The sequence below is a fragment of the Alteromonas lipotrueae genome (assembly GCF_019249255.1).
GTDB classification, from domain to species: Bacteria; Pseudomonadota; Gammaproteobacteria; order Enterobacterales; family Alteromonadaceae; genus Alteromonas; species Alteromonas lipotrueae.
In genome coordinates, this window is sequence record NZ_JAESDJ010000003.1 from 230,686 (window position 1) to 288,356 (window position 57,671).

The 57,671-nt window shown below is 43.0% G+C and carries 50 protein-coding genes and 1 tRNA gene (2 of these 51 only partly in view); 25 read left to right on the top strand and 26 right to left on the bottom strand.

The genetic code is table 11. The features are described from left to right. From KYS23_RS06320 to KYS23_RS06340, 5 genes are all read left to right on the top strand, one after another. Positions 1 to 750, top strand: the 3' portion of a protein-coding gene (locus tag KYS23_RS06320; protein WP_218398267.1) for an AMP-binding protein. Its footprint begins 558 nt before the window's first position; 750 of the gene's 1,308 nt are visible here — the last part of the coding sequence; its start codon lies off the left edge, out of view; its stop codon occupies positions 748 to 750. Between the two features lie 4 nt (positions 751 to 754). After that, the gene (locus tag KYS23_RS06325; protein WP_218418227.1) at positions 755 to 2,086 is read left to right on the top strand and encodes a DUF6005 family protein; all 1,332 of its coding nucleotides are present in this window, start codon (positions 755 to 757) and stop codon (positions 2,084 to 2,086) included. Beyond that, on the top strand, positions 2,083 to 2,925 hold the full coding sequence (locus KYS23_RS06330; RefSeq protein WP_218398271.1) for a sugar phosphate isomerase/epimerase family protein: 843 nt from the start codon (positions 2,083 to 2,085) through the stop codon (positions 2,923 to 2,925). Before KYS23_RS06325 ends, KYS23_RS06330 begins: the two co-directional genes overlap by 4 nt. Before the next feature lie 29 nt (positions 2,926 to 2,954). After that, a complete protein-coding gene (locus tag KYS23_RS06335) occupies positions 2,955 to 4,049 on the top strand; it encodes a heparan-alpha-glucosaminide N-acetyltransferase domain-containing protein (protein WP_218398272.1) in 1,095 nt (364 codons plus the stop codon). A gap of 333 nt (positions 4,050 to 4,382) precedes the next feature. Then, positions 4,383 to 4,469, top strand: a tRNA-Leu gene (locus KYS23_RS06340). Between the two features lie 334 nt (positions 4,470 to 4,803). On the opposite strand, the gene KYS23_RS06345 is transcribed toward KYS23_RS06340, so the two are convergent. After that, the gene (locus KYS23_RS06345) at positions 4,804 to 5,829 is read right to left on the bottom strand and encodes an AraC family transcriptional regulator (RefSeq protein WP_218418228.1); all 1,026 of its coding nucleotides are present in this window, start codon (positions 5,827 to 5,829) and stop codon (positions 4,804 to 4,806) included. Positions 5,830 to 6,640: 811 nt separating this feature from the next. Between KYS23_RS06345 and KYS23_RS06350 the strand changes: the two genes are divergently transcribed. The 4 genes from KYS23_RS06350 to KYS23_RS06365 are packed head-to-tail and all read left to right on the top strand — an operon-like array spanning position 6,641 to position 10,326. After that, positions 6,641 to 7,756 (top strand): pentapeptide repeat-containing protein, encoded by a 1,116-nt coding sequence (locus KYS23_RS06350; RefSeq protein ID WP_218418229.1) that lies wholly within the window; start codon positions 6,641 to 6,643, stop codon positions 7,754 to 7,756. A 25-nt stretch (positions 7,757 to 7,781) separates the two neighbouring features. Further along, positions 7,782 to 8,813: an ABC transporter substrate-binding protein gene (locus KYS23_RS06355; RefSeq protein ID WP_218418230.1), complete on the top strand. Its 1,032-nt coding sequence runs from the start codon at positions 7,782 to 7,784 to the stop codon at positions 8,811 to 8,813. Next, positions 8,806 to 9,546 (top strand): ATP-binding cassette domain-containing protein, encoded by a 741-nt coding sequence (locus KYS23_RS06360; RefSeq protein WP_218418231.1) that lies wholly within the window; start codon positions 8,806 to 8,808, stop codon positions 9,544 to 9,546. Before KYS23_RS06355 ends, KYS23_RS06360 begins: the two co-directional genes overlap by 8 nt. 36 nt (positions 9,547 to 9,582) lie before the next feature. Then, a complete protein-coding gene (locus tag KYS23_RS06365) occupies positions 9,583 to 10,326 on the top strand; it encodes an ABC transporter permease (protein WP_218418232.1) in 744 nt (247 codons plus the stop codon). A 329-nt stretch (positions 10,327 to 10,655) separates the two neighbouring features. Here KYS23_RS06365 and KYS23_RS06370 read toward each other — a convergent pair whose 3' ends face one another. Next, positions 10,656 to 10,895, bottom strand: coding sequence for a hypothetical protein (locus KYS23_RS06370; protein ID WP_218418233.1), 240 nt, complete (start codon positions 10,893 to 10,895; stop codon positions 10,656 to 10,658). A 130-nt stretch (positions 10,896 to 11,025) separates the two neighbouring features. Then, positions 11,026 to 11,475, bottom strand: coding sequence for a MarR family winged helix-turn-helix transcriptional regulator (locus tag KYS23_RS06375; RefSeq protein WP_159533032.1), 450 nt, complete (start codon positions 11,473 to 11,475; stop codon positions 11,026 to 11,028). A gap of 140 nt (positions 11,476 to 11,615) precedes the next feature. On the opposite strand from KYS23_RS06375, the gene KYS23_RS06380 reads away from it, so the two are divergent. The 4 genes from KYS23_RS06380 to KYS23_RS06395 all read left to right on the top strand — a co-directional run bounded on the left by KYS23_RS06380 (position 11,616) and on the right by KYS23_RS06395 (position 14,439). Continuing rightward, positions 11,616 to 12,083 (top strand): DUF2798 domain-containing protein, encoded by a 468-nt coding sequence (locus tag KYS23_RS06380; protein WP_218418234.1) that lies wholly within the window; start codon positions 11,616 to 11,618, stop codon positions 12,081 to 12,083. A 22-nt stretch (positions 12,084 to 12,105) separates the two neighbouring features. After that, entirely contained in the window at positions 12,106 to 12,894 is a 789-nt protein-coding gene (locus tag KYS23_RS06385) for an SDR family NAD(P)-dependent oxidoreductase (protein ID WP_218418235.1), read from the top strand. Between the two features lie 147 nt (positions 12,895 to 13,041). Next, on the top strand, positions 13,042 to 13,404 hold the full coding sequence (locus KYS23_RS06390; protein WP_159533038.1) for a DoxX family protein: 363 nt from the start codon (positions 13,042 to 13,044) through the stop codon (positions 13,402 to 13,404). A gap of 246 nt (positions 13,405 to 13,650) precedes the next feature. After that, complete coding sequence (locus KYS23_RS06395) at positions 13,651 to 14,439, top strand: lipase family protein (protein WP_159533040.1); 789 nt, start codon at positions 13,651 to 13,653, stop codon at positions 14,437 to 14,439. A gap of 151 nt (positions 14,440 to 14,590) precedes the next feature. Here KYS23_RS06395 and KYS23_RS06400 read toward each other — a convergent pair whose 3' ends face one another. The 4 genes from KYS23_RS06400 to KYS23_RS06415 all read right to left on the bottom strand — a co-directional run bounded on the left by KYS23_RS06400 (position 14,591) and on the right by KYS23_RS06415 (position 21,790). Beyond that, on the bottom strand, positions 14,591 to 17,731 hold the full coding sequence (locus KYS23_RS06400) for a WD40/YVTN/BNR-like repeat-containing protein (protein ID WP_159533042.1): 3,141 nt from the start codon (positions 17,729 to 17,731) through the stop codon (positions 14,591 to 14,593). A gap of 161 nt (positions 17,732 to 17,892) precedes the next feature. Further along, entirely contained in the window at positions 17,893 to 19,158 is a 1,266-nt protein-coding gene (locus KYS23_RS06405; RefSeq protein ID WP_218397720.1) for a GGDEF domain-containing protein, read from the bottom strand. A 273-nt stretch (positions 19,159 to 19,431) separates the two neighbouring features. Next, positions 19,432 to 20,550, bottom strand: coding sequence for an adenosylhomocysteinase (locus KYS23_RS06410; RefSeq protein ID WP_159533046.1), 1,119 nt, complete (start codon positions 20,548 to 20,550; stop codon positions 19,432 to 19,434). A gap of 196 nt (positions 20,551 to 20,746) precedes the next feature. Then, positions 20,747 to 21,790, bottom strand: a complete 1,044-nt coding sequence (locus KYS23_RS06415; protein WP_159533048.1) for a UDP-N-acetylglucosamine 2-epimerase — start codon at positions 21,788 to 21,790, stop codon at positions 20,747 to 20,749. Between the two features lie 211 nt (positions 21,791 to 22,001). Between KYS23_RS06415 and KYS23_RS06420 the strand changes: the two genes are divergently transcribed. Next, positions 22,002 to 23,090: an ADP-ribosylglycohydrolase family protein gene (locus KYS23_RS06420; protein ID WP_218418236.1), complete on the top strand. Its 1,089-nt coding sequence runs from the start codon at positions 22,002 to 22,004 to the stop codon at positions 23,088 to 23,090. A gap of 66 nt (positions 23,091 to 23,156) precedes the next feature. Further along, on the top strand, positions 23,157 to 23,513 hold the full coding sequence (locus KYS23_RS06425; protein ID WP_218418237.1) for a RidA family protein: 357 nt from the start codon (positions 23,157 to 23,159) through the stop codon (positions 23,511 to 23,513). 76 nt (positions 23,514 to 23,589) lie between these two features. Here KYS23_RS06425 and KYS23_RS06430 read toward each other — a convergent pair whose 3' ends face one another. From KYS23_RS06430 to KYS23_RS06470, 9 genes are all read right to left on the bottom strand, one after another. After that, the gene (locus KYS23_RS06430; RefSeq protein ID WP_218418238.1) at positions 23,590 to 24,702 is read right to left on the bottom strand and encodes a hypothetical protein; all 1,113 of its coding nucleotides are present in this window, start codon (positions 24,700 to 24,702) and stop codon (positions 23,590 to 23,592) included. Positions 24,703 to 24,710: 8 nt separating this feature from the next. Continuing rightward, positions 24,711 to 25,427: a hypothetical protein gene (locus tag KYS23_RS06435; RefSeq protein ID WP_159533055.1), complete on the bottom strand. Its 717-nt coding sequence runs from the start codon at positions 25,425 to 25,427 to the stop codon at positions 24,711 to 24,713. Next, positions 25,424 to 27,616: a hypothetical protein gene (locus KYS23_RS06440; protein ID WP_218418239.1), complete on the bottom strand. Its 2,193-nt coding sequence runs from the start codon at positions 27,614 to 27,616 to the stop codon at positions 25,424 to 25,426. The genes KYS23_RS06435 and KYS23_RS06440 overlap by 4 nt, the downstream gene beginning before the upstream one ends. A gap of 209 nt (positions 27,617 to 27,825) precedes the next feature. Then, complete coding sequence (locus tag KYS23_RS06445) at positions 27,826 to 28,500, bottom strand: hypothetical protein (RefSeq protein ID WP_218418240.1); 675 nt, start codon at positions 28,498 to 28,500, stop codon at positions 27,826 to 27,828. A gap of 23 nt (positions 28,501 to 28,523) precedes the next feature. Beyond that, on the bottom strand, positions 28,524 to 29,150 hold the full coding sequence (locus tag KYS23_RS06450) for a hypothetical protein (RefSeq protein ID WP_218397731.1): 627 nt from the start codon (positions 29,148 to 29,150) through the stop codon (positions 28,524 to 28,526). Between the two features lie 113 nt (positions 29,151 to 29,263). After that, a complete protein-coding gene (locus KYS23_RS06455; protein WP_159533061.1) occupies positions 29,264 to 29,848 on the bottom strand; it encodes an RNA polymerase sigma factor in 585 nt (194 codons plus the stop codon). Beyond that, positions 29,845 to 33,105, bottom strand: a complete 3,261-nt coding sequence (locus KYS23_RS06460) for a CHAT domain-containing protein (protein WP_218418241.1) — start codon at positions 33,103 to 33,105, stop codon at positions 29,845 to 29,847. The genes KYS23_RS06455 and KYS23_RS06460 overlap by 4 nt, the downstream gene beginning before the upstream one ends. 239 nt (positions 33,106 to 33,344) lie before the next feature. Further along, a complete protein-coding gene (locus tag KYS23_RS06465) occupies positions 33,345 to 34,553 on the bottom strand; it encodes a M24 family metallopeptidase (protein WP_159533065.1) in 1,209 nt (402 codons plus the stop codon). A gap of 134 nt (positions 34,554 to 34,687) precedes the next feature. Further along, positions 34,688 to 36,487 carry a sensor histidine kinase gene (locus tag KYS23_RS06470; protein WP_218418242.1) on the bottom strand — a complete coding sequence of 600 codons (1,800 nt, stop codon included), beginning with the start codon at positions 36,485 to 36,487 and terminating at the stop codon, positions 34,688 to 34,690. An 84-nt stretch (positions 36,488 to 36,571) separates the two neighbouring features. Between KYS23_RS06470 and KYS23_RS06475 the strand changes: the two genes are divergently transcribed. Continuing rightward, positions 36,572 to 36,991, top strand: coding sequence for a BLUF domain-containing protein (locus tag KYS23_RS06475; protein ID WP_159533069.1), 420 nt, complete (start codon positions 36,572 to 36,574; stop codon positions 36,989 to 36,991). 104 nt (positions 36,992 to 37,095) lie between these two features. Here KYS23_RS06475 and KYS23_RS06480 read toward each other — a convergent pair whose 3' ends face one another. The 7 genes from KYS23_RS06480 to KYS23_RS06510 all read right to left on the bottom strand — a co-directional run bounded on the left by KYS23_RS06480 (position 37,096) and on the right by KYS23_RS06510 (position 45,919). Next, a complete protein-coding gene (locus KYS23_RS06480) occupies positions 37,096 to 37,803 on the bottom strand; it encodes an HAD family hydrolase (protein WP_218418243.1) in 708 nt (235 codons plus the stop codon). Positions 37,804 to 37,885: 82 nt separating this feature from the next. Continuing rightward, positions 37,886 to 38,917 (bottom strand): ABC transporter ATP-binding protein, encoded by a 1,032-nt coding sequence (locus KYS23_RS06485; RefSeq protein WP_159533073.1) that lies wholly within the window; start codon positions 38,915 to 38,917, stop codon positions 37,886 to 37,888. A gap of 10 nt (positions 38,918 to 38,927) precedes the next feature. Beyond that, the gene (locus KYS23_RS06490; protein ID WP_129740032.1) at positions 38,928 to 39,752 is read right to left on the bottom strand and encodes a carbohydrate ABC transporter permease; all 825 of its coding nucleotides are present in this window, start codon (positions 39,750 to 39,752) and stop codon (positions 38,928 to 38,930) included. A 3-nt stretch (positions 39,753 to 39,755) separates the two neighbouring features. Beyond that, positions 39,756 to 40,628, bottom strand: a complete 873-nt coding sequence (locus KYS23_RS06495; protein WP_218397738.1) for a carbohydrate ABC transporter permease — start codon at positions 40,626 to 40,628, stop codon at positions 39,756 to 39,758. Positions 40,629 to 40,697: 69 nt separating this feature from the next. Then, positions 40,698 to 42,005 (bottom strand): ABC transporter substrate-binding protein, encoded by a 1,308-nt coding sequence (locus KYS23_RS06500; protein WP_218418244.1) that lies wholly within the window; start codon positions 42,003 to 42,005, stop codon positions 40,698 to 40,700. Positions 42,006 to 42,165: 160 nt separating this feature from the next. Next, the gene (locus tag KYS23_RS06505) at positions 42,166 to 43,497 is read right to left on the bottom strand and encodes a hypothetical protein (protein WP_218397804.1); all 1,332 of its coding nucleotides are present in this window, start codon (positions 43,495 to 43,497) and stop codon (positions 42,166 to 42,168) included. A gap of 676 nt (positions 43,498 to 44,173) precedes the next feature. Continuing rightward, entirely contained in the window at positions 44,174 to 45,919 is a 1,746-nt protein-coding gene (locus KYS23_RS06510) for a diguanylate cyclase (protein ID WP_218418245.1), read from the bottom strand. 518 nt (positions 45,920 to 46,437) lie between these two features. Between KYS23_RS06510 and KYS23_RS06515 the strand changes: the two genes are divergently transcribed. After that, positions 46,438 to 46,662, top strand: a complete 225-nt coding sequence (locus KYS23_RS06515; RefSeq protein WP_218418246.1) for a type 1 periplasmic-binding domain-containing protein — start codon at positions 46,438 to 46,440, stop codon at positions 46,660 to 46,662. A 168-nt stretch (positions 46,663 to 46,830) separates the two neighbouring features. Here KYS23_RS06515 and pedF read toward each other — a convergent pair whose 3' ends face one another. The 3 genes from pedF to KYS23_RS06530 form a co-directional block, all read right to left on the bottom strand. Continuing rightward, entirely contained in the window at positions 46,831 to 47,331 is a 501-nt protein-coding gene (gene pedF / locus KYS23_RS06520; RefSeq protein WP_232370683.1) for a cytochrome c-550 PedF, read from the bottom strand. Between the two features lie 164 nt (positions 47,332 to 47,495). Beyond that, a complete protein-coding gene (locus KYS23_RS06525) occupies positions 47,496 to 49,283 on the bottom strand; it encodes a PQQ-dependent methanol/ethanol family dehydrogenase (protein WP_159533085.1) in 1,788 nt (595 codons plus the stop codon). A 175-nt stretch (positions 49,284 to 49,458) separates the two neighbouring features. Continuing rightward, complete coding sequence (locus KYS23_RS06530; protein ID WP_218418247.1) at positions 49,459 to 50,352, bottom strand: substrate-binding periplasmic protein; 894 nt, start codon at positions 50,350 to 50,352, stop codon at positions 49,459 to 49,461. A gap of 173 nt (positions 50,353 to 50,525) precedes the next feature. Here KYS23_RS06530 and KYS23_RS06535 point away from each other — a divergent pair, with 173 nt between their 5' ends. From KYS23_RS06535 to pqqC, 8 genes are all read left to right on the top strand, one after another. Next, entirely contained in the window at positions 50,526 to 51,803 is a 1,278-nt protein-coding gene (locus KYS23_RS06535; RefSeq protein WP_338081860.1) for a type 1 periplasmic-binding domain-containing protein, read from the top strand. After that, a complete protein-coding gene (locus tag KYS23_RS06540) occupies positions 51,800 to 52,780 on the top strand; it encodes a PQQ-dependent catabolism-associated beta-propeller protein (protein WP_218418248.1) in 981 nt (326 codons plus the stop codon). Before KYS23_RS06535 ends, KYS23_RS06540 begins: the two co-directional genes overlap by 4 nt. Then, on the top strand, positions 52,771 to 53,490 hold the full coding sequence (locus KYS23_RS06545; RefSeq protein WP_218418249.1) for an ATP-binding cassette domain-containing protein: 720 nt from the start codon (positions 52,771 to 52,773) through the stop codon (positions 53,488 to 53,490). The genes KYS23_RS06540 and KYS23_RS06545 overlap by 10 nt, the downstream gene beginning before the upstream one ends. A 54-nt stretch (positions 53,491 to 53,544) precedes the next feature. Continuing rightward, the gene (locus tag KYS23_RS06550; protein WP_218397807.1) at positions 53,545 to 54,438 is read left to right on the top strand and encodes an ABC transporter permease; all 894 of its coding nucleotides are present in this window, start codon (positions 53,545 to 53,547) and stop codon (positions 54,436 to 54,438) included. Next, positions 54,435 to 56,123: a leucyl aminopeptidase gene (locus tag KYS23_RS06555; RefSeq protein WP_159533093.1), complete on the top strand. Its 1,689-nt coding sequence runs from the start codon at positions 54,435 to 54,437 to the stop codon at positions 56,121 to 56,123. Before KYS23_RS06550 ends, KYS23_RS06555 begins: the two co-directional genes overlap by 4 nt. Before the next feature lie 95 nt (positions 56,124 to 56,218). Continuing rightward, positions 56,219 to 56,290 carry a pyrroloquinoline quinone precursor peptide PqqA gene (gene pqqA, locus KYS23_RS06560; RefSeq protein WP_073324441.1) on the top strand — a complete coding sequence of 24 codons (72 nt, stop codon included), beginning with the start codon at positions 56,219 to 56,221 and terminating at the stop codon, positions 56,288 to 56,290. Between the two features lie 70 nt (positions 56,291 to 56,360). Further along, positions 56,361 to 57,281, top strand: a complete 921-nt coding sequence (pqqB, locus tag KYS23_RS06565; protein WP_159533095.1) for a pyrroloquinoline quinone biosynthesis protein PqqB — start codon at positions 56,361 to 56,363, stop codon at positions 57,279 to 57,281. 1 nt (position 57,282) lies between these two features. Next, a protein-coding gene (pqqC, locus tag KYS23_RS06570) for a pyrroloquinoline-quinone synthase PqqC (protein WP_159533097.1) crosses the window boundary here: on the top strand, positions 57,283 to 57,671 show its 5' portion. It continues 367 nt past the right edge of the window; only the first 389 of its 756 coding nucleotides appear in the window; the start codon lies at positions 57,283 to 57,285; its stop codon lies off the right edge, out of view.

The window sequence follows — 57,671 nt, forward strand, 5'->3', positions numbered from 1 at the left end:
CTGGCAGCAAAAAAACCGCTGCTTTACTCGTCACCTGCGATGTTAAGTATGCTTAGCATGTTGTGGCCGAAAAGCAGCACGCTTTATGCCGCCATGACTTCTGGTACCTTAATGTCGAAACCAACACTCGATAAGGTAAGTGAACGAGTAACGCATTTATACCAACAATACGGTTGCTCTGAATCTGGATGTGTCAGTTTGGGCCCTATCACTTCCTCCAACACCAGCATTGGTCATGTTCTGCCTCATATTCAAATATCGTCTGGGCATGACGTCAATTACCCTGAAGAAATAGTGATAACCGTACCTGCAATAAATGCCAGCCATCAGGCACACGTTATCCATACCCAAGATTTGGGCTATTTTGAGCATGCAGAAAATGTGTCACCGACGCTGCATTTCATCGCGCGCCAAGACGACACCATTATTGTCTCGGGTTTAAATGTATACCCACAAGAGATAGAAGATATTGTTCTTGAACACCCAAGCGTGACCGATGCCGTACTGTTTAAAGTAAACGACACCACGGCGGGTCAGCGAGCCTGTTTATATTTCACCACCGACAAACTCGATGCCGATACGCTTCGGGCTTGGTGTGGCGACAAACTTGCCGCGTACCAAATTCCGCAATTTTTACATGCAGTGGAGCACATTGAACGCTTAGCAAACGGCAAAGTGAATCGGAAAAAACTGGCAGAAGCATACTGTGCCCAAAAGCTCCAAAACGAACTAGCACAGATGGCAGAGTAACCCCATGGATAAACAAAACATTATTGATGCCATTAAGTTGGTACTTGAAAAAGAGCTCAACAATCAAAAGCTGCGCGACTTTAGACCAGCAGCTCGGCTAAATGAAGACTTGTATTTAGATTCAGTACAGATAATGCAGCTACTGGTTCATATAGAATTGACGCTTGGTATTGATATACCCGATGCTGCGCTGAGTAATGAAGATGTTGCTACCGTATCTTCGCTAGCAGACTTTCTGTTAAGCCAGTCAAACGGCCGAACTAACGAAACTAGCAATGCGACAAATGAGGTAACTGAGGTCCAAGAAGAGTTTGAAGATATCAAAGTGCACTGCTTTGTGAGCTGCTTGTGCGAAAGCATTAAAGCTGATCCGCGCGTAGATCACAGACCATTCTATTTTGGCGTGTGGGACGCTGAAGTACTCATTAGCAATGACCACCATTTAGCCTACCACTCAGATGACATCAACCACGATGAGTTTAGAGCCTGGTATAAAAAAATATATGGCGTATCGGTTACGCCATGGTACTGCGAGACGCTCAGTAAACAAGAGAACCTTCATACCTTACAAACGTTATTGGCACAGAAATCTGAGAGCGAAAATGTCATGGTAATGCTTGATATGTATTTGCTGCCAGAACGTGAGAACAAATTTAATCAAAACCCCTTCCCTCACTATGTGATGTTAGAAGAGACACGCGAGCCAGAAATATGGTTCATGCACGACCCTGACTTTCGTTGGGAAGGCACACAAAATAAATCACAAGTCATCGCCGCTATTGAATCAAAAGCTGTTGCAGGCGGCTATATTTTTGATAGCAGCAAAATAACGCCGAGTAAAAATTCCGTTATCGCCGATTACTTCCTCACCTGCTTCAACGCTAACCACAACCCAATGACGGACAAAGTACGAGACGTTGTTCACGCACACATTGATACAAAAAATAGTGCAACCGATATTACTCAGCTTGGCGAGGCGCTTAAGCAGCTTCCCGTATTAGCAATTCGTAAGTATGCCTATGAACATGGGTTTGCGTTTTTCTGGCGAGACATCGGCTTTCCAGAAGAAGAATTTGAGTATTGGTGCGATGTGATTGAAGCCCTTGTAAGCAATTACAAAAACATCCATTTTCGTGCCATGAAATTGGCCTCTGAGCAACCAAGTCAGGCTCATAAAAAAGCTTTGATAGAAGAAATACTCTTACTATTAGATCAGCAAGATGAGCGCGAATTTAGCATTAAAAAACATCTCTTTGAGGTATTTTCGCAGTGGTCTAGCTTGCACCAGATAAATTTACACGGCACACAAAAACGTGTTGAGGAAGTGGCATTATGAACCTATCAATTTGTACGATATCTTTTCGTCATCAACTCATTTCAATAGAAGAAATAGCCCAATGGGCACAGGCCAACCATTTCCAAGGCATCGAGCTGTGGGGTGCACATGCAAATAACCTCACCGACCAACCCCGTTACGATAAACAGTGGTTAGCGTCTTACGGCTTGAGAGCCACCATGCTGAGTGATTACCTGCCGTTACTGGTTTCTGAAAACGTGCTTTATCACAAAGTACAACATCTTTGCAGACTAGCCAAACATTGGGGCGCCAGTAAAATTCGAACATTTGCAGGGGGAGAAGGAAGTCTTGAATATACTGAGGCTCAAAGAGACGCTTTGTTTAAAAGGCTTCAGCAAGTATGTGACTGGTTAGCTCCTCATGATTTAAATTTAGTCATAGAAACTCACCCAAAAACCTACGCCGACTCCGTAGCCTCTACGCAAGCCATGTTCGCACATGTTAATAGAGATAATCTTCAGTTAAATTTTGACGTACTTCATGTGTGGGAATCGGGTGCCGAAATTACCCGCGCGCTTGAAGCGCTATTACCCCATATCAATCACTTTCATTTTAAAAATATTAGCGATGCACGCCATCTATCAGTCTTTGCGCCTGAAAATGTATATGCCGCCGCAGGGACAAGAGAGGGCATGGTGCCTATTTTTGAAGGAGCGGTAGAGTATCAAAATTTTATTGAGTTTCTCCACCAGCATCATAGCGCTGGTATAGCGAATGCTGATACGTCACTAGAATGGTTTGGTAATCACGCTAAGCAAGTTCTCAGTCGCGACAGGTATTTGATTCAACAGTTACAACAAACATGCTTGCGCGCTTAAAAACGACGTGTAAAACGAGGAGCTTATAAATGACTATGTCGGCCACTTCGCCAATGCAGGATACTCAGCCTGTTAATGAACGCCTACTCACGTTCGATTTTGCCAGAGGTATACTCATTATTTTGATGGTACTGGTTCACGTTCTAGACTTCTATGGCGATACAAGTACGCATGAAAGTTTAGTGGGCTCTACTATTAGGCTTCTGGCCAGCTGGCAAGTGGCCGCGTGGTTCGTATTTATTATGGGGATGTTTATTACCTACAGCGGCCAACAATCGTTATTAACGGGTTTAAAACGCGCGTTGGGGCTATTCGCACTAGGCTATGCACTAAATATTGCCCGGGGCTCTATTCCAATGTGGCTTTCGCTAAAAATGGGGTTAGTCACTCAAGAGCAATTGGGAAGTTATACACCTACTACCGAACTTTTCGTTGTAGATATTTTGCAATTTGCTGGCTTAGCGTTAGCGTGCTGCTTACTTATAAAGCATTTATTCCCCGCCCCAAAATACTGGATTGGCTGCGCCCTTTTAGTAACTTTTCTTTCGCCCTATTTTTGGGACATCACAACAGGCTGGAGTTACCCCGATGAAGCATTAAAACTCTTTTTTGGGAATAAACATCAAGGAGCAATGTTCCCCTTACTTCCCTGGCTAGCCTACCCACTTGCAGGCATGGTATTCGGCTGTTGGTTAAAATATTCAAACAACATTCAACAGTTTTTTAAAACATCACTTTGGATAGGTGCAGCACTAACCGCCACTGGCACGTTACTAACAATGACCAATACCGATTATCATATGGCCAGTAACATGCGAGCTGGCCCAGGAATGATAATTAGCCTAACAGGTGGTGCGCTTGTTTTTTTATGGCTTTGCCAACGTGTAACACAAGGTCAGAGTGCTAATCGCTTTGTTTCACTTTTGTGCTTTTGGGGCAGAAACGTTACAACCTACTACGTTATTCAATGGTTGTTGATTGGCTGGGGGTTGATGCTAGTAGGCTCCCAACAATTGCCGCAAATAGCAGCGGTTTCGGCAATGCTAGTGGTAATGGTACTGTCTCACTTTGGCGTATTGTTGTGGTTAAAGGTACGTACTGTTCGCTCAATGAGAGTGGCGTAACCAGCATCAACATTTTTGTCTGCAACTGGTATTCAACGCCTATCGGAGCCAAGAATGTTTAACTTTTATTCAGTCAGACACATAACGGTAATAAAACCCTAAAAAAAACTTGTACACCTGAGCTACATCGCTATAATGCAGCCTCATTGATAGCAAGCCTATCTAAGCCAGTGTGATGGAATTGGTAGACATGACGGATTCAAAACTAATCGCGTCTAACAATTACGACGTGGCAAGTCATTGAAAGGTATAGCACCTTTTGACTTTAACAAGCTAAAAATTGCTTGCAAAGATTTGCAAAGTTTTTACACTTCGCAAATAGTAAAATTTGATGCCAGAGTGATGAAATTGGTAGACATGACGGATTCAAAATCCGTTGCTAGAAATAGCGTGCCGGTTCAAGTCCGGCCTCTGGTACCATCTCTAAACCAACTATTTAGTTGGTTTTTTTGTGCCTGCGATTTGAATAAACGGCACGCTGGCGTACCGTCCGAGTGTCGGCCCAGTCGAAGCCCGGCCTCTGGTACCATTCTCTTTAAATAGAGAGCAAACCGACTTTAAGTCGGTTTTTTTGTATCTGCGGTTTGGTTAATCGGCACGCTGGCGTACCGTCCGAGTGTCGGCCCAGTCGAAGCCCGACCTCTGGTACCAATCTCTTTAAATAGAGAGCAAACCGACCTTGAGTCGGTTTTTTTGTATCTGCGGTTTGATTAATCGGCACGCTGGCGTACCGTCCGAGTGTCGTTCCATCGTCTTATTTACGAAACTGCCCTGGGCTAACGCCGGTCCATTTTTTGAAAGCGCGGTTAAAATTAGACGTATCCTTAAACCCAAGTTCATAGCCTATTTCAGATGTGGTTTTAGTGGTATTCAAAAGCAATTCTTTAGCAATAGTTGAGCGAGTATTATCGAGCATTTGCTGATAGGTTGTATTTGACTTCTGAAGCTCTCGGCGCAGTGTTCTTGGCGATATACACAGATAATTTGCCGCGTCTGTTAAAGAGGGATAGTTCCCAGAGCAGCTAAGAATAAGCTCATTTATTTCCCTTATTATCCCGTTTTGATCCTCTACCCTACTCAGCATTTTTTGGCATATTTGCGTTGTTGTTTTTTCAGTATCAGGATCTGCGGTTGCAAGCGGCCTGGTCAGAAAGCTAACGTCTAAAAACAACTTGGTTGTTTGCCCACCGAAAACAACGGGGTATTTCACAGTAGCCGACTCTTGATACCATTCGATGGGCTCTTCACAACCAAATTCAACTCTCTCAATAACGCTAGCTCCTTGATTGAAAGACATGAAAACATGGTCAAATGCACTCACAATGCATGACAGCATAAAGTAACGCACCTCACCAAAATCGAAGGTTTCAGCAATTTGCAATACGGCCGATTCAGCGTCTTGCGCCACGTTCAACAACCTCAAATCGTAAGATGGCGCCCGTAGTTTGAAAAAGCGGGTAAGCGTTTTTACCGCCGCGGCGCCATTTTCAGAGGCCATAATGGCATACCCAAGTAAGCCCAGAGCGGTAATATTGATGTGCTGACCGAATCGCCATCCTAAATGGGGATCGCCGGTAACATTCAGTGCATTTTTAATGAATTGACGGTGCTGGTCGAAGGTGAGTCTAAACTCATCGTCTAGAAAATGATCTTCTTGAAGCGCCAAACCTTCTAGCAACAAAGCTGGGCTAATACCTTTATTTACGAGTTCACGAAAAAGTACCCTTTGAAAATGCGTGGGGATCACCGAATCTTTAGCGTTAAGATATGTTTTGCCCATTAAAGTCTCCCAAAAGCGGCGCTAAGTGCGGTGCTTAGTGACTGTCTCTTTTGTTTGAGGACACACAACGCAGATTTGCGAAGCGTGCAGCCGAGTGGAAGGTAAACTTTAATAAGCGTGGTTGTATTTGATCCTGTGTACATATTTCCCAAGCTCGGCTTGCTCATCCGTATTTAAACTGGCACCTGACTGCTCAGATTCAAACTAGGCTTTAGAGTCGCTGTAACCTTGCTCGGTTAATAGCGATACGGCTCCTTGTTTAAATTCAGTTGTGTAACTTCTGTTTGTTCGTTTTGTCATTTACACCTCAATAATTGGACTATATTTCTTTATTGAAGTGTCCTGTTTGATTAGAGCAGATCACCTTGGTGAGCCTGTTTAAAGTAGACCAGATGTTATGACGACAGGCAAGATCTGTCTGAGTTCCGGGTTATTCCTGGATTTGGGTCGAAATCAGGCATAAAACGGCAGTATATCGGCCAAAATTGAAAACTTAGCGTCCAAAAATCAGGTGGTCAGTTCAAAACCTCGCTCAATACCTAAATTGCAGGACTTGCTCGCAGTTTCCCATAAGATAAAGCAGATCTAATTAGAGTTTTCTGCGATGATTAATGTAGGAGACGACAATGAATAAACGTAACCTTGACTTTTTATCCATTGCGACGTACGTTTCTTGTTCTAATTGCATATGGAGTTAAAGGAATATGGGTGCAATACAAACTTTCCAGTTAGTGGTTTTTTCGTCGATATCTTTTGAGCAAAGATCGCACCATACGTTTTTTATGCATAGTTCCCAATAAGACCACTTTATATGTCAATGGATGATACTCAAAAGCAAAGAATTGTTGATGGTGTCAAAGACATCGCTGGCAAAGTTGCTAGTTTAAACAATACACTTGTTGGATTTGGCATTTTCAGTATATTTGCTCTTACCAGTCCTGATGACGGATTGTTGGGGACAAATGCTAAACTGACGATTCCATTTGCTGGAGTAGTGTCACTTAAGACGTTTGTTTTTGTTGGGCCAGTAGTTCTAATTGCACTGCGTGTAGCAATATACGTAAACTTTTCTCATCTAAGGGCTCTAACACACACACTCATTGAAAACAGTATTGAGCTTCCACACAGCATAGAAATACAAAGACAACTAATACTTCGCTTTTATAACTATTTCGTTTTGTATTTTTTTACCCCTTTAGTTTTAGGCTTCTTTGCTTGGAAAGCGGCTGCGATAGATGGTTGGAATTTAGTTGCAATGGCATTTATCTTCGCTACTGCGCTGCACGTTTTTCTGGTTTATATAAGAATTCACGATAAGTACTTTGGAAAAAGACAAAAAAAAACTGATATTCAAGTGTTAATTGTAACTAGTGCAATAGCTTGTATCGTTTGTTTTTTAACAATTAATAATTGGTCAGAGTATCGGCGTCCTTTCAATCTACCTAGAAGTGATTTATCGAATTTATTTTTAATTCAACAAAACTTTTCAAAAGCGGATCTAACATACGCAAAACTTGACGATTCAAACCTTGGTGGAGCGAGTTTTGATGGGGCGAGTATTTCATATGCAAGCTTCAAAAATTCACACTTAAATTCCTCTTCATTTAAACAGCTTAATGCTTTTCTAGCAAACTTTTCAGACAGCCGGCTAATTGGAGCTGATTTATCTTCATCCTACTTTTCGCAAGTCAATTTTAGTGGCACTGATTTAAGTCGCGTAAAATTTGTTGGATCTGACCTTTCTGGTTCCTCTTTTGTTAACTCAAATTTGCAGCGGGCTGACTTTAAAGGGGCGAGCTTATTTTTAGCTAACCTGAGAGGTGCTGATTTGCGATACGCACTAAATTTAACTTGTGGAATATTAGTTCAAGCACAGGATACAACTGATATAAAAATTGACGAAAGTCTCAATTGTAATCTTAATTGATAAAAATTTGTGAAAGGAAGATGGTATGAAAAAAATAAAGTATGTCCTTATAACGTTAATAGCAATTGTGGCTTCTTTATTGCTATTTTTAGGTCAAGATCCCAAATCTAATATATCAAAAGAAGTTGATACCGCACCCACGCTCATTCCCTTGACTGTGGGCTATAGTCGCTTACGAATTAGCTTGCCAGTGTTCGTTGCCAAAGAACTCGGTATTTTTGAAAGAAACGGATTAGACGTGTCAATGGTCATGTACGATACAGCGCAACCTTTGATGCAAGCATTAGTGGAAAGACAAGTTGACGTAGCAGGATACACTGCACTCCCAATAACTTACAATGCAATTCTTCGAAGTGGTACTTCACTGATTTTCATCACCACAATGATCGAAGATAAAGACCACCGTATTAGTTATCTTCTAAAGCCTGTATCTAGCGACAAAGATAATGAAATATCCTCAATCCAAGACTTAAAAGGTAAGACTATTGGTATATTGCCAACTGTTGCTTATAAAGCTTGGATAGAAGAGATAGTTAGAAAAAATGGACTTGATCCAGACAAAGATCTTCAACTAAGGCCATTGGCACCCGCCCAACAAGCATTTAATCTGCAAAACGGAACAGTCGACGCCTTATTTACTAACGACCCTGCCGCAACTTCTGCGATTAAGGCTGGAATTGCTGAGCTAGTGAATGAGGAAATAGTTGAGGTTCCTTACTATATCGAAGACCCGTTTCCTTTTGGTAGTTTCAATGTTACGAAAATATGGGCTGATGAGAATCCTGAGATATATAAAAAACTGGTAGCTTCGCTCAACGAAGCAGTTGATTACGTAAATGACTATCCGTCTGAAGCTAAAGAGACCATGAAGAAATATTTACCACCAGTTTTCGCTGATGATGTACTTTCATATCCAAATGCCAGATATCTAAAAACTTCGGATTCCACTGAAGAAGTATTTCAAAATATTGCCAATAAATATTTCGAAATGAAGATTATTCCATCAACAATTGATCTTTCTGGTTTCATTGAAAGTGGACAGGTTAGTAATGAGTGATCTATCAATCAACGAAATTTCTTTCGCATATGGGCCGCAAGATGCAGTTTTCAAAGAAGTTTCACTCACGGTTGAGCGTGGTAGTGTTCTAGGAATTGTTGGACCTAATGGTGCTGGAAAATCCACATTATTGAAAACTGTATACAAAGAACTAAGTAAAGAAAAGAGTTTAAAGGACTTGCCGACAATTACGTATATTCCACAACATTACAACTCTAGTTGGTTCGAATGGTGCTCGTTACTATCTAATATTTGCATTGTTCAAGATGACCCGATTAGAAACTGGTTTAAAAATCGAAAGAGAATTAATCAGCTTAAGGAAGAAATCGGCATTGAAGTTGATTTGAGAAAAAAGCCAAGTGATTGTAGTGGCGGTCAGCTACAACAGGTCGCGATACTTAGGGCTTTATCAAAGGAGCCCGACGTAATTTTGGGAGATGAGCCATTTTCTGCTTTAGATTACCAAGTTAAGAATAAGCTAATAAGTAGTTTTTCCAAATATTTACAGAGTAACAATTTAACAAGCTTACTTGTTCTTCACGATATTGAAGATGTTCTATCAATGTGTGACAACGTAATTTTAATTCATGGAAAACCGTTCTCCTCTTTCACAAATCTTGATGGTTATTTTTCCGCTGAATTTATGGAAAACAAACAAAAAAAAGAAAGTGACTCATTCGATTCAAGAGATTTAGCGAGTGTTTTCAAGTCAGTTTTATCTACCGGTGGTTAAAAACAAATGTCGACCATATCTCTAAAAAAAATCTGTATGAAAACAGCAGTAACATTGGGAGGCTTTTTACTGTTCTTGACGATTTGGTTTGCTTTTGCCGAATTTGCAGTGCTGGGGAAAACAATTTTGGCATCGCCGCTAGAAGTTTATACCGTTATGTTTAAGACGCCTTACGACGATCAAAATATTTATAATCATGTATATCAGACGTTGTCTGAAGCACTACATGGTTTATTAATTTCAGTTTTGATTGGGACTCTAGTTGGTTTCCTATTTGGTTTAAATCGTCACATTAGTTCAATTTTAGAGCCTATATTAGAGATTATCAGAGCCGTTCCGCCTGTCGCCCTGTTTCATTTATTTTTAGCTGGTTTCAATAACTCCGTCGAAGCCTACACATGGATTATAGTATATGGCTGTACTCCAATAGTGATAATTGCGGTAAGCCGAAGAGTTCTTGAAGCAGTAAAACTTAGAGCTGATCTTCAACTATACTATCCATTGCCAATAGGAATCAGGTGTATTACGGTTTTTATGGACACACTCCCTGGAATTCTTTTGGGCTCAAGAATAGCTCTATCTATAGCTATTGTAGTATCGGTTGTTTCGGAGATGATCGTTGCACCTAATCGAAGTTTATCTCTAGGTAATGAACTTGTAAATGCGTCAATGACGTTCGATACACCAACGTACTATGCATTAATATTCATGATTGGAATTTTTGGCTATATTGCGAACTTTATTCTCGTTAAGCTGGAAGCATTTATTGGTTTTCGTTAGTTTGACTGCATACAATGAATGGAAAAGTATTTAATTTTGCAATTTACACATGTTTCCGCGTTACTGATTCTGAGCCGAGCGCAACGTTCATATACACCTCAACATTTTATGTATTTATCCTGCGCATGTTATCACCACTTTACTAATCCAAAATTATGATGTGAGCAACAGCTTTCTGTCGAGCTTGTAAGCTTGCGTCCAAGTTGGAAAATTAGGTGGCCATGCAAAGAATTTGCAAAGTGTCTTTTTACATTTATAACCTATTGATTAAATCAAACTAAAATAGCCGCAAGCTTTTCAAAATCCGTTGCCAGCAATGGCGTGGCGGTTCAAGTCCGCCCACTGGTACCATCTCTTTTCTTACCAATGAAAGAGATAACAATAAACCGACGAAAGTCGGTTTTTTGTGTCTGGTGATTGATAAAGCCGCCACGAAGGCGTGGCGTCCGAGTGTCGGCCCAGCCAAAGTCCGCCCACTGGTACCATCTCTTTTCATTACCAATGAAAGAGATAACAATAAACCGACGAAAGTCGGTTTTTTTGTGTCTGGTGATTGATAAAGCCGCCACGAAGGCGTGGCGTCCGAGTGTCAGCCCAGCCAAAGTCCGCCCACTGGGGCCATCTCTTTTCATTACCAATGAAAGAGATAACAATAATCCGACGTAAAGTCGGTTTTTTGTCTACAGTGACTAATGCATTTCACCCCGATTTTTCTGACAGAAATTCCAAGTTAACTAACATTTTCTCGGCCAATCGCTGAAATTCCCACAACTCTTCTTGAGTTAAGCCTTCACTCAACTGTTCTAAAATATAGCGATCAATTTCTGTAACACGCTGGTAAAGGGCCCATCCTGTGTCAGTGCAAATTATTAATTGGCTGCGTTTGTCATTGGGATTAGGCTTTTTAGTTACTAATCCTTCATCCGTTAACGTGTTTAACAACCGAGTGACCTGGGCTTTATCACGCATCAAATCCACAGAAATTTGATTGGCCGTTATCTCGTTCTTTGCCCCTATTAGTTTCAAAACTTGCACATGCATGGGGCTTAAACACTCAACTTTCTTGGTATCTTCGACCTTGGGTTTTGCACTTTTTTTCAATGCCATGACAAGTTTAAAAATCATTTCAACGGGATTTAGTTCTGACAAAAGAACTCCTACCTAAGTGGCTGACATTGCCAATCATAGTAAATACTAGTTGACAATGTCAACTTATTTGAAATATAGTTGATTTTATCAACAATATGTCAATTTATCTAATACAGCAACAATGTTAAAGGAGCTAATAAGTGAAACCCAACTTTAATGGCGAAACACCTGTTATTTATAAGGTGGCCGCAATCCTTTCGATTATTAGCGTAATGGCGGGAACATTAACCTGCATCATGACATTGGTTAACTTAGGTTATGGACCCCATTTTATAAAAAACTGGTTAAGTTCTTTTGCCTTAGCGGTATGCATTTTAGTACCTGCTGGCTACTTGGTAATGTCTATCGTGAACTTGCTGGTGGAACGCCTTTTCTCTGCACTTCCCCCCCTTAAAAAGAACATCTTAGCCGGGGTGTTTATGGCTATTGTTATGGAGTCAATTATGGCGGTAAGCACAGCGGCCAATACCATTGGATTTACTGATTTAAATGTATTTTTTCAAGCCGTTTTTGATGGTTTTATTACCGCTCTTCCCGTAGGTCTTGTACTTAGCTTAGTGATGACCCTGACCATAATACCCAAACTTGAACAATTTATGGCTAGTTAGCCAAACAGAAGCTTAAAAGACGATGAACATTTTAATTGCGGGTGGCCACACTGGCATTGGACTGGAATTAACCAAGATACTGCTTGAGCAAGGTCACAAACTTGGACTGGTCGTAAGAAATCAGAATAGAGCCGATGCACTAGAAAAAGAAATAGATACAACAGATATCGATTTTTTTTATGCTGATTTAAGTAAGCATCAAGATGTCGTTTCAGTGGCTGAACAAGTTACTACCCAATGGCAGACTATTGATGGTTTGTTTAATAACGCAGGTGTGATGCTTGACGATACATATTTTTCAGACAGTAACAATGAAATGCACTATGAGGTGAATGTATTGGCACCTTATAAATTGGCAACCTTATTAGCCGAAAAGCTAGAGGGTGGATTTATTGTTAATACTGCAACAGGTGGTCTACACAATCAGTCAATCCTCAAGGTTGATACCTTGTTGGCTCCAACCAAGTTCGTAAAACTAATGGGTGCGTATTACCAGTCGAAACTTGCGCTCACTCTGTTAATAAATGATTTCGCAAAATCACATTCAAACACTCTGATTTTGAACGTTGATCCTGGTTTATTGAAAACCAAAATGTCAGGCAATAAGGAATCAATGCCTTTGTTCATGAAACCAATTGTAAAACTCTTTTTTAAACCTCCTGCCGACGGTGCTAAGAAGTTATTGAATGCAGCTTTTAATGAACAGTTTAAAGATAAAAGTGGTGTTTATATAACAGGCAATAAGGTGAAGCGGATGAAAGTCGAATTAACCAATGAATTGAAGGATAAGTTGCTCGCAGCAATGAAATAGAGGTTCCAAAGCCAATACACAACAGTCCGAGCTCACAGACAATCTGTGGGCTTTCTGATCCAAAGCGGACCATAGCAAAGAGCGTATACGCAATGACTTGAATCAGCCCAAACCCATTAATTATTTATCATTTTATAGGAGTTAATTATGTCAAAAGTAAAAACCGTACTTTCCTGGGTACCATTGGTTCTGTTAGGTTTGCCAATGATAGCCGCTGGCGGCGCCAAACTTGCTGGTGTACCAGACCTTCACGCCAGTTTTTCTCAAATGGGATTGCCTGGTTGGTTTGGTTATTTTATCGGCGCCTGTGAACTAGCAGCTGGTATTGCTATGTTTATTCCTAGGTTAACAGCCCTAGCAGCGACAGGCCTGATCCCGATCATGATTGGAGCAGCCTATTTTCATCTTTTCTATGCGGTACCCTCGCCGGCTCCAGCCATAGTCTTTATCGCACTATGTATTTACGCGATTGTGTTACGCAGAAAAGACGCCACTTGGTATCCAATTTGATGGTAATTTTTGAATCACTAACGGAGCGATAGTAAGCCCGCCAACTGGTACCAAATATTTAAACCAACTTTTTAGTTGGTTTTTTGCGTCTGGTGGTTAGTCCTCTGATGACAATGTACTCTCACCCCTTAATTCTCGCCGTAATCCAACTGAAACATAAACAGTATAGCTTTATAGAATTCGAGTCATTGTGTGTGAATCTATTCTATTCACAAAACAGAGCAAAGCGAGTTGATATAGTTTTCTATGAAAAAACTGAAACGCTATCAATACGAGCGATACGCCATTCTTTGCCAACTCTCCTACCCCGACGCTGAAGCGCACTACCGCCAAGTATTAAAACCCTTTCACGAACGTCACTTAGTCGATAAATATGGCCGGATGAGCGTCAGGATCTTATGGGTAGATAACAAAAAAGAAGCCATTGTGGTATTTAGGGGTTCACTAGGACTAAAAGACTGGCTCGCAAATTTGGTATTCCTGCCAACTAAAATCCAACAAGTCGATAAAAAGTTCTATGTACACTGGGGCTTTAGTCGACTACTTCATCAACCCATGTATTCAAGCACGAAGACGATTGAAGAGGCGCTGCCATTGCAAGAACTTTTGGTTAAAGTACTAGAACCTCTGCAAAATCAAGGTAAGCGTTTTACGTTTATAGGCCACTCTTCAGGAGGCGCAGTAGCCGTACTGATGGCCGATTATTTTGAAAGAAAAAATGCTAAAGCCGTTAAACGAGTAGTGACTTTTGGCCAACCCGCAGTGGGCAGTCGTTCATGGTACAAAAACTATCTATTACACCACAAAACATACCGCATTTGCTGTGACTTAGACGTTGTAACGTTTATGCCTCCCTTCCCTTTTTACTTTTGGCATGTGGGTAAAATGCTATGGCTGCATGACGATCAAATCTATGAAAACACGCCTACGCATAAGCGTTTTTTTAAATCTTTAAGTAGCTGGCTATTAAGACCTATTACCTACCATTACATGAGAAAATACATTAGAAATAAATCGTTGTTCGATGAACATTAGTGTGTGCTCATGCTAAAGGTTTTTTTAAATGTGAAGGCCGAATTTAAAAAAATAAAAAACCGACTTAACGTCGGTTTTTTATTTAAAGTGTGCCGACATTACTATCGAACACCGTCATGGTACAAAGTAAAACTCAACACATACAAACTGCCTACAAACTGTCTAAATCGAAAACGCCCTTTTCAGCAAGCGCTTCATTGACTGGCTTAACATTTTCTCGAAATAGAATTTCTAGCTGCAGTTTGTACTGCTGCCACCTAGCCTCTAAATCGTCTAAACGTTGCACTGCCCCAGCTTGCGCTGGCGCGCCGGTTCTATCGAAGTTATCCATTAAAAAGCGAACTTGTCGGTCGAGCATATTTGGCCAGTTTATGTCATCTTCAAAGGTTTGGTGTTTAGGTTGGATCACCAATGCCTCCCAATCATCAATAGCACTGACAATACGGTCAATTGAAGCTGACACTTCGCTGGCTAGTACCACATTCGACTCAGTTACCCCATTTAGCGTTTCACGCACGTTACGGGCTTTTTGCAAATGTTCAAATAGCTCATTTAATAAGTTTTCACTGGCCTGAATGCTTTGCTCAACAATTTGTAATTGGGCGGCATCAGCTTCTTCCCTTGGGTCTGGCAGTACTTTAAACGGTCGGGTCTGAGACTGCTCGCCTACAGTGATAGTTGCTTTATAGTCGCCAGGCATTACTCTGGCGCCATTCCAACCGCCAAATAACTTCACATTATCAATACAGTTCAAAGGTGAGCGTCGTAAATCCCATACAAACTCGTTATAACCTTCTTTTGTTGAAGGGTGTTTAAACTTCAGCGGGCTACGTGCGTCTTCGTTACCCTTGGCGCACTTTTCAAACGCATCTGCGGTTGACGATAACGTACGCACGAGTTGATTTTTCGAATCAAAAATATCGATACGAAGACTTTCACTCTCTTCAAGCTCATCTTTTAGGTAGTAACGGAACCTTGCTCCGCGAGGAGGGTTTTTCGCTTCTGGTTGGCCGCTCATATTGCCGCCAGACAACAAGCGCACACCGTCGACAGGGCTAAATTGAAACAGAGCTTCATTGTGTAATGAACCACTGACTTCACGCAGCGGGTTTATGTTGTCCAAAATCCAAAAGCCACGACCTTGAGTTGCCACAACTAAGTCATCACCTTTTACCTGCATATCAGTTATTGCAACAGGCGGCAAATTAAGTGCCATTTCTTGCCAGTTTTTACCATCGTCAAAACTAACAAACATACCGCTTTCAGTACCCGCGAACAGCATACCTTCGTGCTTTTTATCTTCACGTACCACGCGAACAAACGCATCTTCAGGCAAGCCTTTATCTATGCGAGTCCAGCGTTTTCCGTAGTTTTCTGTTTTATAAATATAGGGCTGATAGTCATTCAGTTTATAGCCAGTTACCGCTACATAGGCTTTACCCTCAGCGTGAACGCTTAGCTCAATAGCATTAACCTGTGCTTCTTTTTTATGAGGCGTAATGTCTTTCCAGTTTTTGCCTTCATCTTTGGTTAAATGTAACTTGCCATCATCTGCACCTACCCATAGTTCACCTGCATTTGCTGGCGATTCAGCAATATAGAAAACCGTATTGTAATATTCAGCACCGGCTTGCTCGTTGGTGATAGGTCCGCCGTTTAAGCCCTGCTTTTCTACCTCGTTACGGGTTAAATCTGGGCTTATCTCTTGCCAGTTAACACCTCTGTCGGTGGTTTTTAATATCATCTGCGTACCGTAGTACACTGTTTTCGGGTCGTGCAGCGACACCAATACCGGCGCATTCCAATTAGTACGGTATTTCTGATCTCGCGCATTTCGCCCAAATACGTATTCAGGATAAGGCATGATAGGGCGAGTAAGCCCTGTGTCTTTGTTGAATTCAGTTAATGTGCCATTAATAGTGGTGGCGTAAATCAGCGTAGGATTGTCGGCATCAAAGGCGATATGTGCGCTTTCACCACCGCCTACGGCGAATTGCTCCGCGATTCCAATGCCCCCATCATAGGTAGAAGAAGGGGTCGCCATTGTGGTGTTATCTTGCTGGCCGCCATAGACATGGTAGGGTTCAAGGTTATCGGTAACTACGCGATAAAACTGCGCAGTGGGTTGGTTATAAATACTCGACCACGACTTTCCACCATCAAACGTTACGGTTGCGCCACCGTCGTTGGCATTTATCATATTCAGGCTGTTTTCAGGGTTTATCCACATATCGTGGGTATCACCGTGTGGCAATGATTTAATCTCAAAGGTTTTGCCGCCATCGATAGATTTATGCAGCTGTACATTCATCACATACAGGGTGTTTTCGTCGTTAGGGTCAACCTTAATATGATTGTAATACCAGGCTCTGGCTTTAAGAATATTATCGCCATTCATTAGCTGCCAAGACGCGCCAGCATCATCGCTGCGGTACAAGCCACCTTTGTCAGCTTCAATAATCGCGTAAACGCGCTTCGGGTTAGAGGCAGAAATATCTATTCCCACCTTACCCATAAGCTTAGGCAAGTTTTTTTCTAGTTTATCCCAAGTCTCACCACCGTCGGTGGACTTATAAATACCGCCGCCGTCGCCGCCTGATTTTACGAACCATGGTGTTCTTCCGTGGTGCCACATGCTGGCGTACAACACTCTTGGGTTCGACGGGTCTAGTGCTAAATCTGCTGCACCCGTGTCGGCATTAACGTTAAGTACGTGCTTCCAGTTTTTACCACCATCGGTAGTTTTAAACACACCGCGCGCTTCATTTGGCGCCCAAATATTACCTTGAACAGCCGCCCACGCGATATCTGGATTGGTGGGGTGAATGCGAATTTTAGGAATTTGACCGCGGTTTTTTAAACCGACTAGCTCCCATGTTTCACCCGCATCGGTAGACTTATATACACCTTTACCATGGCTGGTAGTTACACCGCGAATAGGACCTTCTCCGGTGCCCACATAAATAACGTTGTGATCTGAGGGGGCTACAGCAATTGCTCCAATACTACCTACTTCAAAGTGCTTGTCAGACAACGGTTTCCAAGACAAACCGGCGTTATCTGTTTTCCACACGCCACCACCTGCGGCCCCCATGTAATAAAGGTTGGGGTTACCATCAACGCCTGAAACGGCAACAGAGCGACCGCCACGAAAAGGGCCAATATTACGATATTCCATTTTGTCGAAAAGCTTGGGATTAACGGTATCTTTTAACGCAAATGCCGGAAACGAGAGACTAACCAGCGCGCTAATAGACACAACTAAAGCCGCTAATGTTCGCCGTAATATCATTGTTAAAAGCCTTATTGTATTTAGTTTTTTAGGAAGGTTTGGTGCTTAATGTTTATATAGTGCAACGTATTTAGCCTTCAGGTGAAGACGTAAATGTTTAATGTATATCTATTTTATACCACTTTCTTACGTACAGAATAAAGCGGTAAAGAAGAGAACTGTTATGATAAGTCACACAAGGTTGCAATGCCGACAGCATTCTTTCCTTTATGCTTGGCGCTATACAATGCTTCATCTGCGCTCGATAGCATTTGGTTCGACAAATCGGTCATCGTTAGCCGGTCTGGGGTAACACTGACTATGCCAAATGAACAAGATGCACTAAATGAATAGTCGTCCTTCCCGAAATCTGTTTTTGCAATGCGCTCACGAATTCGCTCGACCGTAGTAGGCGCATAATTCTCACCTTGTTTGCTGGCAAACAAAATAACGAACTCATCCCCTCCCAACCGCGCGATGCAATCAGACTGGCGAATATTTTCTTTTATAATAGTAGTGATTTGGGAGAGCAATGCATCACCATTAGCATGCCCGTATTGATCGTTGATGTTTTTAAAGTCATCTACATCAAATACGCATACCGATAACCAGCTCAACTCTCCACGTCGCATTAGGTTCACAGCTTCAGTTAAACGTATCTCCAAATAGCTACGTGAGAATGCTTGGGTTAAATGGTCATACATAAGCCGGTTACTCAGCAACCGCCTTTCTTCATAAAGATCATCTATATGTAAAACCAACACCCACGCAATACATGAAGTAACCGAAAATGAGCCTATCCAACTCAACGGAGGTAAATCAACCACCTGAATACCGGTGAACGTATCACAAAGGCCTGTAATCACCCACACGACATTTGCCACCAACAACAATAAAACCGTGTTCGTATTGCTATTTTCTTGCCTAATGCGTTGTCGATTAAACACTCTCACGAGTATAAAAATACAATAGGCGGCGAGTACTAATATCCATGCCCCCCACAACTGGAATAAAGCCCCATATTCTAAGCCTGTGTAGTACTGAGATGTTGAGTAGAAAGCATTACTAAGAAAGTACTGGTTAGGCACCATGGTCAACAAGGAAAAGACACCACAAATTACGTAGCACCACTTTAGAAAGGTTGGCACTTTGTATTGAAAAAAAGCAATGTAAAAATGCAGACTCAACACTATGGTAAACATAGCCGCGATAACGGTTATTCGGTTAGAAATACTGAGATAAGTAAGGTTATCGCTTGAGTTAACGAGTACCGCAAAGGCACCAAAAAAAATGCCACTGGTTAACGCTGAAAGCGCGAAAATCAGGTAATACTTCACGGACTCTTCATGGCGGGAAATCAAGCGATAATATAGAAGCAAAAAGAAAAAGCTTAAGAGCAAGCAGATACTGGCAGTAATAAACAAAGGGATAGAAGATGCTTGAACCATACTACTTGCCCATCTCCCCAACTCCCTTTAGTTATGTGCCTTCTGTAAGCGTCTTAGCGTAGAAATGCTCAAACAGAAGGCAACACTAATTCAGCTTTTACGCTCATATGTTAAGTGTATGTTAGCGCAAAAGCACTCTGCTCACTTGCTCTTAGTATAACGAACTTTGTCAATCTTGTAACGATGGAGGGTTTATTTTACGCTGCCCCGGTGGGTAGAAAGCCTTACATTTTGGATAAACCTATCATCAACAATAATAATAAGGGTAGCGCCCTAAAGCGCCGCCTTCCATGCCTTTTCAGGAAGTAAATATAACCCACTTTGGTGAGTGCTACCTTCCCCTACAATATGCCCAACACCTGCAGCCATTACAGCCAAGGTAACGTCAAAAGCATTCAAGCTATCACCATAGCCCGCAGTAAGGTTAAACATAGAGCCATCAGCCAGTAAGAATAGGGTTTTACCATTTAAGGTATAAGCATTCACGTAAGGCATGGGTTCGCAGTGGTTGGCATGTGCTTTAAGATATGGCACATCGATTTCTTGCGCCACATGCCCAACATTCAATATAAAGGTGCCTTCTTTCATCGCATCCAAATGCTTTGCACTTACCACACCGTAACCGCCAGTGGCAGTGGCAATAACATCGGCATCTTTTACCGCGCAGCCCAAATCAACTACCGGCCAACCATCATATTTAGCTTGCAGCGCGCGAGCAGGATCGAGTTCTGCTACTTGCACTTGTGCACCAAAAGCCTTTGCAGATGCCGCCACGCCCTGCCCCACTAAACCATAACCTATGACGACTACTACTTTTTCATGCAGGGTAAGATGTGTGGTTTGGAAAAACGTTTGCCAAGCACTTAAACCCACCATATGACGATTGTGTAAGCCTTCTTTAACGGGCAAATCATCCCAGTTAAAAATAGGATATTCAGGCTGCATACCGTTTAACCGCGTAATACCTGAACCTGTGGCCTCTAAACCAGCCACAATGTTCGGGACCTTCGCGTTTGCTTGCACTTTTTCATGTAAGCGCGTGGTTAAATCGGCCCCCATTTCACACAAATGAGTGGGTTTCCAAGCCAAGGCTTTGTCAAAAGAGTCTGACCAATCGGCGTTACTCATGTCTCGCCATGCATGAGCCGCAGCCCCTTTATCTACCAGATACTTTACCACATCATCTTGAACGGTAGTGGGGTTACAGGTTGTTAGAAAAACCTCACACCCACGAGATAATAACCCTTCAACCAATGGAGCCATCTTTAAATCTAAGTGCATATTACAGGCTAGCCTAATGCCGTCTAAGCTTGGAAGAGAGGAAATAGCTTCACGAGTGCGCGGCATATGTAAACTGGCCCATGAAAGCTCAGCTTGAAAATCTTGGTACATAGAAAAGTCTTAGTGTCGAAAAGGAGAAGGCACTATAGTACGCCACAATATCTTCGCCCTACAACTATCAATGCAGAACAAAACTAGCTAATCAAGGTATTGATATATAAAGATAGTTTTATATAGTTATGCTGCGCGCTGAGTTAACGACGCTTATTCAGCACAACAAGCGCAGCGCTTTAACTCAGTGCCATTATCAAAACTTCCAGTAGTTGAGTTTCTTTCTAATTTTGAAGTTTCTTAATAGGTTTCTAGGTTTTTTATCAACCCAATTACTGCCCACCATTACTTCAACCGCTTTCACCACCCGATGTGACGACTTTCCATCTAGATAGGGGGTAATTGATGGCCCGTATTTTTGAATGCTATCGATAAGTTCGGGCGAAGGTGACAACGCTTGTTTTATTGCACCTTCTAGCGCATCGCTTTCTGTAATGTTAATAAAACAATCGAGCGGGTCGCGGTTATTTACCGTCACGACAGGTTTATTTAAAAGTAAGAATTCTTGAAAAATAGAGGAGTTGTCACAAATCATCACATCCGCTCTGTGCAACGCTTCGATGACATGATTATTTTCAAAAAACATTAGGTTTTCACTTTCTAACGCTTTGTATTTTTCAACCGTAGAGGCGGCCATTTTCGGGTGCAATGTCACTAACCACTGCCAGTTCCCGTTTTGACTTAACCGTTTAACCTCATCATAGACGAACTCGGCGCAGGACAAGGATGCAGAGAAAGTAGAACCAAATAGCACCTGCGGTTTATCGTAATGTTCTGTCGATTGATATTGAAATAATGAGTCTAATTTTACCCACCCGGTTTCAACCACATTGTAGTGGCCTTTATTACTGCGTGTTAATGTACCCGTGCGTTCAGGCCCTTCTGTGCAATATAAATCGAACAGCCCACGTTCAGGATAAACATTACCTCGCTTACTTTCATTAAGGCCATGAAAAACCTGTACTTTAATGCCGGGAATGAAATTTGGCACTCTATCGCCGGGGACGAACACCGCATCAGGTTTAAAGCTTATAGCTTGCTCAATGGAAGCTAATGCCTGCTCGTTTTCGTGTAAAAAGTGTTTGGACGCATCATTTCCCACCACCAACCATTTAACCTGATGACCTTGCTTTATCGCTTCATTTTGTATGGGGCGAAGTATGTCGAAGGAGTAATTTTGTTCTACATATAAAAGAAAATTTAAGGGTTTCCCCACAGTACTCGATGGCGATGCATGCATATTCTTACCCTTCAATTTCAAACTCAAACCAAAACCAAAACAAAGAATAGTAATGAGGCTGCAACTTTTTAGCAAATGGCTTTTGCAATCGTTACGCTGCGATCAATATTTACGCAGAATACGTACAAAACTCTTAGATCATTCAATGTTTTTTGCTCATCGATTTTATATTGAAACCGATGGGTATATTAGCTATTAAGGGGAAGACTCAGTGCCATCTGAATTACATAAATCACGGGCAATAGCGGCGCTTAAAAACGCGTTTATTGCTGACGCTTTGGCAATGCCAGTACATTGGTATTATAACCCAGCGGACATTTTAAAAGATTTCCCCGGTGGCATTCAGCAATTTGAAGACGCACCATCATTTCACCCCTCCTCTATTATGTCTTTGCATTCCACCAGCCAGGGGGGCCGGTCCAAAGCGTCTAAGCAGGAAAAGAAAAATATTGTAGGCGACGTTATTTTAAAGGGTAAACGACAATATTGGACTGGCGCTAATCAGCATTACCATCAAGGCATGAAAGCCGGAGAAAATACGCTGAATGCCCATTGTGCAAGAGTGCTACTTAACGCTTCAGTACCGCACTATCAACAAGCTGCTTTTTTAGATGGGTACATTAAACTGCTGTGCGCAGATAAGCCAGCTCACCCAGACACCTACGCGGAATCGTATCATAGAGGCTTTTTTGCTAACCTAGCTGCCGGAAAGCCTGCCAATGATTGCGGCGCAGTGACTCACGATACGGCATCTATAGGTGGCCTTGTTACCATTGGGCCTGTAGCGCTTAGCTGTGCCCTTAAGGGGGATGCACTGAATGACATTCAACGTCTCTGCAGAAATCACTTGTATTTAACTCACCCCAGTGAAGACCTTGGTGCGGTTTGTGATGATTATGTCGAACTGCTGTATCGATTGCTCTACCGCACGGACGAATCGCCTCAAAACATACTTGAAGATATTGCCCTACGGGGGAATCATATATCTTTGGCAAAGCTGGTTGCCAATAATAAAAGTGATATCGAAATAGTGGGTCGTCAATTCTCTCCTGCATGCTACATTTCTGATGCATGGCCCAGTGTGCTGTATTTTGCCTACCGCTACGTAGACGATGAAAAAAAAGCACTCACAGCCAACGCCAATGTAGGAGGGGATAACGTGCACCGTGGTTTTGTATTAGGTACACTCATGGGTTTGATTAAAGGCGCGCCAATTCGCGACATGTTTGAACAACTTGCTGATGCAAAAGAGATAGAGCATGAAATAATAGGCGCTTGTTCGAATGAGCAGAAACGCTAGGGTTGGATAAGCCAATTAATAAGCAAACTATAAATCTAATCACATAAATCCATGGATAAACCACCTATGACCATAGAGCGAATAGAAACAAAACAGCGTATGAGCCGTATAGTAAAACATAACGGCACCATCTATTTATGCGGCCAAGTGTGCGCCGATGCAACCCAAGGTATTACCGAACAAACCCAAACTATGTTAGATAAAGTGGATACCTTGCTAGCACAAGCGGGTAGCGATAAAGAACATATTTTATCAGCCACTATTTACATCAAAAGCATGGAATACTTCGCCGAGATGAACGCCGTATGGGACAACTGGGTGCCAGAAGGCCATGCCCCTGCTCGCGCTTGCGTTACCGCAGATATGGCTCGTGAAGCGCTGTTAGTTGAAATAACCGTTATCGCTGCCGAGAAGCATTCGTAACAACCACAAATTGACGTTAGCGTGGCATACCTCACTTAATTAGCAGTTGTCAGATAAAGCGATGTTGTAATAATTGCTATACCCCATTACTGGTAAAGAAATAGCCTGCCATTTTATTCAAAGAGTCTGGCCGAATATTTACCGCCGCCAACTTTTTACTATATAAGGGCGCAAGCTTTTCTCGTAACGTGTGAGCTAATTCATCAGGTGTGTATGTGCTCTCTGGTTTGCCTAGTGCAATAACATCTAAATCGATTTGTTTCGTTAGTGGGTCCCAACTAATATTAGTTGGGGCAAATTGCCCGGTCACCCCAGAAGAAACCGTCACTGCGGGGTCGGTTTGGATCTCTTCCTTCTCGTCGTACCGATTTTGATTCGCCGGCGTAGTGACTGATACCGCCTCTTTTGTATCCTTAAGTACCATTAGCCTAGACAGCTGCCGGCGCCAGAATGGTGCACCTAACCCAGCCAGTAAACCCGTTAATACACACCCAAATATCCAGTCGATAGACATGCGATTGATGCCTTGTGCTAGCGGGCCAACTGAAAATGTTTTCGTTTCTTCGGTAGAAAGTTGATTCAATCTGTTTCTCAATTCAATCATTATACTACCGGCGTTAGTCGGATCACTCTCCGCCTGTAACTTATCGTTTAAACTTTCGACCTGCGTTTGAATACGCGCCACCTTGTTTGCATCGTTACTTTCTAGCTCACTTATCAATGACACACTATTAATGTTTAGCGCTAGGGAAATTACGGTGGCTACACATGCCACTTTGATACCGGTCCTCAAACGAAATTGACTGGTGGCTCGATGGTCGCACTTCCCTACTCTGTCGGGCAACACCTGCTCTAATGTAGTAACCACTTTGGGCGTTGACACTTTAAGTGCCGTAGACAAAATATTGTTCATCAGTACCGACCGATTTAAATAAGGCTGTGGTTTGTCGCGTTCAGATGCCATTAACATATTAAGCTGCTCAAGTACGCTCGCACTTTGCGTGACATTAAGCTCAACATCATCCCTTAACGACAACCTCACTTCTTCAACTACACATTGACACCATTCCTCAAAGCCTCGCGTTCGGGAGCCAGCCATTAATATAAGCCTATCTGTTACTAAGGCTGAAAACTCAGCCACAGTAATAATCACCAATGTAAGCACTATGGCCGTATCAAGATAATCCATAATTTACCTCACAAGTCTAAAGATAAAGTATCGTTTTTAAATTTAGGAATAAACCGGTTGGCATTTTGAATAAAATCAACGGCGGGTAGCATGTACCCCTTATTCCCATCGCCAGCGATATGCATACCCAGCAGCGTTTTCCCATCACTACTAAGGACTGGTGAACCACTATCCCCACGCTTCGTCTCTCCATCGTAACTCGCAATAAGGCGATGTACCGCTTGAATACGGTTAAGCTCAGGCCCATAGGATACAATTTGTTGGTTGCCTCTTTTAGCGCATACATTGGATAGACTGATGGCACTTGCAGTGTTTTTAGGGGCAGTGACTTTGCCGCGCGGACTGTGCATGATGGCTGTCTTTGGTAATTCATCCATGTAATACAAAATTTTTGTCGGCACGGGCCCTGGAATAGCATTGCGTGCAAGCTCGAGGTTCTGTGGTTCTACTTTTGCAAACGCGACATCGAAGCTCCATGTATCAGTACCAAGCGGGGCGATATTTCCGCAAATACCGGTATAGCTCGCAATAACCTTTCCCGCATGTTTAATGGTGGCCTGCTGACAAGGCTGCTCGATGTTGTTAGCTAATAATCCAAATAGGTGAAAACAGCTTACAAGGTAATGCTCTGTATCACCTATATTACCCGTGCATCGCACTAACGCTACAGCACTACCGGAATCCGTTTCTTTTGTTTGAGTATTGATGACATCGATATAGCTCATTGCACTTTCCCCTCTTGTAAACTTTCAATCTTGGCTTTTATTTCCTCATAATTACTGAACTTTAAATCGATGTATCTTAGTGTTTTCCCCCATGGATAGCGCTCAAGCGACTTGTTAATCGTCACTTTTGCTTGAGCGGCCAAATCCTCTACTTTATCTACATAAAGTGCGGGGCAAATTGAATCTAGAGCACACAGTGTCACGGTAAGTACACCCTTGCTAAAATTCGAGTAGGCAAACGTAAAATCGTCACCACAATCTCCAGCTTCCATAGGAGCGCGCAATGCACACTTTAGCCTTCCTACATCATCATCGGCTTCGCAAACATCAGGTGTTGAGCTCAAGGCATTTGCTAAGCTTGCATGAGGCGTTAGCTTCTCGTTACTGGTAATGTTTTTACAATGTAGACTTTTTAGTAGAGGGTCGGTGGCGAGCCTCTCAAGTAATATCTTCTTAATCGCCTCTATATTTTTCGTTTCTGAAGGGATAGAAAACGACCCAACAAGAGCCAGTTCTCCTGAAATGGTACTTCCTAGTAAGGCTGGATTTTCCAAAACAATACCATTCGCATGTGTTCCCATTACCGGGTAGCCAATAACACCGAAGGTTTCATTCCATGTATTGGTTTTGCTATTTTCGCAGTTTTTCAACGCTGCTTGTGATGCCTCTTTAACGTTCTCTTTCGCAGCATCACTTTCAGTTTTTTTAACTGGCTCTTTAATCGATACGTTAATAATGGCGTGCTGAGTGCTGCTATCTTTCACTTTAATCGTAAAAGCTTCACCCGCTTTTGCCTCGCCTGTAAGCGTAACGATAACTCCAGATCCTCCTGCCACCGTCGAGACGTTTACCGATGAGTTAGGCGTTCTAGTTAACTGTGCGGAATAAGGCTTCGTTCCACCAGATACTTCAACGATTGCCGTTTGAATTACGCCCTGTGTAAATGCTAAAGAGGAATGATCGAGTTTTAGCTGGGTAGTAATATTATCAGTAAGGGCACCACAAGATTTAAACGTAGCTTCATTTAAGTTGAGGGGCATCGCCAATAAACCATTTAATTCGCTGGCTCTTGCCAACATAATTTGACGCTTCACTTGCATCTCTCCCATGGCAACACTGATGTTAGAAATGACTTTTTCGTAAACGCTTATAATCGCATTTTTAACGTTCTTAGCATTCTCGGCGTTCTCTTTGTTTTTTTTATCGAAGTTCCCCTTCGCCTGCGCTAACATGCCATCGAGAACTTTATTAACATCGGAACCGTCCGCACTAGCGAGTGTGGTTTGTAGTATTTCAGCGAAGTCTAACCCGGGCGTAAAATATTGTGCGTAATCACTCAATGCAGCTATTTGCGAACCGATACTATCTGTACTCGCCAATGTTGACGTTAAGGCTTCATCGACGGCCACACGAATGCTATCCACTTGCGCAAATACTCTAGGCCCAATCGTGGAAGACTTTGCAAGCAAGGTGTTGGTGCTTTGAAGTAACTGTGCGGCCCGCTCTCTGTCGCTGTCTATCACCTTTAACTGGGCCTGCGCTGCCGCTTTTAAGCTCTTGGTGGAATCATCATAAAGGAAGAGTTGGTTCACGGCGTTGGTCAAGTCTCCAGCCGCTATGGCGTACTCATCCATTGCGCTACGAAGCCGTTCGGCATTGTTTTGAATATGCTGATAATTGCTAGTAATTCCCACCATAGGGCTAACAATATCTTTTATGCACACCATTGCTCGCATACCAGCAATATACTGCGCACGCCTGCCAACATTTTCATTTGCCGTTCCTAAATGATAGGCGCCCCCTCCGAGCAACCCTGCCGCTTTGAACGTATCAATATTGGCCTCGAAAGCTGCTAAACCCAATGTTACTGTGCCAAGAGCAATCAGGCCTTGGCTTAAGTCTTGGCTTTGCTTTGCATCTTCTAAAAGCTTTCTGCGGTAGCCGTCGTAAGTGTAATCGACGTAAGCCATTGCCCGCTGAAGCTCTACTTCGCTTGACTCACACGAGGTGCAATTTTTTGTGTTAACGGGGCGAGGGTCCTCAACATAAGGAAAAGTAGTACAACCAAGTAGGGAGCTTACCAAAATACACATTGTCGATAATCGACTAGTGGTTTTTTCTCGGTTCAATAACTTACCGAATAGCGACTTGCCAAAATTGGCATAGCAGTCGGAATTAATCACGTTCATGTTGCCCTCATAATCCATTTTTATTGGTATATATGAGCAGTGCACGAACCTTTATAATTCTCTCACCTAAATAGCATTTTTATTTTTTTGGGTAGGAGCAATACCAATGACGAGACGATAAAGACAGGATTTAGCTGAGCCAGGCTTAACCTCTAGCCCAGCGCAACTACAAAGTAAGAATACAGCTAGCTAGTTCACGGTTGCGGTACCTATGTACCTATACCACCACCGTGGGTAGTATTGTGTTTTAAAACTTCGAATAAATCTTTATCATGCGAATGAGAGCCATCACCATCGTGATCATGAGCTCCATTGTTACTAAATTGCTTATCTCTATGAAAAACACGATACGTCATCCCATTTTGATTACCCCGATAAACGTATATTTGCATGGAATGGGGATGATCTGTCACGGGTTGAGCACCTTCTGTTCCGTGTTTAGGGTTATCTAAAGTCGGTATATAAAGAACCGTAAAATTTCCCGTTTCATAAACCTGATAGCAATTTCCGCTATAGCTGATGTCGTCAATATTATCTTTGTCAATTTCACTAGCGCCTGTAAATCCAACACTTATATTAGGTTTTGGCGTGTTTTGGCTTTTTGATTCGAACCTACAAGTATTTTCAAGCGCTAAAGCACTGCCACTTTTATCTAAAATTAGCGCTCCAAACCCGTTTATTCGTTGTGATTGAAGGGCGTCATCCGCCCCGCGAGTATCTATATCATTACCTAAAAATTCGACGTCATAACTAGCAGTAATTTTCGATAGCATGCACTCTGCATCGTCATCGTTGCACTCTTTATTTTCATGTGAACAACCAAGTAAGGTTAAAAGTAATAATGTCAGTCCTACGGTTGATATCATTTTTTTGAATAAAGTCATTAGGGTCCGCTCCTAGTTATTGACTAATTAAATTGTATTAACCCACTGTGCAGTGGTGTTTTTGTTGTATTGTTGTAGCCTGACACTTCAAAATCGTATACTCCTGATTCAAAGTGCTGTAATCCCATGTTTATGAAAATTTCGCTTGTAGAAGTTAAATGTAAAGCGCTTGTCGTGAACACTTGCTCTCCTTTTTGATTGGTTAACGTGAACCCATATTTGGGATAATCAAATTCAGGTATTTCAGTATCAACGTAAATTGCAAACACGAGCTGGCTGACCGATTGAGTCACCTTAACCGCATCAAATTCTGAAGCTCGAACATTCGCCATTTCCAAGCGATAAACATTTAAATCGGAATTTGGTTCTAAGCGCTGAGAGGTATTGAACGGCGTTGGCATTAATAAAACGAGAATCAATGCAGCGGCGGCTGCCCAAAGCGGAATTGGCTGCTTCCACACGCGAGGTTTGCTTTGAATAGGCGTTACCTTATCTACGCTGTTTGCTTGCATTCCCTTGTACAAACGCTCTGTAAGCTCTAGTTGATCTAAACACGCTTGGTTAGACAAAAAATAAGCTTCAAACTCCGCTTCTTCACTCGGTGTCATTCTACCTAGCACATACCGTTCTATTCTTTCATCTTGCTTCACTACGCAAACTCCTAACCATGAATACTCTGGGTCTATTGTTTGTGAAATGCCTATGCTCTTGCGTACTAACGTCTTGTGCACTAACTAGGCCAAACCTCTCAGTGAAATTCATATCAGTTATCTTCCATTACCGCTAACCACAGCGTTTTAAACCGCTGTTTGCAGCGATAAAGCACATTGTCGAAGTTTTTAGCGTTAACATTTAGTTCGTTACAAATCAGACTTTTATCTTGTTCATGTATATAGTAACGATGGAGTAATTCTCTATCTCTCGGTGTATTCAACTCTTTAATAACCGTTTGAACAAGCAAGCCCAAGTTATGTCGTTCTAATACATCCTCGGGCGATTGTGTTAACGGGCCAGAATACTCAGACTCCAACGCTTCCCCTATACCCGTTTGTTGGCGCTTAACGTCACTTTTTCTAAAATGCATCAGTAGCTGATTTTTCGCCGTCTGAAGAATAAACGCTGACAACTTTGTGGCATCTCGTAGTTCATTATTCCTAATACGTTCAATGACGATGCGCCACGTTTCTTGGCTAATATCTTCAGCCAAATCAGGGTCGTGACATTTTCGCCTAAGCACAAAGCGTAACCCCCTTTTATAACGCTCTATCATTTGTAATTCTGCGGCAGTATCTCCCGCTAAAATCCCTTTCACGATAGTGGCTGCAATATCGCTCTCAGACTCAGTCATGCCGCGTTACCATGCAGAACAAATCCCGCCCAGTAATAGGGCGATCGCCACGGGCGAGTTCCATTTTTTCTTTTGTGATTTTTCACCGCCACTTTCGCTTTTTCTAATGCTTCAGAGATGGGTAATTCGTGTTGTAGTAAATAACGATAAAACTCCTTCATCAGCTTCGCTGTTGCATCATCTTGTACTTGCCACAAACTGCCTATAACACTATGTGCTCCAGCTTCGATGAAGGCGCGGGTTAAGCCAAGCATGCCTTCGCCCTCTATCAAGTGTCCTTGGGTAGTTTCGCAACCACTTAACACAACAAGTTGGGCCTTTAGCCTAAGCCGCCTGATTTCCGAGGCAAACAGCAAATTGTCGGCACTTGAAGCGTTTGATAAAACGAGTCCACCCAATTCAGGCACTTGATTATTTGCTAGCCCATGTGTCGCCATATGTAAGATATTAAAGGTAGATAAATCTAATTCTGCTAACGCTTGTTTACTGGCTTTACCTTTATTTAGAAGGGTTATCGGTTGAGCAGAGAACTCGTTTATGTAACTTGCCTCTTTTGCTGTATAAGGCAATGAGGAAGACTGAAAACCATAGACTAGCGGGCTGCTTTGGTCTTTTGGCATAGTCTTCATTAAAGGGTCTGCCACAACAAGAATACTGCCTTCATCCACAGCCGTAGCGTAATTATCTCTTCTCGAATCTACTATGTTTTGTAAAGAATGTTGATAGCTTACTGACCACCCGCTCTGCGCGGGGGAAGATGTTGACAGTAATGAAAATGGTAAACGGGTTAACGCGCCATCCGGTATTACAATTAAGTTCGTTTTGCCTTTGAATAGATACTCTGCATTGCTAGGAAAAAGTGTATTGCGTAGCTCTGCCACCTCTTTACGCATTTTACGCAAAGGCAGTTTTTGCGATATCACATTCAGTACAGCGCCCACACGTTCACTAAAAAAACGCTCATGTTCACTCTTAAAGCTTACAATCTGCTGCTGATCAATAAACCACAACCTAGACTCCACTTCTGCGGTATCAATAAATAACACCACGTCATGCTCTGTTAAAGACTGCTGAAGTTGGGCCAATGATTTGGCCGAAAATTTAGCGGTAGACTGCGGAACAACATAATTGTCACTCTCAAGCTGATATAACGCTTCTGACAATACCCGTATTTCTCTGATGGTCTGTTTTCGCTGCTGTGTTTCAATTTGTGTACTAAGCTCAATCAATTTCACCTGCTGTTTTTGATTGAGCTTTTTTTGTTCACGTTGAATGTCGTTATTAGTATTGTTGTCGCGGTAAAGCCCGTACCCTATGGTTCGTGATCGCGCCCCCTCAGCAAGTAATAAGCTCTGCTCTGCCGAAAGTGAGTTATCAACACGAACCAGCAAACTGACCACCTTCTGGTAGGTAGAGAAATACCCCCTACGTAAATCGGTTCGCTTTATTTTTGAAAAAATGTCGTTGATCTGCTTGCTAATATCACGGCCTATTTGTAGTGCAAGTACTGGGTCGAGATGGGCTACTTCATTGGCATAGGCATATGTACTTTCTAACTGTGACAACGTGGAGCGCGTTTGAATAAGTTTGCTCGTTCCTTTGTTAAAATAGGTCTCAGCACTTTTAATGTTACCCATGGATGCATGCAGCGTGGCCATTTGTATTTGTGCTAAGCCGATTGACCGAATATCTTGCGTTTGCATCAGAACATTTAACGCATTTTGCTGATATTTCATTGCCTCATCTTTGCTACCAAGTAACGTAAGGGCATGCGCTAGATTTGAAGCAGCAATAGCATGCTCGTAATCCGTGGCAATTCCATCAGTGTTAAACAAGTAACTCTCTATCCGCTCTTTCGCCTGTTGATGCTCTCCAAGTTGCATGTTGAGTAAACCAACAAAAAAGTCGATTTCACTCGCCCCCTTTGAAGCATTCAATTTAAAAAATCTGCGCTTTGCTATATCAAACGTATCCTTCGAATAAATATACTGCCCCGTTGCCTGCAGAAGCTTCGCTTTTTCTACATTAGCCCACGCATCTAAGTATGCATGCTTAAACCTACCGCTTAGCTTTAGCGCCTGTGTAACATGATGATTGGCTTGCTCGATATTGCCTAGTTGTCGATACACACCCGAGAGTTTGATATGCAAGTTCGTGATTGCGTAGTTATCTGAAACTTGGGTTGCTAATTTCTTGGCGAGAACGTATTGCTGCATGGCGTTGTTAAAATCGCCCGTGTGATAAAACAGCCATCCTAAAGAGGTCATGCTTTTAATAGCATTTGACACATCACCTTGTTCCAAGAAAATTTTGCTGGTTTCTTCAAAGGCCGTTACAGCATTCAAATAGCTTCCTTTTTCAATTTCTATTGACGCTTCTAACTCTTTCGCCTCTGCATACAACAAGGGATAGTGCCCAGAATTTAGATGGCCGAACACAATGCTTAAGTACGCCACCGCGGTATCAAATTCACCTTTTTCATAAATATAGTGACTCGCTAAGTCATTATGAATTTTAATAAGGTAGGATTGGGGAATAGATGTCTGCTGTAAAATACGTTTCAGTAAATCAGCTTGATTGTCGTATTCTCCAAGGTAGTGGCTCACTATGGATTGCATATAGGCACTGAAAACAATGAGAGAGTGATCTTCTAACGATGTTGCAATATTCTCTGCTTTTTCATAGTGCGAACGCACATCATGTAAGGCTTCTTTATACTCCATCTCTGCAAGCTGATTTTCTGCCGCAGACCACGTTAAGGAAGCGAATTGAATGGCATTGTAGAAATTCCTATGAGCATCCAATCCGGTACCAATTGCACTAAATAAGATATCGCTGCGACCTTGCGTTGGCGATGATGCCGAAGTATCTATTTCAACGTAACAAATGACACAGTCGTTCGCATCGAAGAGTAGGTATTCAGGTTGTCTATAGGCGGCTGGAATATCAAGAGTGAGTAAGGGCTTGCTAGTTTCATATTCATCGCCATAAAGCGCTAAGCGAACATTTGCTGCTGATTGCGTTGCTTTAATAAGCACTGTCACACCCGACGTAGGGATAACTCTAAACGTTGTTTTTTCATTAAGGCTTACTTGGAAATTCGCCGTGGTAGCGTCCGATACTGTCACGGTGGGAAGCAATGTATTTTCTTCCGCCCATCCAGAAAAAGAAAACATATAAAGCATAGAAATAAAGAAAGGAAAACCACATAGCAAAGCTAGTGATCTTTTGATGAAAGAGACGCTTGGAGTTTCCATACATGCTTTTACGCCACCAAAGTATCGTTCAAAAAATACACTAATTTATTTGAACACTCAAGTCGCCTCATACTAGCAGGCCTTATTTACCTAGCCTTGGATTTTTCTTTTTTCCTCTAACGAACTGCAATACGCCTCTAAACGAGTACTAGTGGAGATCATTCTCGTATAAGCCTGCAATATCAAATACATTCAGAACCTAATATTCTTGTCATAGCGAATCACTGCAAACATGGCTTTTAAAAAGGCTCATCGATAGCTTTGCTTGGTTCAGTGAACCACACTGCGCCAGTGTCAGATACATAAAAGTGATCTTCCAAACGAATACCAAACTCGTTGGGAACCACTATCATGGGCTCATTGCTAAAGCACATACCTGGTGCCATAAGGTGTGGATTATCCTTCACCAAGTATGGCCACTCGTGAATATCCATACCAATACCATGCCCTGTTCTATGGGGCAAACCAGGGAGATTATAATCTGGGCCTAAGCCATCGGACGCTAAACTGTCTCGGGCGGCCTTATCAACATCGCCACAGGGTACGCCTGGTTTTACTGCATTAAATGCGGCGTACTGCGCGCGTTTTTCACTTTCCCACATCGCCTTTTGCTTCACCGTTGGCTTACCAAAGCAGTAGGTTCGCGTAATATCAGATAGATACCCATGAACTTTGCAGCCGGTATCAATAAGCACCAAGTCGTTTTCTTCTAATATTTGTGGGTCTTTTACCCCATGTGGAAATGACGTTGCTGTACCAAAAAGTACAATACAAAAGTAATTGCCACTGGCACCCACTTTTTTGTGGGCATCATTGATAAAGGCTTCTACTTCTGTGGTAGTAATCCCTGCATAGAGCATACTGGCTGTAGCTTTATGCACTGCAAGGGTCATATCCATAGCACGCTGTATAAGCGCAAGTTCGTTGACCGATTTGTGCATTCGGCAGTGGGCAGTAACCTCTGCGCCATTAATAATACTGGCGCCTTCAGGGAGTGCTTTATTAAACCCATCCACAACGAAGAATTGGGTCGATTCATCTACCGCGATTTTCTTGCCACCAGCAGTATCAATTTCACCCAGTAAATGAGCAATCAGTGCATAAGGGCTTTCATGCTCTTGCCACCCAATAATGTCGCCGTTAATCACTTTACGCTCTTCAAGGGAGTCAATTTCAAAGTAAGGCGCTACATAGATGATATCGCCAGAGGCAGGAAGAATAGCGCCCACTAAACGCTCGCTGGCATACCATTGCATGCCCGTAAAGTAAGATAAGTTAGTGCCGGCATTAAGGTACAGCGCACCAATACTATTTTGCTGCATATATTGCTGTGCTTTATCTATGCGAGTTAAGTATTCACTTTTTTGAATAGGCGCTACATCGCTAGTCATATTTGAAAGACTGCCCAGTGCTTCTTCCTTTGTTTTCCCGCCAATAAGTGTTGTCATAACCTGCCCTTATAATTTTATACGTCGATAAAGCAGTTGCACTGTACAACACTGAAGCAAAAAGTCGAGAAAGCCAAATAAAAGCTTATTCGCTGATCAACGAATAGGCATGTTAAACCTAGGAAGGCGTTAAGTTATTTATCTCCCACCTGCTTGGGTAACTTAAGCGTAAACGTGGTATCTAGGTCGCTCGATTCTTCCATAGGAGCAAGTGCTAACGTCCCTTGCATTTTCTTCGCTAAATTAGAGCAGACAGACAACCCCATTCCAGTTCCTTTGCCAACATCTTTAGTCGTGAAGAAAGGGTCAAAAATATGTTTTCGACTTTTTTCTGCTATTCCCCCCGCGTTATCCGAAACATTTATTAGCACAAACTCTGGTTTTTCCGCGACTGCGACCTTTATAATTTTCTGCTGAGTTTGCTTATCTGATGTAGCGTGAGCCTGAATCGCATTTTTAATCAAATTTGCAATTATCTGTTGTATGAAGCCTTTATGAGAAGTTATCTGAATATCACTATCAATCACTAGTTGAACCTCAACGTCTTCTTTCAATTCATATTTGAGCATTCGAACGGTTTCTCTGGTTACCTCACTGATGTTTAGCAACTGATTCTCAAGTGACTCTTTTCGAGAATAGCTCCCCAAATCACTAATGATATCCCTTACCCTCAGTAAGCCTTCTTTCGAATCATGAACAAGTGCTTTAATGTCTTCGGTCACAAAATCAATATCACTGGTTTGTTTAAAGCTTTGTATTGACTGGGTGATCTTCTGGTTTACTGGCTGCTCAATCTCGTTAATGGATTGAATGAGCTGTTCATGCAAATCCACCATGTGGATTAACGTTTCCACATAATGGTCGAGGGGGTCGAAGTTGCTAATAACAAACGCTAACGGGTTGTTTATTTCATGGGCAATCCCTGCTGCCATGTGCCCAACAGACGCCATCTTTTCTACATGAATTAAATGATCTTGGGTCGTTTTTAGCTCGGCCAAAGTTTCTTTTAAACGCTGATAATGCGTGGCCATTCGCGATTCTGCAAATCGCCTTTCTAATATTATTTTAAGCTGTAAAGAAGCATCACGCATAACGTTTAGCTTCGTGGTAGATACGCTATCTAGCGCTTCCTCGCTTATGAAACAGAGAATGGAAGCCAAGTTATTGTTGTAAACAATTAGCGGAAATACCAAATAGCTCACTACTGGGTTTGGCAACATGTCAATTAATGACCGCATAGGCGCAAGCTCTGGTGATAAGTTAACCACGGGGGCTTTACATTGCAGGGCTAGGTTGATGATGTATTGCTTTGTATCATGGTCTACTTCATCAAGTTGGCTCTGGCTAATTGAGGGCTGTGATGTGGGTACACAGGTAACTTTAGCGGGAGTAACCACTAAACCACTGTGCCCACCACAAAAATGCAGCAACGTTTCCGCATAGGATGCGATTAATGCCTGAATATTCTGTCGTTGATGGGAAAATCGATTCACCGAGGTGAGCATATTCACTTGCGCATCTTTCTCTATTAGATGCTTATTAGCAATGCTAATACGCTTAATAATGCGAGCAATTTTACGCTGTACAAACGCAGCGTCCTCCTTATTTAAGCGGATAACATCGTCCACATCGGCCCTATTCATTATTTGGCTCGGTGTGGTAGAAACGGCATCACTCACGCAGATAACCAAGGTGCTACTATGCGATGCTAATGACGTTCGCACATAGTCTACTATTTCTATGCTGTCTGACTCACTTTGTGCATCATTAATATGGAAGAAGATTTTGTCTGGCGTATTGGAACGCAGTGCTTTTTTTAGTTTTTTGACTGATGAATAACAATGAGTGACAAGGCCTTCGGGTAAAAAATCAGCCAACTCAGATGGCGCGTTAGTGTATATCATTGCCATATTAGGCAGATTAGAATTCACCATACAGTTGAAGATTTCATCCTTTTGCTCTATCTATTCTTAATAGACTTATAGTTTGTTTTTACCAAAAGGAGTATTAATAATTCTATGAAAAATATCGTGCGCTTAATCTATTTAAGTTCGGCAACCAGAGATATGTCGCTCTCAGATATGAAAGATATCTTAACTGTTGCCCGTAAAAACAATCAATCGCTTGGGATTTGCGGAATGCTTTGCTATGACAACCGCTATTTTGTGCAAGCTTTAGAAGGTGAGCGCGAAGCGGTTAATGAATTATTTTTCCATATTTCAGACGATGCTCGACACTCTGATGTCATTATCTCCAGCTACGAATATATCGATAAACCCACCTTTACAGAGTGGAATATGGGTTATGCTGGCAGTACGCCAATTTTTACTGAGTTACTCGCTCGATTATCGCAAACCGAGTTTGAACCAACCAAACTTCCACCAAAGCAGATATACGCTTTGTTAAGACACCTTTCAGCCCATCAGCAAACGGTTTAGTTTTAACGACATTTCGCATTTTTGAGCGGCTGTTCGATAACAAGGTTTATGGATTTACGTTAAGGTTTACGTCTTGCCTCTGACTCCATCCATTGAAGAACACTTTATACCTCAACGGTTGTTTTTAAACTGGGGTAAAGATTGAAAAACTCACACCAATGAGAAATCGACATGGTGTTGTCATTCTTATCTACGTTAGTTGGCGGTAAGCCTTTTAAGTGGCTTGCTCCGGTGTACTTAACGACCTGCATGTCAGCGGCCAATGCTCCTTGTATACCCGCTTCTGAGTCTTCAATAACCAAACAGTGCTTAGGATTGACGCCCATCTTCGATGCGGCAAGTAAGAATATATCGGGGGCTGGCTTCCCATGTAACACTTCGGTACTTGTGGTAATACGCCCTTTAAAAAAAGAACGAAGCCCTGTTTTTTCTAGCGCAAACGCAACCCGCTCTGGGCTACTGCTAGTCGCAATGCAGCTTCTGACATTCAAGTGCGCGAGCACACGGTTAAGCTTGGGAGTAGTTTGTAACTCTTCAGCAAACACCTGTAACAACGCCGTTAAATAATTATCTCTGAACTCAGCTGGAAGTGAAATGGTGAAGTCGGTTAAAATCTGCTTTTGTGCAGATTCATAACTTTTACCTAAAAAATGCTCGTCAAAGTAAGCACTTGAAACCACTACACCTAAGTCGGCCAACATGGCAATGATTACCCGCTTGCATAGCACTTCGCTATCTACTAACACCCCATCACAGTCGAAAATAACGAGCTGGATGTCTGTACTGTCAAGGGAGGTTTTACTGCTACCCATCTGATAATCCTTGTATATTTCGTCCTTAAAAACGTGCAGGCTACTCTTGAATGCAATAACCCGCACATCAACTAAAAACGAATTATGCTACACGCTCTTCGCCCCAAGAAAGTGAGGGAATAGTTACGCCACCTTTGTCAAAATGCATAATTTTACTTTCTGCAGCAGTTAAGTTAATCCTATCGCCATAGCTCACCGGACAATCACCGTCAGCTTTAACCGTGAGCGTACCAGCGCCTTCTACATGCACATGTAAAAAGGTTTCAGAGCCAAGGTGCTCTACTACGCCTACCTTGCCTGACCACAACCCTCGCTCTTGGGTAATTTTTAAGTGTTCTGGTCGCACGCCAATGGCATGTGTGTCGTCGCCAGCTTTAGGCATCACATCAATGAAATTCATTTTTGGCGAGCCAATAAACCCAGCTACAAAGCGGTTAACTGGCTTTTGATATAGCTCTAGCGGCGTGCCTACCTGCTCGATAATACCGCCATTAAATACCGCAATACGGTCAGCCATAGTCATGGCTTCAACCTGATCGTGCGTAACGTAAATCATGGTGGTATCTAAACTTTTGTGAAGCTCTGAAATTTCCAAACGCATGTTAACCCGAAGCGAAGCATCGAGGTTAGATAAGGGCTCATCGAACAAAAATGCCGAAGGTTGGCGCACAATAGCACGGCCAATCGCCACACGCTGACGCTGCCCACCCGATAGCTGACCAGGCTTGCGATCAAGATAATCGGTTAGGTTCAGCATTTTTGCGGCTTTTTCAATTTTTTCGTCAATCACTGCAGGGGCAACTTTTGCGCGCTTAAGCGGAAACGCAATATTGCTGCGCACAGACATATGCGGGTACAACGCGTAAGACTGAAATACCATAGCCAAGCCACGTTTCGCTGGCGGCATATTCGTGGCATCTTCACCATCAATATCTATGTTGCCGCTAGTCGTATCTTCAAGCCCTGCAATCATACGAAGTAAGGTAGATTTACCGCAGCCCGATGGCCCAACAAATACAATGAACTCACCGTCGCGGATATGTAAATCTAGCGGCTTAATAACATTTACGTCGCCAAAGCTTTTTGTCACTTGTTTTAAAGTAATGCTTCCCATTGGAATACTCCTACTTAACCGCGCCGAAACTTAATCCGCGCACTAATTGTTTTTGACTGAACCAACCAAGAATGAGGATTGGCACCACAGCCATCACAGAGGCTGCTGATAATTTCGCGTAAAATAAGCCTTCTGGGCTTGAGTAACTGGCAATAAAGGCAGTTAGCGGGGCTGCATTCGCGGCGGTAAGAATGAGTGTCCAAAATGCTTCATTCCACGCCAAAATAACGTTGAGCAGCAAGGTTGACGCAATGCCGGGTAAGGCGATTGGTAGTAACACGTGAAAAATCTCTTCTTTAATGCCCGCGCCGTCCATTCGTGCCGCTTCAAGAATTTCATGAGGAATTTCTCTGAAATAGGTGTAAAGCATCCACACCATGATAGGTAAGTTAATGAGGGTCATTACAATTACCAAACCTAAGCGTGTATCTAGCAGACCGAAATCACGGAACAACAGATAGATAGGAATTAGCACCCCAACCGGTGGAAGCATTTTGGTTGATAGCATCCACATCAATAGGTTCTTGGTCCGCTTGGTTTGCACAAAGGCCATCGACCATGCAGCCGGAATAGCAATCAGCAGTCCAAGCAAACTTGCTCCTAATGAGATGATCACAGAGTTCATAAAGTGATCGAAATAAGGTGAGCGAGCTAACACATCTTTGTAGTTCTCTAGCGTCCACTCAAACATAAATAAGCTTGGCGTGGCTGAAATCGCTTCAGATTCCGTTTTAAAGCTGGTGATCATGGTCCAAAGAATAGGAAAGAAAATCATCCCACTGATGGTCCACGCTAAAATGGTGTAAATAACTTTTGATTTATTCGTGCTGTTCATTACCTAGCCCTCCAAATTCTTGCCGATAAGGCGCATTAAGAAGATGGCAACAATGTTGGCAATAATGACTGCCACAATTCCACCTGCTGAACCGCCGCCCACATCAAACTGAAGTAGCGATTGGGTGTAAATTAAGTACGTAATATTGGTAGAGGAATAACCTGGGCCACCACTCGTAGTAACCAGAATTTCTGCAAAAATAGACAGCAAGAAAATGGTCTCAATAAGAATGACTGCGGTGACTGCTCGGGATAAATGCGGCAACACAATGTAAATAAATTTACTGAACGGGCCTGCACCATCTAAATCCGCCGCTTCTAGTTGCTCTCTATCTAACGATTGAATAGCGGTAAGTAAAATTAGCGCTGCAAACGGCAGCCACTGCCACGACACAATAATGATGATGGAAAGCAACGGAATTTGTGCAAAGAAATCGATAGGGGTTGCACCAAAAAACTCGGCAAGATGAGCAAACAGCCCGTTTACCGGGTTCATGAACATGTTTTTCCACACCAATGCGGAAACCGTTGGCATAACAAAAAACGGTGCCAATACCATTATGCGGACATAGTTTCTGCCCCATATGGCTTGGTCGAGCAATATGGCTAAACCAATACCGCCGCAGATGGTAATAAACAGTACACCGCCGACTAGCAATAAGGTATTGAAAAATGACTCTATAAAAGCAGGATCGGTAAGAAAAAACTCGTAGTTCAAAAAGCCTATGTACTCATTATCGCCAGGCATGAGCAAGTTATAATCTAAAAACGAGAAATATAACGTCATGCAAAGCGGAACAATCATCCAAGCTAACAGCAAGGTGACCGAAGGAAACAGCATCATTTTGGCTAAGGTACGAGATTGGGTAGTCGCCATTGCTAAGCCCCTTACAAGTGAAAAAAAGTGGGTAAGTGCACCTCGCACCTACCCGTGGTTAACGTTTTATTATTTTGGGTAACGCGCTTTGCGCATGGCTCTTTCAACTAGTCGCTGAGAGCTTTGAAGTGCTTGGTCTACCGTCATGCGGCCGGTTAGTGCTGCACTAAACTGCTGACCAACTGCTGTTCCTATGCCTTGAAACTCAGGGATAGCAACAAACTGGACACCCACATAAGGCACTGGTTCTACCGTGGGATTTTTTGGATCTGCAGAGTTGATAGAATCAAGGGTAATTTGCGCAAAAGGTGCCGAATTCATGTACTCAGGGTTTTCGTAAAGCGACGCTCGCGTACCTGGAGGTACATTCGCCCAGCCTTTCTTTTCAGCCACTAATGCAGAGTATTCTTTTGAGGTAGCCCAGCTGATGAACTTCATCGCTGCATCGCTCTTCTTACTGCTAGAAGGAATAGCTAATGTCCATGCCCACAACCAATTTCCGCGTTTACCTAGGCCGTTATCCGGTGCTAGTGCGAAGCCAACTTTATCGGCAACTTCAGAATCTTTCTCGTTTGTCACAAAACCGCCTGCAACGGTTGCATCAATCCAAATACCGCATTTACCAGTTTGAAACAGTGCTAGGTTTTCATTAAAGCCGTTCGCTGATGAACCTGGAGGGCCGTATTTCTCCATTACATCAACATAGTATTCTAAGGTGTCTTTCCATGCTTTGGAGTCAAACTGAGGCTTCCAGTTTTCATCGAACCAGCGGGCGCCAAACGAGTTAGACATAGACGTTAGCAATGCAATATTTTCGCCCCAGCCCGCTTTACCACGAAGACAAATACCGTAAACACCAGCTTCTTTGTCGGTCATTGCTTCGGCTGCTTCACGGATAAATTTCCATGTAGGTGCTTTTGGCATTTCAAGACCGGCTTGGGCCATTAAGTCAGTGCGGTACATCACCATTGAGCTTTCGCCGTAAAACGGTGCTGCATAGAGTTTGTTATCTACTGACAGGCCGCTACGAATAGCAGGCAGTAAATCTTCTACGTCATAATCAGCGCCAAGGCCATCAAGCTCTTCCAACCAGCCTTGGTTACCCCAGATAGGTACTTCATAAGTACCGATAGTCATGACATCGTACTGGCCGCCGCCAGTGGCTACGTCGGTAGTGACACGTTGGCGTAGAATGTTTTCTTCAAGCGTTACCCACTTTAAATCAATACCTGGGTTTTTCTCTTCAAAGTCGCTACTCAGTTCTTTCATGGCAATCATGTCGCCATTATTTACCGTTGCGATGGTAATAGTTTCAGCTTGCGCCGCCGTGGTTATCACCAATGCACTGGCAATCACTAAAGATAATTTTCTCAACATCGGGTAGTTCCCCTTTAGGTTTTGAAGGGTATGACTTCCTCCTCCCCTTCATTTTCGATGGGGATAAAAGTCATACTCGTTTCATTACTTAATGTTTTGGTTGGTTTGAAAGCGTCAACGTTTTAGATAAAACCGCTGACGCTGTTGAACGTTTATTAAATTAGAACTTCACTGAAATTTCAGACGTGATGCCGTCGAAGCCAGTGCCAATTTGACCGCCTGAGTTAACGCCTTCATCTTGATTAACGTATTCTACTTTCCACAAGGTTCTGTCGTTAATCCAGTAACCTGCTGATACCTGTAAGCGGGTTACATCGTTATCAGTTTGTTCAATAAGGTCAGAGGTATTTTCTGACTCTGCGTAACGTGCAGCTACGTAAAGCTTCTCAGGAAGAATATATTGCTGGGCTTCTAGCGCCCAGTACTGCACCGATGAATCGCCTTCAATCACTTGGTTTGAATCAAAGGTTGTACCGGTTGGGTCTAACACGCCACCGGTACCAAAGTAAGTAATACCCGCCACCGCGTTACCATCGGAATCGGCAAAGGTGTAGTCGTCAGACGCTTTACCCAACATCACAATAACACTCGTTTGATCAGACGGTTGGTAAGCTAAGTTCAATTGCATAATTGACTGGTTCAAGCCTGGCAGTGCACCGACATGGGTGTCACGCTCACTAGATGCAGAGGCTGAAAAGTTATAGTTTTCGCCATCGCCGAAACGATAGTTAGTGGTCGTAACGCCATCAAGGCTTGCTACACCATCAGCGAATACAAGCTGGTCGCCCTGATTAGCTTGAAAAACGTTTAAGCCGGCTTTGAACCCCCCTTTAAACTCAAGGGTACCTTGCAACCGATAGTTGTAGCCTCGGTCTTCTTGGAACGCTTCGCCGAAGCTAGACGTAGTCATGTGACCCGCCACGTTGTATGAACGAAGAATGCCGCTGTCAAAGGTTTCGGTGTAGCTCAACTGAATACCGTTTTCAGCTGTGGCGTAGTCGTTAATTCCATTTCCAATTAACGCGTTACCTTGGTTGTCAGCGCCATCTTGGAATCCTTTGAACTGAAAAGGAGATGCGCCAATGTTACCTACACGCAAAATAAGGCTTGAATTCTCTTTTTGATAACCCGTAAGGCCAAACATATCAAACTCGATGCCAGCGAAATCTTGGTGGAACGAGAAGTCTCTGTCGCCATTATTACCAAAGTCATTAGGTTCTTCAGCAATATCAATATCAGCAGTGATGTTGTCGGTAATTTTAAACTTGAACATCAAGTTAACGCGCAAACGGCCAAAACCATCTGACTGAGTCTCATCCTCTGGGCGAAACGCGCCGTCTTTTGCTTGAATAGCCTGATAGTTCTGCATAGCGAGAAAATTAACTTGAACACGACCATCTAGAAACTCATTAGGTTCACTCGGCGGCACATACATAGGTTTTGCTTCGCTTAATTCCTGAGCCACTACAAGTGACGGCGCCATGGCAGCCATAATCGCTGATGCCAGTACGCTTAACCCTGCAATTTTAAAATTAGATCGAGAAGTCGCTTGTTGAAGCTGGTTATTTTCTAACATGGTGAACCCTCAAGTTTCTATGTTCGGTTTTATAAAGTGATTGGAATTTTCATCAGACTCGTGTCTGCGCATATTCTCTGTTCGCTATGAGCAAAAACCGTTGGGACAAATCAAATCGGTCATACGCTCAACATTGGGGCATATGACCATTTTTAAAATTTAACGTCAACAACTTTTTTAACAAATAGTTTTCATTTATATTTCAAATAAAAATAAACCATTTAAATTCAATTGGATAACAAAATAAAATCCAGATTACATTTACACTTAATGTAAACACTACCAATTAAGCTAAAATGAAAAACGACTGAATTTTGTTATTGAAAGTGCATATTTAGAAAGGAAAACAAAGAGCAAAAGATAACAATGCTAGCAATAAACCAAATTAGATCTTAAACTTTTGACCGTAATAGAGGATATTTTCGAAAGGTTTTTTTTAGGTGCATAATATTATGGTAGGACGAGGGTGAAGAACGACATCATGATTTAGACCATGAACGACACCATGCTATTTTGAAATTGAACTAGGTTTTGTAACGGGCTTTCCGGCAGGCGTTCTGTTTGGCTTCTGCCTAGGTGACAACTACTCGAATCAACGTAGAACAGCCGCAATAACTCTATTGCGCCCCGCATCTTTTGCTTTGTATAAGGCGTTATCTGCACGTCTGAATGCGTGAACGATATCGGTAGCGTTTTTACATATTGTCCAACCTATACAAGCGCCAATTTTTAAACCGCTAAGCTGCTGAAGGCTCAATGCATTAATTTGCGTGTGAATATCGGCTAGCGTATCGCTAAAACGCTGTTCACTTACGTTTTGTTGAATGATGGCAAACTCTTCACCACCAAATCTACCAGCGATACATTGCTCACTATTCAAAGGTCGCAGTATATTCGCTATTTCAATCAATACCGTATCACCTGCATCATGCCCAAAGGTGTCGTTTATATTTTTAAAATGATCTAGGTCTATCAGTGCCACAGCAATATGATGATTATCCGCCTCGGATGAAAAGCTGGCGTCTACGAATAAGTCGATGCTTCTTCGGTTTGGTAAGTTCGTTAACCCATCGTTAGCAGCCAGCTTTTTTAGCATCTCATTTGATGCGCGTAATGCTTTTGTCCGCTCTTGAATTAATGCTTCAAGTTTCGACGCCTGCTCGCTTTTTAATAATGCGTTGGCCTTCTCGGTATCTCGCTCTTTTTGAACAATCTTCACGAACAGCCGAGACGCTAATATCACCATGAACATGCACGTGATCAATACACCAACCATGAACGTGGTGATGGGTTCTAATTGAAGGTCAATACCGAAAAGGGCTATAAGCACGAGTGAAAAGGCACTTAATACTACAGGAAAAACTGTCACCGCCAGCCACTTGGCCCTGTCGGAACCATTTTTGTGTTCTTTGTAAATAACAAAGCTTGCGAAAATAACAAAGGGAAACAGTAAAATAACGGGTAAACGTAACGCTTCATCTAACCCTATGTAGTGCCATACCAGCAAGCCGAGAATAGGCAAGATTAACCCGCAAACGTTAGCAAACCTCAAGCCATACACAGTCCTATTCGGGCGCTTCAAACTAGAAAAAACGGTCCATCCTGCCGTTAATACCACGGCGTAAATACTCCCTGCATAAGTGATATCATTTAACTGGGGCGTGTTTGGCCATAAAATTTCAAACGCGTAACCAAATACCCTAAAAAACCAAAATGATGTGGCAAAGATAAAAGCGGCGAAACTCAAAAATGCCACCTTTCTAGTAATAGTAAAAACAACCAAACTAAGAATGGTTAGTATCGACATAGCCCCGAAAAATGTCATATCACGCTGCAGCGTGTCGACATACATTTTGTTCACCTTTTCGGGGGTGGCAACAAAAAAGTTATAGCGCAGTATTTTACCTTCCATATAACCATAGATTTGCATTTTATCTTGGGCGGGAAGAATGAACGGGAAATGGTAGTTAGGTACCAGCACTTCTCGGCTTGAAAATCGCAACGCGTCGCCGGTTATCCATGTGTTGGTGCCATCTGACACGTACAGATGCTCAATCGAAGGAAAAGTGATAGAAAACCAAAGGGGAACGGGCTGATTAAGTGCATTTTCAATGGTCACCCGAAAGTGCAAATATTGATGGGGTTCGCGGCTTATTTTACTCTCGTCATCTACCCATAATTCGTTTCCTACTAGGGTATCACCATCAGCAACTGCAAATTCTATCTGCCCAGCTAAATCGTACTCTAACGCCTTATCTTCAAATAAAGCAGTGCTATAGCAAGCTGTACTTTGCACGATAAAAAACAGTGCGAAAAGCATAGGCATAAGCCTAACCATGTAAGATCCTTATACAAACAACACACACTTTAAAATAATAATATAGGTGTGTTTAATACCTCAGATACATCAATAATCATCACGTCCGTCATGAAATAAACCTATTTCTGCAACATTAAAAGTATATCACTAAAGGTTTGCTTTCAAACGCTGATTTCACATATCAAAATGCGTGGCCACAATGTTTTACACCTAGTTTGGTGTCTACTTCTAGTGAACTGTAGAAATACTTTTATGCGCTTCGGTGATCTCCCAGCTTTGCTTTCAAACCACCTAGGCTATATAACACCTGAGATGTTTCGGCCTCACTTCCTAAAGAAGTCGCATTTTTTAAAGCCGCTTGATATGCCGTTATTGCACCTTCGTAGTCACCTGAGCACCCAATGCTAGCCCAATATAGCTCGTTACAATACTCAAGCTTTTCTTATCATTTAAAGCATAGAAAATACGCTCTCCACGAAGGTAGTCATTTAAGGCCAATGGGTAGTCGGACAAATTGTAATAGGAATAACCTAGCTGTGTGTAAACATAATAAGCCGGTTGTTCAAGTTGCCCCTATAAATGTCCACGTAGATACTTCGCTTAACTGTGATGAAGTATCAGCTAGTCGCACTGCAGTGAACCACCTCGTTTCTCTGGGGCATACCAAGATAGGTATTGTGAACGACTTAGTTGGCCATGCTGCTGGTGAATGGCGTTATCAGGGCTATTGTGAGGCAACCCATTCGCGAACTGGGTTTTAGAGCCGCAAAAAAACTTATTGAAGAGCAAGTACTTAAACGCCATGAACCACAACAATACACTTTAGATTGTGAGCTTATTATCCGAAGTTCATGTGGTCCATTGCTGTAATTTAACCGCACAAAAAAGCCGGGCGATTTCTCGACCCGGCCGACAAAACGGGAATGTATTTAATCTACTTCAATCTCGCCTTCTTCAATTGCTACTATTCTGCGTGCTTCTACATAGGTTTTAATAGCCCATAATGTCTCTTGATCTAAAATAGGCTCTGATTGTCCCTCGGGTATACCCCCTAATGCAGGCATGCCTTTTGATGAACCAAAACGAAGTCGCTCAACGTACCATTCATCGTCTTCCATACTTTCTGGATCGAGCAAACGCAAATCGGGGTTTATGCCACCTGACTGCGCATGCAAGCCATGACATACGGCGCAGTTATTAGAATAGGCTGACTCACCAAATTCATACACTTTTTTGTGTGTCTCTTGGTCTAAATTACGATAAGGGTTTTCAAACACCCAGCCATCTTCAGACTCATCACCATCGGTAATTTTTTGCATTTCAGAGCTGTCAGCGCCTTGTGGCGTCACGTTGCCATGTGCAGCTAACTTGTGGGCCGTTAGGGCCAGAAAAAGCGTTGTAATTAAAAGGGATACTTTAACTTTCATCATTCATACATCCTCGGAAGCTGATGAAAAAATTATACTTAATGTGATAATTGCGGTAACTCTACTTTGGTTTTGAAAGGCTCCTCCTTTGGGAGGATAAAGAGGAAATCAAACATAAAAAAGCCGATACCTTTAACAGTATCGGCTTCAATTGTACTTATAGGTGGTTAGTTTTTAGCTACTTGCTCGTAGCGTTTAGGTAACTTAAATGTCCATACCGTGCCACCTTGGTTAAGGTGTTTAACCCGCTTAGCTACTTCACCGCCCCATAAAGGTACTGCGCCGCCCCAGCCAGATAGCACAGACACATATTGCTCGCCTTCCATCTCCCAAGTTACAGGTGAACCTACAATGCCTGAGCCTGTTTGGAACTTATAAACCATCTCTCCGGTTTTATCGTCAAAGGCCATTAAGTAGCCTTCTGGATTCCCTGTCCAGACCAACCCGCCGCCAGTGGTCATCACCCCACCCCACAGCGGCGCAAAGTTATTATAACGCCACACTTCTTCACCAGTTTTAGGGTCTATGGCGCGAAGTACACCAATATAGTCTTCATTGACGGATTTGATGGTAAACCCAGCACCTAGGTAAGCTGCGCCCTTTTTATACGAGGTGGTTTCGTTCCAAATATCCATTTCCCATTCATTGGAAGGTACGTAAAACAAACCTGTATCAGGTGAATACGCCATTGGCATCCAGTTTTTTCCACCTAAGAAAGCAGGACGAGCTACAACCTGTGCACCTTTCTTACCGTCGTCCGACAATGATGGGTTACCTGGGCGAACATCTTCAATATATAGCGGTCGTCCATTTTCATCTAAGCCTTTGGCCCACGTTAATTTATCTACAAATGGAAAGCCTCGGATGAAATCTCCATCCTCACGGTTCAATACATAAAAGAAACCATTTCTATCGGCTGTTGCAGCGGCTTTCACTGTTTTGCCAGACTCTTCATAGTCAAAGGATATAAGCTCGTTTACACCATCAAAGTCCCATCCATCGTGAGGCGTGGTTTGAAAGTGCCATACAATTTTGCCGGTTTTAGGGTCAATTGCTAAACGAGATGAAGAGAAGTAGTTATCGCCGGGGCGAAGGTGTGAGTTCCACGGTGATGGGTTACCTGTACCAAAAAATAACAGTCCTGTATCAGCATCATAAGTGCCGCCTAGCCAAGTTGCAGCGCCGCCAGTTTTCCATAAATCTGCAGGCCAAGTTTTACCCGCCTCGCCGCCAGAAATACCATTCTCGGTTTTTTTGCCGTCTTTCCACATATACCCCATGTGGCCTTCAACGGTAGGTCTAACCCACACTTGCTTGCCAGTTTTGGCGTCAAAGGCATATACCTTGCCCACAACACCAAACTCGCCGCCCGAATTCCCTGTGATCACCATGCCATCAATAATAATAGGCGCGGCAGTAATAGAATATCCGGCCTTGTAATCTTCTACCTTTTTCTTCCACACGGTTTTGCCCGTGTCTTTATCAAGTGCGACTAATTTGGCATCCAAAGTACCGAATATAACCAGGTTGTCGTAAAGGGCAACGCCACGATTAATTACATCACAGCAAGGCATAATGCCATCGGGCAAACGGGCTTCGTACTGCCATAACTCTTCACCAGTCATAGCATTAATGGCCCAAACTCGAGAGTAAGAGCCCGTGACATACATAACGCCATCTTTCACCATAGGCTGAGACTCTTGGCCCCGCTGCTTTTCGCCGCCAAGTGAAAATGCCCAAACTGGGCGAATTTCTTCGATAGTGTCTTTGTTAATTGCAGATAGTGGGCTGTATCGCTGGGCGCGCAACCCCATGCCATACGATACGATATCGTCAGTAGTGGCTTGGTCGTTTTGTATATCTTTGTCGGTCACGTTAGCTTGAACGGGGGAGATTGCCCCCGCACAAACCAATAAAGCTAAGGCAATTCTTTTTAATGGTAGTGGTTTATTCATAACGTTTCCTAATTGCGTATTGGCCATGAATGGATCTGACTTGCAGACTATTCGATAGAATTAGAATAGCGGTGCCCGATGGGCGTGCCTATGGAACGGCTGAGTGAATTGTCCCCTCCTTTAGGAGGAGGAATTAATAGGAAGCATGCCCAAAGCACTTGAGCAATTTGAGGAACTAGAGCTCGATTGCATAGTAAGCAGGCATTTCATAGGTGGCATGATACTGACTGAAAATCTGCGCCATTTTTTCGGTCTGTACCATCTCGGTAATTACATCACCAACTTCATACGCGAGGGTTCGGTAGTCGTTATGTACCGCAATACCTAAATCCCACTTCTGCTTCCCTATCAAGGGGAACGCATTACTAGCAAGCTTAAATTTCGCGTTATCAACAAATTGAGACAAATAACTGATTTGTGTTCGAAGCCCCATTACCGCATCAACATCACCTTTTTTCATGGCATCAATGGCGAGCTCATTACTGACATATTGCGTTGTGTTATCTCGTAACCTTCCGCCAAAGGCCGAGGTGAGGTAAAAATGAGGAATACTGTCAATTTCAGCGCCAATCTTATGGTATTGAAACACCGCCATGGTCTCTACCTCTGGCAATTGTTCTGTGTTGTGAATTATCTGCCAACTTTCTTGTTGATACGGTGCGAACATGTGAACTAACTCATTCGCTAGCAGGCCAATATCGTCCCGTTTTTGGGAAAAAGAACGGTCGTAGGGAGCACGCATCATTAAGTCAGCTTTTACTTTGTGAATAATGTGCCCTTTCCATAAAAAATTACGAAAATCATCTTCCGTCGTTTCTCCCGGGGTCATCCAAGTTAACACTAGTTCAACATTGAATTTAGCAGCAATTTCTTTAGCTATATCAACATCTATTCCTTTCGCTGAACCCGCTTCCATGTACGAGTAAGGTGGATAATCAATATAAACCGCGATATTAATCTTCTTACTTTCGACAATGTCATCAAAAGACCGAGCAAAAACACTGGCACTTAATACACTCAAGCTTAAAAGTATGAAGGGAATAAAATAAAAGGTCCGCAAACAAGTCACTACGAGAAACTCTCTTGACGCTAAGTACTTTCAATACTAATGCGCAGACAGGCATTCACGAATGCTACTTTAGCGCCATAGCATTCCTCCTTTAGGAGGATGTTATTCGGGAATAATGCCATATACCCTTTTTGTATCGCGACTGACAAAAGGCACACTTTCAAAAAAGAAGTGTGAATAGAAGTGTGAGAAAAGCCCTTCGCTGGTTCATGGAAAAAGTAAAAGTACGGATAGGAGTATCAATCCTATTGATAAGCGTATCGGCCTTGCATGCCAATGTTCATGCCCAATCTGGGATTCAGTCTGAAAGTAAATATGGAGGGCAAGCTGAAACCCAACCTAGCGCTACGAACATTGTTTATATTAAGGTGGAACGCCCTACCCCCGCAGGGACGCCTTCGTATTTAATCCGCCCTAATGACGAAGGAATTGCGGGTGCCGAAATTGGCATTGAAGATGCCAATATTACGGGAAAATTTTTGGGCTATTCACTATCGCTTGCCCACCAAGGCGCTTTTGACTCAGCGGCTACCGATGTGATTGCCAATACCTCTGTGGTGCTTATCGATAGCCCAGACGCTCAATATGAACAAGCCGTTCGTTCGGTGGTGTCTATTAACCCCAGCGCATTAGTGGTGAATGTAGCCAGTGGCAAGGATGCATTTCGCCAACAGCACTGCGAACTTAACGTACTACACACCTACCCTAGCTACCAAATGAAAACCGATGCGCTGGGTCAATGGCTTAGAACTAAGCGTTTGAGCTCGGTATTAACCTTGCGCGGCACCCATGAAAGTGATCAGGCTTACTTAAACGCGTTTTTACGTACCGCGAAGAAGTTTAAGTTAAATATTGTTGAAGAGAAAATATGGCAGGCAAGTTTTGACTTACGACGCTCTGCATTTTCTGAAATTCCCCTTTTTACTCGAACTAAGAAACCTTACGACGCTATTTTTTCTGCCGACACCCAAGGTCAGTATGCCTACAGCTTACCCTTTAATACCCACCTTATTGTGCCCATTATGGGGTCGGCAGGTTTGAAACCATTAGGGTGGCATTTTACTCATGAGCAATGGGGCGCAAGGCAGCTGCAAAATCGTTTTAAGGAAAAGTTTTCGCGCAATATGAATGACGTAGACTTTGCTGCTTATGCAGCCATTATCGCCATATCGACCGCATTGCAGCGAAGTGAAAACAATGATTCTGATACCCATGAGCCTGTTACAGGTACAAAATTATTTAACGCATTAGTAGATGACCAACTCAGTATTGCAGCGTACAAGGGTAGGCAACTCACCTTTAGAATAGGCACCCGCCAACTTCGCCAGCCTATCGCGTTAGCACACGAAGAAGCGCTAGTGATCCACGCCCCCCTGCCTGGCTTTTTACACCAACGCGATGAACTAGACACCCTAGGTGATGCCACCACTACTTGTAAGGACGCCCTATGAGAACGCAATTTGTAGTTATTAGTATTTGGTTACTCGGTTTATGGGCCACTAGTCTGAGTGTAAGTGCTATGCCACAGGCATATGTGACGAATGAAAAAGACAATACGCTTTCAATTATTGATATGAATACATTTGAAGTCACCGATACGCTAGACATTGGTGAGCGTCCAAGGGGCTTTATATTAAGCGCTGACCAAGCCCATGCTTACATTTGCGCATCAGACTCTGATCGCATTCAAATTATCGATTTAGACACCCATACTATTGTTGGCGACTTGCCGTCAGGTGAGGATCCTGAAACCATAGCCCTTCACCCCAATGGCACTACCATTTACACCGCCAATGAAGATGATGCCCTGCTCACCGTTATTGATATTCCCACCAGCCAAGTAATTGCACAAATAGATGTTGGGGTTGAACCTGAAGGGTTAGCGGTAAGCCATGACGGCCGCATGATGGTTGTTACTTCAGAAACAACAAACATGGTGCACTGGATAGACACCAACACCCACGAGAACATTGCCAATAGCTTAGTAGACGCCCGCCCGCGAGACGCACACTTTACTGCTGACGATAAGTACCTTTGGGTAAGTTCTGAAATTGGCGGCACAGTCACTCTATTTGATACTCAAACTAAACAAAAAGTACATACCTTGTCTTTTGCAGTTAAAGGCGTGTACCGCGACAAAATACAACCCGTTGGTATATTGCTGATGAAAAACTCCCCTTACGCGTTTGTCGCCCTAGGCCCCGCAAATCGTGTTGCTGTGGTAAACACTAATACGTTTGAAGTAGAGAAATACATAGTCGTAGGTAGGCGCGTGTGGCAATTAGCGTTTAACCAAGACCAGTCATTACTACTCACAACAAACGGGGTAAGCGGCGACGTGTCGGTTATTAATACTGAAACTCTCGATGTTGAAAAAACGATTAAGGTCGGTCGTTACCCATGGGGAATTGCCGTTAAATGGAAATAGATATCCAAGGGATTACTCACGCTTACGGCAAAGTAACAGCCCTTGATGAAATTTCACTGACCCTTAAACCGGGCTTTAATATTTTACTTGGTCCTAATGGTGCAGGTAAAAGTAGCCTATTTGGGTTGCTCACAGGGTTACAACCAATTGGCCAAGGAAATATTTTATTTAATGGCAAGCCGATAACAAAAAACCGCGCTTCGATTATGAAAAATCTCGGCGTGGTGTTTCAGCAAAGCACGCTAGATATCGACCTTACCGTAAAGCAAAACTTAGCCTATTTTGCCTCGCTTCACGGCCTCGCCCCAGACAAGTCAATTTCACGCATTAATAACTTATTAACTGAACTTGACCTGAGTGACCGCCTAGATACCAAGATACGCCATTTAAATGGTGGCCATAGACGCCGTGTTGAGTTAGCAAGATGCCTTATTCACCAACCTAGCGCCTTATTACTTGATGAACCCACTGTAGGGTTAGATATTGCCTCTCGGCAGTTAATTCATTCGGTGGTTCATGACTTAGCGCTGAGACAGGGAGTGACTGTGCTGTGGGCTACTCACCTATTTGAAGAGGTATCGCCCACTGATCCCCTCGCCATATTACTAAATGGACGACTAGTAGAAAGAGATATTTGTTCGGCATTGCTTGATAAACATCAGGTCTTAGATATTCATCAGCTATGGGAGGCACTTACTCATGCAAACTAATACCCATACCCTCTATAAGTGCAAGCAAATTACACAGACTAAGGTTCAGGCATGATGTACTGGCGCTGTTTTATGGGTGTATTAACCCGAGAAATGTTGAAATTTTGGCAACAGCGCTCGCGATTGTTGAGTGCTTTAGTTCGCCCGCTATTGTGGCTGTTCGTATTTGCAGCGGGGTTTCGTTCGGCGCTAGGGCTTTCTATGATCCCGCCATACGAGACTTACATTCTGTATGAGGAATACATTGTGCCGGGGTTAGCCGCCATGATTGTATTGTTTAACAGTATGCAAAGTTCGCTGTCTATGGTTTACGACCGAGAAATGGGTAGCATGAAGGTACTACTAATGAGCCCAGTACCCCGTTCATTTTTGCTATGTAGTAAATTGGTGGCTAACACGCTGGTATCAGCAATACAGGTTTATTTATTCTTTTGCTTTGCGTTACTTGTTGACGTGAAATTACCCTTAATAGGTTATGTCTACGCGCTTCCAATCATTGCATTACTGTCTATTTTTCTTGGCTCGCTGGGCTTATTGCTGGCGAATTCCATTAAGCAATTAGAGAACTTTGCTGGTGTGATGAACTTCGTTATCTTTCCAATGTTTTTCCTTTCAAGTGCGCTTTATCCATTGTGGAAAATGCAAGAAGCAAGCGAATGGCTGTATCAAGTATGCGCCTTTAATCCGTTTACCAGTGGCGTTGAGCTACTGCGCTTTGGGTTGTATGAAAAGCTTGCAGCAAATGAGCTAATGATTGTACTTGTGCTCACTCTTATTACCTTTACCTTCGCCGTAAGAAGCTTTAGGCCAAAACCTGCTGCTAGCTTTTCAATTAACAGCGCTGGAAACAAGGGAGCTGGAAATAAGGAGACTGGAATTAAAGGGATTGGAAATAAGAGCTATGGGAAAAAACAGCGCCTAAAAGCAAACCAACAAGGGCGCCCATGACAAACGTAACATTAGCACCTCACAGCAACTTACACGAAGTAGTCGCCGATTGCGTAATATGGCTTTGCTCACCCACTGATATACACCCCACAATTCAAAAAATGCCACATAGTACTCAAGCATTCATTCAGCAGATATTCAACGATGAAGAATTTGTAGGCTCGCAAGGCCAAAAGGTGTTACTTCACCGGCCTATAGAGACGGCGGCAAAACAATGGCTTATATGGGGAGTGGGTAATTTAGAAGAGAATATCAACCTCAGCTTTGATCATCCGTCGGCTTGTCACGGCACACGTAAGCTATTTGTTGATATGTTTAAGTACGCCCTTTCGTTAAAGGCGGCAACGATCACTTTGGTACTGCCTTGTAAAACGACTTACAGTACTATCAACCACACTACTTCCCACACTATGCAAAGCGCAAGTAGGCAGAGAAAGCTAGATATAACACTTGTTAGCCAATTATTGCGGGCATTTCATTTTTGTTGCTACCAGTTTACAGGATATAAATCCTCCCCTCACTTGTCATCTAACGAGATGCCTAGCTTAAGCATACAAGTACCATCAACAGACGTGGCATCTAAAGTGGCTCTAGATGAGGCATCATATGTCGGTTCTGAGCTAGCTTCCGGTGCTCCCTCAAACGCACTACTAGCCTGCATTAATTATGAGACAGCGCTGGCAAAAGGTATGAGGTTAGCGCGAGATTTATCTCACATGCCAGCGAATTTATGTACCCCCGCTTATTTGGCCGACCAAGCGACAATACTCGCGGATACGTATCCTACAATTACTACCGAGATTATCGACCAAGATACATTGGAAGCACTAGGCATGAATGCGTATTTAGCGGTTAATCGCGCATCAGCATTCCCTGCTTCTATGCCGGTAATTCATTATTCAGGTAATGTTCTCACAAATGAAGGTGGCGATGGTGGCAACGACAATGGGAAAAACGCCAAGCCTATAGTCTTAATAGGTAAAGGAGTTACATTTGATTCCGGTGGCATTACCCTAAAACGAGGTAATGATATGCACCACATGATTTACGACATGGCGGGGGCAGCTTGCGTACTCGGTGTGATTAAAACCGCAGCCGAACTAGACTTGAATATTAATATTATTGGAATATTGGCTACCGCTGAAAACAGTATTGGCGGTAATGCATACCGGCCCGGCGATATCATCACTACTCATTCAAAACAAACCGTTGAAGTTATAAGCACTGATGCAGAGGGGCGAATGCTAATGTGTGATGCGTTAAGTTACAGTGAGCGTTTCGCCCCCCACTCTGTCATAGATATAGCAACCCTAACCGGTGCTGCTATAACGGCGTTAGGCCACAAGTGCAGCGGCGTAATGAGTAATTCCCGCTCGCTAGAACAAGCGCTGATTAAGGCTGGTGAACACGCCCAAGATCCAATTTGGCCATTCCCATTATGGCCTGAATATCAAGACGCTATAGCCTCTTCTCATGCCGATATGACAAACGCAGGGAAAAACTCGCCAGGTATGATTACCGCAGGCTGCTTTTTGTCTCGCTTCGCTAAGCGTTTTCCTTGGGCTCATATGGACGTGGCTGGTACCGCATTTAAATATGGTACTGCTAATTCGGCTACCGGCCGCCCTATTCCTTTGCTGCTGGCCTATTTGCAACGGCTAGCCACTGCCCAAACATCATCATGATTCATGGTAATTCTCCTCCTTTAGAAGGATATCTGTTAACAGATAATCAACATATACTCATATTGAACTCACCCAAAAAGACAGAGGAAATGACGATGTGGACTAAACCTCAATACACTGAAATGCGCCTAGGTTTTGAAGTAACGCTATATATCAGCAACCGTTAGACCTAAGCCATCGTGATAAGTAATCAAAAGGCTGCTATTGCAGCCTTTTTCAAATACCCAAGGAGTAGTTATGCAGGTATTGATTCTTGGCGCAGGCGCAGGCGGCGGGTTCCCTCAATGGAATTGTCATTGCGAAAATTGCAAAGGCGCACGTCAGCACACCATTAAAACAACCCCCCGCACCCAATCGAGCATTGCGGTAAGTGTCGACGGGAGTAAATGGGTATTAATTAATGCCTCTCCCGATTTACGGGAACAAATAAATAACCATCCTCAGCTTTGGCCTGAAGAGCACGTTGCCCGAGGCACACGTATTTCATCTATAGTGCTTACCGACAGCCAAATAGACCATACCACCGGCTTGCTTACGCTAAGAGAAGGGTTACCGCTTCCTGTGTACTGTACCGATGTGGTAAACGAAGATTTAACCACCAGCTTTCCTTTGTTTACTGTACTGAAACACTGGCACGGCGGCCTTCAGCAACGCTCAATTAGCACCGACTTTACCGATACCTTTGTGCCTGAAGGCGCAGAGGGGCTTATATTCCAACCTGTAGTGCTAGAGTCAAACGCGCCCCCCTATTCTACTTATCGCGACAACATTGTTCCGGGCAATAATATTGGCCTTAAAATTACCGATACTCAAACAGGGCACGTTCTTTTTTATGCGCCAGGGTGTATGCAAGCCAACGACACCGTGAAGCAGGTTATGGCCGACGCAGAGTGCGTGCTTTTCGATGGCACCTTATGGGTGAACGAAGAAATGATTGATCATGGCTTTAGTCAAAAGTTAGGTACCCAAATGGGGCATATGCCAGTGAACGGTGAAAATGGTGCTATCGCACTGCTCAATCGCTTTGACGTTAAGCGCAAGGTGCTGATCCATATTAACAACACTAACCCCGTGCTTAATGAAGATTCATCAGCTTTCCATGCATTACAAGAGCAGAACATTGAGCTGGCTTACGATGGCATGCAAATAGAGGTGTAACATGTTGAAACCTGCATGGACAAAAGAAGAATTCGAACAGCAATTACGCGCAAAAGGTGCGTATTACCATATCCATCATCCCTTCCATAAACGTATGAATGCAGGCCATTGCAGTAAAGAAGAAATACAAGGCTGGGTGGCAAACAGGCTGTATTATCAAATGGCTATTCCAGTTAAAGATGCCGCCATATTAGCAAACTGTGAAGACCAAGAAGTAAGACGCACCTGGATTCAGAGGCTTATCGACCATGATGGCCGGGAAGGTGATACCAGTTTAGGCGGTATTGAAGCATGGCTTCGTCTAGGGGAAGCGGTAGGGCTTAACCGCGATGAATTACTTAATGAATCTCACATATTGCCCGGCGTAAAATTCGCGGTAAATGCCTATGT

Coding starts and splice junctions, on each gene's coding strand:
- KYS23_RS06355 (WP_218418230.1), top strand. CDS start 7,782: ATGAAAAAAATAAAGTATGTCCTTATAACGTTAATAGCAATTGTGGCT.
- KYS23_RS06350 (WP_218418229.1), top strand. CDS start 6,641: ATGTCAATGGATGATACTCAAAAGCAAAGAATTGTTGATGGTGTCAAA.
- KYS23_RS06325 (WP_218418227.1), top strand. CDS start 755: ATGGATAAACAAAACATTATTGATGCCATTAAGTTGGTACTTGAAAAA.
- KYS23_RS06435 (WP_159533055.1), bottom strand. CDS start 25,427: ATGAGCTATATCGATGTCATCAATACTCAAACAAAAGAAACGGATTCC.
- KYS23_RS06335 (WP_218398272.1), top strand. CDS start 2,955: ATGACTATGTCGGCCACTTCGCCAATGCAGGATACTCAGCCTGTTAAT.
- KYS23_RS06405 (WP_218397720.1), bottom strand. CDS start 19,158: ATGGTTCAAGCATCTTCTATCCCTTTGTTTATTACTGCCAGTATCTGC.
- KYS23_RS06360 (WP_218418231.1), top strand. CDS start 8,806: ATGAGTGATCTATCAATCAACGAAATTTCTTTCGCATATGGGCCGCAA.
- KYS23_RS06440 (WP_218418239.1), bottom strand. CDS start 27,616: ATGAACGTGATTAATTCCGACTGCTATGCCAATTTTGGCAAGTCGCTA.
- KYS23_RS06500 (WP_218418244.1), bottom strand. CDS start 42,005: ATGTTGAGAAAATTATCTTTAGTGATTGCCAGTGCATTGGTGATAACC.
- KYS23_RS06430 (WP_218418238.1), bottom strand. CDS start 24,702: ATGGATTATCTTGATACGGCCATAGTGCTTACATTGGTGATTATTACT.
- KYS23_RS06540 (WP_218418248.1), top strand. CDS start 51,800: ATGAGAACGCAATTTGTAGTTATTAGTATTTGGTTACTCGGTTTATGG.
- KYS23_RS06365 (WP_218418232.1), top strand. CDS start 9,583: ATGAAAACAGCAGTAACATTGGGAGGCTTTTTACTGTTCTTGACGATT.
- KYS23_RS06555 (WP_159533093.1), top strand. CDS start 54,435: ATGACAAACGTAACATTAGCACCTCACAGCAACTTACACGAAGTAGTC.
- pedF (WP_232370683.1), bottom strand. CDS start 47,331: ATGATGAAAGTTAAAGTATCCCTTTTAATTACAACGCTTTTTCTGGCC.
- KYS23_RS06345 (WP_218418228.1), bottom strand. CDS start 5,829: ATGGGCAAAACATATCTTAACGCTAAAGATTCGGTGATCCCCACGCAT.
- pqqB (WP_159533095.1), top strand. CDS start 56,361: ATGCAGGTATTGATTCTTGGCGCAGGCGCAGGCGGCGGGTTCCCTCAA.
- KYS23_RS06495 (WP_218397738.1), bottom strand. CDS start 40,628: ATGGCGACTACCCAATCTCGTACCTTAGCCAAAATGATGCTGTTTCCT.
- KYS23_RS06550 (WP_218397807.1), top strand. CDS start 53,545: ATGTACTGGCGCTGTTTTATGGGTGTATTAACCCGAGAAATGTTGAAA.
- KYS23_RS06410 (WP_159533046.1), bottom strand. CDS start 20,550: ATGTACCAAGATTTTCAAGCTGAGCTTTCATGGGCCAGTTTACATATG.
- KYS23_RS06385 (WP_218418235.1), top strand. CDS start 12,106: ATGAACATTTTAATTGCGGGTGGCCACACTGGCATTGGACTGGAATTA.
- KYS23_RS06465 (WP_159533065.1), bottom strand. CDS start 34,553: ATGACAACACTTATTGGCGGGAAAACAAAGGAAGAAGCACTGGGCAGT.
- KYS23_RS06455 (WP_159533061.1), bottom strand. CDS start 29,848: ATGACTGAGTCTGAGAGCGATATTGCAGCCACTATCGTGAAAGGGATT.
- KYS23_RS06415 (WP_159533048.1), bottom strand. CDS start 21,790: ATGCATGCATCGCCATCGAGTACTGTGGGGAAACCCTTAAATTTTCTT.
- KYS23_RS06460 (WP_218418241.1), bottom strand. CDS start 33,105: ATGGAAACTCCAAGCGTCTCTTTCATCAAAAGATCACTAGCTTTGCTA.
- KYS23_RS06490 (WP_129740032.1), bottom strand. CDS start 39,752: ATGAACAGCACGAATAAATCAAAAGTTATTTACACCATTTTAGCGTGG.
- KYS23_RS06510 (WP_218418245.1), bottom strand. CDS start 45,919: ATGGTTAGGCTTATGCCTATGCTTTTCGCACTGTTTTTTATCGTGCAA.
- KYS23_RS06400 (WP_159533042.1), bottom strand. CDS start 17,731: ATGATATTACGGCGAACATTAGCGGCTTTAGTTGTGTCTATTAGCGCG.
- KYS23_RS06485 (WP_159533073.1), bottom strand. CDS start 38,917: ATGGGAAGCATTACTTTAAAACAAGTGACAAAAAGCTTTGGCGACGTA.
- KYS23_RS06390 (WP_159533038.1), top strand. CDS start 13,042: ATGTCAAAAGTAAAAACCGTACTTTCCTGGGTACCATTGGTTCTGTTA.
- KYS23_RS06445 (WP_218418240.1), bottom strand. CDS start 28,500: ATGACTTTATTCAAAAAAATGATATCAACCGTAGGACTGACATTATTA.
- KYS23_RS06425 (WP_218418237.1), top strand. CDS start 23,157: ATGACCATAGAGCGAATAGAAACAAAACAGCGTATGAGCCGTATAGTA.
- KYS23_RS06480 (WP_218418243.1), bottom strand. CDS start 37,803: ATGGGTAGCAGTAAAACCTCCCTTGACAGTACAGACATCCAGCTCGTT.
- KYS23_RS06475 (WP_159533069.1), top strand. CDS start 36,572: ATGAAAAATATCGTGCGCTTAATCTATTTAAGTTCGGCAACCAGAGAT.
- KYS23_RS06525 (WP_159533085.1), bottom strand. CDS start 49,283: ATGAATAAACCACTACCATTAAAAAGAATTGCCTTAGCTTTATTGGTT.
- KYS23_RS06505 (WP_218397804.1), bottom strand. CDS start 43,497: ATGGCTGCCATGGCGCCGTCACTTGTAGTGGCTCAGGAATTAAGCGAA.
- KYS23_RS06330 (WP_218398271.1), top strand. CDS start 2,083: ATGAACCTATCAATTTGTACGATATCTTTTCGTCATCAACTCATTTCA.
- KYS23_RS06545 (WP_218418249.1), top strand. CDS start 52,771: ATGGAAATAGATATCCAAGGGATTACTCACGCTTACGGCAAAGTAACA.
- KYS23_RS06470 (WP_218418242.1), bottom strand. CDS start 36,487: ATGGTGAATTCTAATCTGCCTAATATGGCAATGATATACACTAACGCG.
- KYS23_RS06395 (WP_159533040.1), top strand. CDS start 13,651: ATGAAAAAACTGAAACGCTATCAATACGAGCGATACGCCATTCTTTGC.